A 47,077-nucleotide genomic window follows, 5' to 3' on the forward strand; every position below is an offset into this window, starting at 1 on the left:
TTTTTTGATCTTTTTCTTCTGGACTCATGCTTGAACACTACCATCTTTCTTCCCTCATGGGAATATTCCTGACATTCCTACCTGGGCAGTTACCAAAATTCTAAGAAAGACCTGTTACTTGGGTTGCTATGTGGGTATAGCTTGACGAAGATAAGTCAGGACTTGTACAGAGAAAACGCTAGTGTGAGAGTGGGATTAAGCAATATCTATCGAGATATTGAAACTTTGACAGGAGAACCAAACAATAGCGTTAAGTCAAGTAACCTTATTTACATTCTAGAGAGACATGGATATCGCAGAGGTGTTGCTGTATCTAGTACCGAAAGCAACTCTATCCCCCACAATCTGCCATCACCAACCTACACAGAATTTATTGGGCGTGAGGCAGATATGAAAAAGCTACTGGAACGCCTTTCGCCAGAGCATGGCGCTCACATGATTACGGTACATGGCATTGGTGGCGTAGGGAAAACGGCGCTGGTGCTAGCAGCAGCTTACGTGTGTTTAGAAGCTAGTAACGAAAACAGTTCTGATGCACCGAAATTTGATGCAATTATTTTCACTTCGGCCAAACAACAGGAATTGATTCCCGATATGATTTTGCAACGGCAGCAAGGACAGCATAACCTGCGCGAGATTTTTCGGGTAATTGCCAATGCCTTAAACGACTCTAGAATTATTCAATCTCCTCCCAACGATCAATTTGAGCGTGTACGCCAATGTCTTTCTAAACAGCGAACGCTTCTGATAGTGGACAACATGGAGACTATAGAGGATAGGGATGAGGTTATAGAATTCCTATACAATTTGCCCATTTGCGTCAAAGTAGTAATTACTACCCGCGAACGAATTGCCCTGCTGCCAATCAGTCTGCGAAACTTGCCCTTGAACGATGGTTTACAGTTGATTCAGCAACAAGCTGAAGAAAAAGGTATAACTATCCAAGATGAAGACTCTAGCTTGCTCTACGATCGCACTGGGGGAATCCCTCTCGCTATTGTCTACGCACTCGGTCAAGTATCGAGTGGCTACTCTTTGAACTTCGTATTGGAGCAGTTAGCCTCTGCTAAAGGCGATGTGGCTCGTTTTTGCTTTGAGAAATCAGTGCAAGATACCAAAGGACAGCCACCACACAAGTTACTCATGTCACTGGCAATTTTTCCTGACTCTCCGATCCAATCTGCTGTGTCTGAAGTTGCTGGACTGACATCTGATCCTGATTCCGTTAGTAATGGCTTGGTACGTTTGCAGCAACTCTCGTTAGTGAATCTGAAGCCAGAGACTAAGCGATACGAGATGCTCTCTCTGACTCGTGAGTATGCTTTAGCACAATTAGCCGCTTACCCAGATTTTGAAAGGGAAGCACGGAGGCGCTGGGTGAGATGGTATCTAGATTTTGCCTACAGTTACGGTGGAGAAGATTGGGAAAAATGGATACATTACAACAGGTTAAAGGAAGAGGAAGGAAATCTACGGGCAGTACTTTATTGGTGTAAAAACCAAGACCACTATGCAGAAGTTAGGGATTTGTGGTTGCTCTTAAACCACTACGCCAATCTCTATGCTTATTGGAACGATCGCCTTGATTGGTTGCAATGGCTGATAGAACAATCAGAACGACGTGGTGAATGGTCATCTTTGGTGAAATTCATGATTCGCAAAACCTGGCTGCTAATTCGGGAGTGTTCACCCCAAAGTCTCACACAAGCAGACGAAATATTGCAGCGGGCATGGGTTTTACGTGACCGTGCAGATTCATGCGTTCAAGCTGACTTAGCCGAAAGTATGGCTAGACTGCGAATCAGACAGAATAATTATACAGATGCACGGCACTGGCTAATGGTAGAAGAAAAATTGGTGATTGAGGCAAATCTAGACGAGCGACAGCACATCCGCTATTTTATTCCTGTTCTTTATCATCGGGCTGAAATCTTTTATTCAGAAGGTGAATATTTTTTAGCAAAGAAGCTATTTCAAGATGTAATGAAAAGTGCAGAAAAAATTAATTGGCATCGGGTGATTAATTCTGCTCAAAATTGGCTTGCTGATATTGCCATCGAACAAGGCGATCGCGATGAAGCTCAAAAGCTATTAATTAAAGGCTTAACTGTCGCCGAAAGTAGCAATAATAAACGGCGTCTGGCTCGTTATCAACGTTCTCTTGCCCGCTGGGAAAAAAAGTGGGGAAGTGTCCAGAAAGCCTGCCAATTATCAACTCAGGCTATTAATAGTTTTGAACACTTGGGAATGACAAGGGATGCAGAGGAGATGCAAACTTTACTTGATTTCCCATAATTATCTACAAACAACGCATTTCCAGTTGTCTTCTAATATGGCTGCTGCCCAAATTAGGCAATGGGTTACACCTCGCCGCCAGCGATCGCACTTCTAAATTTTTTATTCATAACAAGATGTGTTGTTTGTCAATAACATGTAATATAACTTAGTTAAACTTGGGCGATCGCTATTATTTTCCCCACGTCCTTCTCAAGGAGTTTCTGAGGATGATTCTGAGCAATATTTTGTGGTACCGTTTAATTGGTCTAAGGTATTCATTAATGAGTCATCCCGTAGTATGGGGTGTCTGCTTTGGGAATTCACAATATCATCAAAAATTTCCAGATCCTCAAGAACCTCTGATGCAGACTGATATCGCTGTTTGAAATCATCCAGCACCATTTTACTGAGAATCTTAGCTAGGGAGTGGCTCACCTGAGTGCGCTCGCTCCATTTAATCTCCCCATCAGCATCTCTACCTAACTCACGGGGGGCTACACCTGTCAAGGCTTTAATTCCAACCATACCGACTGCATAGATGTCACTACTGTAGTGTGGACGCCCAAAACATTGTTCGCTTGGTGCGTAACCCTGAGTACCAATGCCAATGGTAAAAGGCGTTGACTCTTGATCATCAAGCGGTTTGATAGTTACTTCTTTGACAGCACCAAAGTCAATCAATACCAATTTACCGTCTGAGTGTCGCCGGATAATATTGCTGGGTTTGATATCCCGGTGAATCACGTTGTTTTCATGGACAAATGTTAATGTTTGCAATAAATCCCTGACAATTTTGATCGCCGCAATTTCTTCAATTACCCTACCTGTTAGCAATTCCTGATTTAAAGGATGACCGATTATCTGTTCTTGGACTAAATAAAATTCTTCGTCTTCTTCAAAATACGCCAAAAGTTGAGGGATTTGTGGGTGTGTTCCCAATTTTTCTAGTGTTTGTGCCTCTGAGTTAAATAAACGTCTCGCAAGTTGCAACCCTTCTGATTTAGTGCTGGCTGGTTTTAGTTGTTTGACAACACATCGCGGATTCCCAGGACGTTGAGTATCTTCAGCAATGTAGGTTTCGCTAAATCCACCGGAACCGAGAACTTTAACAATTTTGTAGCGTCGAGCCAGAACTTTGCCTGATAAGGCTAAATCTCTTTGCTGGATTAAGTCTTGGAAGTCATCTTGTTGGCTGATAATCTCTTGGACAATGGGGGAAGTTTTATACTTCTGAAAAATATCTACTAATTGGCGTTTTCTGATGCTTTCCCTCACCACAGAGGTTCCTAAGTAGCAAAATCCAGTCATTGCGATCGCAATCATTGGTACAGTAGTGGGAAAAATTAACTGACCATAGACAAATAACCCATAGCTAATTCCTCCCCAACTGCCAGATAAGGCAAGGCTATAGAGAAATCTATTGATACTACGCTTGCGTCTGCTAATCATCAAGGCTGTACTGCCAACTAGCATTAGCACAAACAAACCTTGCAATGGTAAATTGTTAATTCCTGGGGCGATCGCTTTACCTTTCATCAAAGTTGCGATCGCATTGGCATGAATTTCCACGCCGGACATGGGTTCAGTACTTTTGCTCGCAACGACTGGATAATAATCATTGTTTAACTTATCTGTTGCACCGATAAGCACGATCTTGTCTTTGAAGAACTTTCCCTGCTGTAAATAGGTGTTCCAGTTTTCCGGATCTAATACGTGCCAAAAGGGTATTTGCTCAAATGTACCCGCAGGCCCCCAAAAATAAATGCGATCGCCCTTTGTCCGGGGATAATTTACTTGTGCTGCCCTAAGTGCTGCTTCATCAAAGGAGAGTCGCTCCTTGGTAAATAAATTATCTTCACCTAATAACTTAGGAAACTCACTCGCTAATCGATGAACTTTTCCATCTACTTCTAAGGGAAAATTAACTGAGCCAATAGACACTGATCCGGTGCGAAACATTTGGTGTGGGTCTGTTAGCTGCATAAAAGACCCTTGGTGCGTCTGGGAACTTTCGTAGATGGCTGCTAAGGTAACTTTACTGCCATATTTTTGCAATACGGCTTGGAATTGGCGATCGTCCGTAGCTCCATAGCTGCTAGTTGTATCAAAAACAATATCTAACGCTACAGAGCGGGCACCTGCTTGGATTAATTTTGTGATTACCTGGGAGTATGCAGCACGTTGATAAGGATAAGATTTCAGTGTTTCTAGGTAGGCATACTGTTTCGGATCTGTTTTATAGTACTGTTCGGGAACTGATATTGACTGATCGTCTATTGCTAAAATTACAATGTCTTCTGGAGGCAAAATCGGCCCACGCAGTTGAAAAAAGCTAGAAAGCACCTGATTATCCATCAATTGAACCAATTCCCACCCAGAAGCACTCAGCAGTGCTGCCCCGATTGCCCAACTGCCAGCTAGGAGATGACCTAAGCGCACCATCCACCTGGATTGGCGAGCCGATGCTGTCGAAGTTACTTTTGTCGGTTTACTTGACAGTCTATTGGCAGCAGAGACATAGTTTTTAGTTAAGGTAGATGTAGGTTCTTCTGCCATGTCGTGTTACTGATTGATTTAAGTCCAACACTTTTATTTATTCAGACCACGTTTTAGTGTAAGCACATTGAAATAAGACTTAAATGACAATCTTATACATTTGTAAAGTATCTTCTATCGATCAACAAACTTTTATTGGCAGAGCTAGCCCCCAAGAGATTTCTACTCAAGCACTACCTAATTTATTCTTTTTGGATTGAGTGAGTTACAAGTAGTGATTGTCTCACAGATCGGAGCCGGATATACTCTGCCTCTGCATTTAGTTGTGGCAAGATTTTACCATAACCTAACCAACAGCTACGCTCTAAACTGGGCGCTCTACCCAAGTCTGTCTTCTGTCTCTAGCGCAATGTTGTTAATCTCCACAAAGCCTATCCTGATACTGACAGCTTTACTTACAGATAAGCATTAACTTATATCCTACCCTAAGCTTATGCTATACCTCTTTAGGAGTAAACTTTAATGTTATGCAGTGATGAATGCTGTTACTTAGTCAATTTTATTGGTAGATTTCGATCGCAGGGTAGCTCTTGTAGTGCTGGAGGTGAATAAGGTTAGCACCCAGGATCTCAACTCCAATGTTGCAGGCGTTTTTATGCCTTGAAAGAGGTAGGATAAAAGCTATAGATAAAGAGCTACTTTATAGATATTAGCAAACAAGGCATTTGAAAATTGCTATAATCTATTGTTCCATCTAAATTCATTTATATTATTAGGTGTAAATTTGTATGGGTTCTCCAATGAATCGTCTGTCTATTTTTGTAGACGGAAACAATATGTTCTATGCTCAACAAAAAAATGGCTGGTTTTTTGACCCACGGCGCGTCTTAGAATACTTCAAACATGAGCAATCTGAAACAACATTAATTAATGCATTCTGGTACACTGGCTTAAAAGACCCACAAGATCAACGAGGTTTCAGAGATGCTCTCATTAGTCTAGGATATACAGTCAGGACTAAAATTCTGAAAGAATATTATGATGATACATCCGGTCGCTACTCGCAAAAAGCGAATTTAGATATTGAAATTGTTGTAGATATGTTTAATACAGTAGACCAGTATGACCGAGTAGTATTATTCAGTGGCGATGGAGATTTTGAACGAGCAATCGAACTATTACGCTCAAAAAATACACATATTACGGTAGTATCAACTGAAGGAATGATCGCTAGAGAGCTGCGGAATGCTACCGATAGATATATAGATTTAAATGATATCAGAGATCAAATAGAAAAAACCGAAGGTTAGTATCCTTAGCAATTATTTACAAAAGTAAGAGTAAAAGAAAAACTAAGGTTGAAGATATATTAAGCCACAAGTAAACACTAAACAACAAACGGCAAATGACCAACCAAACAGATCGAATCATCATTTTTGATACGACATTGCGAGATGGAGAGCAGTGTCCGGGAGCGACTTTGAATATAGACGAGAAGCTAGTTATTGCCAAACAATTAGCACGTCTGGGTGTAGATGTCATTGAGGCAGGGTTTGCCTTTGCTAGTCCTGGGGATTTTGAAGCAGTCAAGAAAATTGCTCAAATTGTCGGGACAGAAAAGGGCCCGGTAATTTGTAGTTTGGCAAGAGCAATTAAAGCAGACATTGAAGCGGCTGCCGAAGCATTAAAGCCAGCAGTTAATGCCAGAATTCACACATTTATTTCGACTTCTGATATTCATTTAGAGTATCAATTGCGGAAGTCACGGGCAGAAGTGCTAGCGATCGCCGAAGAAATGGTAGCTTATGCCAAGTCCTTCATGACAGATGTAGAATTTTCGCCGATGGATGCGGCCCGTACCGATCCAGAATTTTTGTACCAAGTTTTAGAGGGTGCGATCGCAGCTGGTGCAACAACAGTTAATATTCCCGATACTGTGGGTTACACTACCCCTAGCGAATTTGGAGCCATCATTAAGGGCATCATCGACAATGTTCCCAACATCGACCAAGCGATTATTTCCGTTCACGGTCATAATGATTTAGGCTTGGCAGTTGCTAACTTCTTAGAAGCCGTGAAAAATGGCGCACGGCAACTAGAATGTACCATCAATGGCATTGGCGAACGTGCTGGAAATGCTTCATTAGAAGAATTAGTAATGGCGTTGCATGTCCGACGACAATATTTTAACCCCTTCTTGGGAAGACCGGAAGATTCTCAAGAATCCCTGACAAATATCGACACCCGACAAATTTACAAAACCTCACGCTTAGTTTCTAATTTGACGGGAATGTTGGTACAACCAAATAAAGCGATTGTAGGGGCCAATGCCTTTGCCCATGAGTCTGGGATTCACCAAGATGGTGTGCTAAAAAACAAGCTAACCTACGAAATTATGGATGCCCAATTGATTGGCTTGTCAGACAATCAAATAGTTTTGGGCAAACATTCCGGTAGAAATGCTTTCCGCACTCGGTTGAAAGAATTGGGCTTTGAACTGTCGGATACTGAATTAAATAAAGCCTTCGTCAGATTCAAAGACGTAGCAGATAAAAAGAAAGAAATTTCTGATTGGGATTTGGAAGCGATCGTTAACGATGAAATCCAACAAGCACCCGATTTATTCCGGGTAGAGTTAGTGCAAGTTTCCTGTGGTAGCAATGCTTGTCCCACTGCTACAGTCACTCTGCGTACTCCAGAAGGCGAAGAATTAACTGACGCTGCGATCGGTACTGGGCCAGTGGATGCAGTTTATAAGGCCATCAATCGGGTGGTGAATGTGCCCAACGAGTTGATTGAGTTTTCTGTGCAGTCAGTAACAGCCGGTATTGATGCCATTGGCGAAGTGACGATTCGTTTACGTTATGAATCTAAAGTGTTTTCTGGTCATGCAGCGAACACAGATATCATCGTGGCATCCGCGCAAGCTTATGTAAATGCGTTGAATAGGTTGTATGCTTCTTTGCAAACTCAACAAAAGCCAGAGGAAGTAACTGCACAGAAAGTCTGAGATCGGTTCTGTCAAACTGCCCATTTTTAGCATCAGCTAAAAAACTCCTCCCCAAAGTTTGGGGAGGGGTTATCTGCGAGTTCCAAAAATTAGTTGGAAATTATGCTGACAGAAAAACGGGATTTACAATGCCCCTACCCAGTACCCATTCAAAAGAGAATTCCTATAAACAATAAATTTCAGTTGAATGTACATCACTACCCAGAAAGAGGAATTTAGCTATGCTTACATCAATGCGATCGCCTCTGCTGCGGGTTATTCATTTCAAATAGCACCCAGACCATTAGATTTAGTGGGGGTTGATATAACCATTACAGGACTTCTTTCAACTGAAAATCAAACCACTGTCACTGTTTATCTACCCCGTCAAAATATTTTCAGTGTTGAAGCGCTGATTGCTCTAATGCAACAAATTGCTAGCGGAGAACCAATATGATAGTTACCAAGCCCCTTCGGGGCGGGAACAGGGAACTCTTAACAGGGAACAGAAAAAAAATTAGCCCCGAATACAGGGTTTAAAGCCCCTAAATTTATTTATGAAAAGAGATAAAAATATTTGAAACGAGATGGCGTCAGCCACGATGTTTCAATGTGTCCTTGTACAAATCCCCTGATTTTAATTATGGGGATTTCCCTGTTGCCTGTTGCCCGTTCCCTGTTCCCTTTTAACGTGCGTGACCCGAATATCCTCTCTAATTTAGACCCTCAGAAATTAACATCCTATCTACAAGCACAGGGGTGGTATCAAGAGAGTCAGGTTGGCAATAAAGAATCAGTTTGGATTAAAACAACTGATTTTGGTGAGGAATTTGATATTACCTTACCTCTCAATCCCGGAATCAGGTCTTATGCGCTGCGGATGGCTGAGATTTTGTCAATTCTAGAAAAAGTTGAAGTCCGCTCTCAGTTAGAGATTTTGAGCGATCTGATTACAACAATCCCGAATACTGAAATCCAGGGGATAGTGATTCGACTAACAGAACGAAATCATCCAGGCAATGTTACAATTATTGGCTTTGTTGTGAGCAAGCCCCGCCAAATCCATCTTTTTTTAAGTGAATCTGAATACAATTTGGCTCTGAGTGCTTATCATCAGAGGTTGCCAGTCGTTTGTAGTGGGGATTTAATTAAGGAGAATGACACTTTTGTGCTGAAAAAAACTACTAGCTTTGCTTTAGATGATACTTTGACCGAGCGAGCAGCAGTCTAAAAAATTACAGGCAGAATCACAAGCTGGAAATTAATCATGGTATTAATGTTTGCACAGTAGTAGCTGCTGTATTAACAGAAGGTGTAAACCCAGCTAGTTTACCCAACTTTTGGGGTACAAAGTCCGTTTCTTTGCTATTTTGAACCTCAGATAAGTAGCAATCTCGCACCGCCAACAACAAGCCTTTGATAGCATCTTGTCCGCCTGTTTTGACTAAATCATCTGCCTTTTTGAAAAAATGCGATCGCCATTTGCCATCGTTATTGCCATATAATTCTATTAAATACCAACCTGCAAGATACTCGGCTAAAGGGTCAAGACAAAAACGGATTCTGTCTTTAGCAGAACCGATAGTTTGAATCAGGTGCAGGCGCTTTTCCAGATAACTGAGGTGTGCTTCGGGGTCATCAATACCCAAATCTGCTAATGCAACAATAGCATCTCCACGCTTGGCGGTTCCTGGTTGATAACTTTGCTGCAAGCATTCCCAGGCGATGGTTTTGGCAATTTGATGAACAGTGTGGTCATCAAATTGATTGTCTGTAACATCACGATTCAGTTCATTGATGTAACCCAGCATCAAATTCGGAATATTCTCTGGCAACGCAGAAATATTAGATGCAACCTCCCTACTGGCGATTAACTGTTCAGCATAAAGTTTAGCCAGCAAGACAGTGATATTATTTTGACCTACCATCAGAGAAAGGCGGTTACAAGCGTCAAAAAATTCTTGGTCAGTAAAGCGATCGCGTTTACCTCGCTGCATGAGATAAGCTTCCATAAAGGACGATAGTTTATTAGCCTCAATCCGCAAGGGTTTAATTATCGTCTTATTAACCCGCCCCAGCTTTTCCTCAATTCGGGAAGTAATCACCAACGCATTCACTGGAAACTCAGGCGACTCCGGCTCAATTGCTTCTCGTGTCGTGGCATTCATTTCTGAGAAACGGTCTACAATTACTAGAATGCGTTTCTTTCTTAACAAACGTAACAGTAACTCTTGACAAATTGGCTCTGGTTCATCAATTAAAGCTTGCAACTGTCCTCTGATAGCTTCTAAAAGCGGCAACTTACCTTCAGTTACCCGAAATTCTTCTTCCAAAAGCACAGGTAACATCAAATGTTTGCAGAGTTGTTGGTCTTCATCCTCAGCCATTGCCCACCCAGCGATTCGACACGCTAAACTGGTTTTACCTACACCCCCTTCCCCACCAATTACTAGGCAGCTACGTTGTTTCTCGAAAGTTGAGTGCAAATTCTCATTCATCAGTTGGGGAACTGTTGTACCATCCAGAACAACGGGAATGGGAATGTAACAGGCGCGACTGCTAACTGTATCCTTTTTGGGAAATTGTTCGCGGGCTGCTTTGATATATTTAGCTCCCCACGCATCTAATACTCTGGGATGGTAATGAAACCAGCCAACGAATAGCACATATCGCAGAGGTACATTAACGCTGATAAATGGTAGGGAAAAATCTGTGTAGGGTTTGAGGGCGTTGTTAATTTTCAACAACCATAAAGGGGCTAATCGCAAGAGAATTAACCACACGGAAGGTAATAATATCAGGTAGGCGGCAATTCCCATACACTTAGATTGTAATCTAACTGTGAATGCGGGTTAGCGATGTCTGCGACGGGCTACGCCTACGCACTGCTTTGTCCCCGCTTTGCTCAAGCTTGATTAGCATTTGGATTTAAACGCATCATGATTTTCTCTGGTTCAGTCAAATTTTTAAACCCATAACGCCGATAAAGTCCATGAGCATCTCTTGTACCTAACATCCACCTTTGAACATCTTGCAATTCTGGATATTCCAAAATATATTCTACAAACCATTTTCCTAAACCCTGTCCTCGGTAAGGCTCCAAAATAAAAACATCTTTTAATAACGCAGAAGTCGCATAATCAGTGATGACTCTCGCAAAGCCAACTTGTTGTTCGCCTTCATACAATCCAAAACATAAAGAATTTTGTATTGATTTTTCTACAATCGCTAATGGGATGTTTTCAGCCCAATAAGAAGTTTGTAAAAAATTATGAATTATTTTAATATTTAATTTAGACTTATCGGTGTTGATGTAAAATCTATGCTTTAACTCTTCGTTCATATCTTATTTAAGAATTTGAAAAATAATAATTAATTATAATTCATTCTTGCGTTCATACCAATTCTCTGTAAAGCAAAAAAAAATTGTAGGTCGGGTGGAGGCTTTGCGTAACCCAACATCTTGATATATGTTGGGTTGCGCTCTGCTCCACCCAACCTACCTAACTTGGTACGAGAAAGGTAAATATCGATGGTTATGGGTAGTGGCTACAAACAAAATACAATTGCGGTTTACCACATTGGTAGTCATTGCCAGGAAGGGCGATTACGCCTGAATACTTACGGCATTTCTGGGATGGTTAGTTACCAATCAATAATTGCTTTTGATGTAGCAATGCTGTTAGAATATAGATAAGAATATTAATTATATAAAGCTAAAAAATATGTACATCCAAATCAAACCCGAACTAGAGCAATTTATTCAGGCACAGATTGCAAGTGGTAGATTTACTAATGCAGATGATGTCATCAATGAAGCCTTTAAACTGTTACAAGAAAGAGAGCAGCGACTTGAAGAATTACGGCAAAAAATTTCTGTAGGAACTGAACAAATTTCTAAGGGACAAGTAACTGACGGCGAAGTTGTATTTGCCAGATTACAAGAAAAAATTCGTCTAATTGCTGAGGAGTCCTCTGAATGAGTAATTATTCACTTTCAGATGCAGCAATTCGAGATTTAGATGAAATTTGTGAATATATTGCTCGGAGTAACTCAAGAGCAGCCAGTAAACTTTTTGATGACTCGCGTTATTTGTAATCCGCGTGGTTATCCAGATGAACCAAATAATTACTTTAATCCAGGATTATCAGTGGAGATTTAATAAATATAGCAATCCGATTTTATTTTTGAAAAAATCTAAGTTTAACCTCCAGATAACGCTGCAACGTCCCTAAGTCACTGTTACCAGTAATTATCCATAAAAGTAGCCGAAGAACCAAAAATAATAATAACTATCAATACTGTTCAGTTAAGGCAAGAGACGCGATGAATCGCCGTCTCTACAATCATCAGTCTTTTGTAGAGACGGCGATTTATCGCGTCTTTGTGATGATTTATCGCGTCTTTGTGATGATTTATCGCGTCTTTGTGATGATTTATCGCATCTTTTAGCGATCTAAAATTTTTATTGAAAAACCTTAAACGAACCGTATTGTAATAACTATAATTCATTCTTGCCGTCAGCGGGTTGCAACCTAAGATGATGAAATTACTGAACCATTAGCTGGATAACAAAGGCTATATTCATTGTTCAAGGATATGGGTGCATCTACCATTGATTATGAATCAGCCTACAACAAAATCTTGGCAAGAAGTCCTCGCTGCTTTTAAAAAAATCTGGGGTTATGAAGATTTTCGTCCGCCACAGGGAGAAATTGTCAGTAGTTTATTATCACAAAAAGATGCGCTGATTATTATGCCCACAGGTGGCGGGAAGTCGATTTGTTTTCAACTTCCCGCACTGCTACAAACAGGATTAACTTTGGTAGTTTCGCCCTTGGTGGCGCTGATGGAAAATCAAGTACAGGAACTACGAGAAAGCCACCAAAAAGCAGCTCTTTTGCATAGTGAATTATCTTCATCTCAACGCCGTGCAACGCTGCAAGCTTTAGAACGCCAACAGCTAAGATTACTATACTTGTCACCAGAAACTTTACTAAGTGTGCCAGTGTGGGAAAGATTATGTCACCCGCAATTGCAAATTAATGGTTTGATTTTAGATGAAGCCCATTGTTTGGTGCAATGGGGTGATATTTTTCGCCCAGCTTATCGCAGATTAGGGGCGGTGCGTCCGGCATTGCTCAAATCAAAACCACCAGGAACAAAAATTAGTATCGCCGCTTTTACTGCTACTGCTGACCCCTCAGCCCAAAAAATTATTCAAACAGTTTTACAATTACAGCAACCAGAGATTTTTCGCTTGAATCCCTACCGTCCGAATTTGCATCCCAGCGTTCGCATCGCTTGGACACCACGAGGTAGGAAACAACAATTATTAAAATTTATTCAAAATAGACCGCAACAATCAGGATTAGTTTATGTGCGGACTAGGCGAGATAGCGAAAATTTAGCCCAATGGTTAGCAGAGATGGGTTATGCAACAGCTGGTTATCATGCGGGATTAGGTGCAACCGAACGCCGTGCAGTAGAAGCAAGTTGGTTAAGTGGTAAAATGCCCTTTGTTGTGTGTACCTGTGCGTTTGGTATGGGGATTAATAAATCGGATGTTCGTTGGGTGGCACATTTTCACGCGCCACATCTGCTATCTGAATATGTGCAAGAAATTGGCCGGGCTGGAAGGGATGGGAAACCAGCCCAAGCATTGACATTGGTGAGTGAACCTACGGGGTGGTTAGATTCAGGGGATAAACAAAGACAGGAGTTTTTTCAAGAACAAATGCGATCGCAACAACAAATAGCGCAGCAACTTGTGAAAAAATTACCAAAACAGGGAGAAGTGAATGCAGTAACTCGACAATTTCCTGAAGGTGCTACGGCACTAGCTTTACTCCACAGCAGTGGTCAGCTAAACTGGCTTGACCCTTTTCATTACACCATTGGGCAAAAAGCCGGAAATCAGCCACCGACGCAATTACACGCCGCTAAACAAATGCATCAATATCTGACTACAAAGCAGTGTCGTTGGCAATTTTTGTTAAACGCCTTTGGTTTTGACAAAGAAGCAGCTAACTTGCGTTGCGGACATTGCGATAATTGCTGTTAACTAACAGTACGTTTCATCGGAATTTCTATCCAGAACTCACAGCCCTTACCAGCTTCAGAAACACACTTGATATTACCGCCATGTTTTTCTACAATAATTTGGTAGCTAATAGATAACCCCAAACCAGTACCGTGTCCAGGTTGTTTGGTGGTAAAGAAAGGTTCAAAAATGCGCGATCGCATCGTCTCTGGAATTCCACAACCATTGTCAGCAATCCAAATCAGAATCGTATTCTCTTCTATGATTTCTGTACGAATCCAAATTTTTGGATTGTCAATTATTTTCCCACTAGTTGCTGAGTTCTCCAGTGCATCGATCGCATTGCTGAGAATATTCATAAACACCTGATTCATCTGGGCTGCATAGCAGACTACTGGGGGCAGTTCACCATATTGTTTAACTACCTCAATTGCAAAAGAATTAGTCTCTGGTTGCAGTCGATGTTGTAAAATTAGCAAAGTACTGTCGATGCCTTCATGAATATCTACTGCCTTCATTCCTGTTTCGTCAAGTCGAGAAAAGCTTCGTAATGACAAGACTAATTGAGAGATTCGATCTGCCCCTATCTTCATTGAAGTCAGAATTTTAGGGAAGTCATCACTAATGAAATCTAAATCTAATGCTGCTACTTGCTTTTGAATTTCTCCTGTTGTTTTAGGATACTGTTTTTGATAAAGGTGTAGTAATTTCAATAAATTTTCGGCATGTTCTGTAACATAAGTGATGTTGCCATAAATAAAACTAATCGGGTTATTAATTTCATGTGCTATACCAGCAACTAACTGCCCTAAGCCTGCCATTTTCTCACTTTGAATTAACTGGCTTTGAGTGTGCTGTAATTCTTTAAGAGTCTGTGTGATTTCTTCTTTTTGACGTTGAGTCTGTTCGAGTAATTCCGCTTGCTGAAGTCCTACCCCTAACTGAGTACCAATTTGCATCAGCAAATCTACTTCATCTTCTTGCCAATCACGGGGTTTGATATTTTGATAAGCTGCTAGTAATCCCCAAAGTTTCTCACCCTGAAAAATCGGCACAATCATATATGCCCTAGCCTCCATTAGCTCGATTAGGGCAATATAAGGAATAGAATAATCGGTACTGTAAATATCCTTAATAACAAGAGTTTTACTATTAGCAAAATCTCCGCCTTGGATTTCTTGCAAGTAATTACTGGCGTAGGTGTAGCCCGTCATAGACATCGCAGGTACAATTTCCTTGACTGCTGTCCAACCTTGGGCTAGGGACTCAGCAACAAATTCCCCACTCCAATCAGCCCCGAATCGATAGATTGTCACTCGATCGACTTCCAATAGCCGCCGGACTTCTTCTGTACTGGTAGCAAAGATGGTGTCAATATCAAGAGACTGGCGAATTTTCTCCACTGTTGTGGCTAAAGCCTTCTCCCTTTGGGCTGCTTTCCGTTCTCGTTCGGCGGCTTTAGCCAGTTTTTGGGCTTGCACCTGCATCTGTTTCAAGGACTCAGCTTGCTGTAATGCTACCCCCAATTGAACGCCAACTTGTGCTAGCAAATTGATTTCTTCATCTTGCCAATAACGGGGCTGGGAATTTTGATAAGCTACTAGCAATCCCCACAGCTTTTCGCCCTGAGAAATTGGGACAAAAACTTCATTACGTGCATACTTACCTGCTTTCGTTCCCTGGACAAGAACGCGTTCGGTCAATGGCTGCGGCTTAACCACTGGTGTCCAACCATCAACAATAGAATCAGCCACAAATTCGCCACTCCAATCAGGATAGAAGCGATAAATTGCGACTCGTTCTACTTCCAATAGCCGACGGACTTCTTGAGTAGTGGTTTTAAAGATGGCTTCAATATCAAGAGACTGACGAATTTTTTCTACAGTATTCGCCAGCGCCCTTTGCCTTTCAGCAGCTTTGCTGATCTCTGCGGCTTGAATCTGCATTTGTTGGATAAATTCTGCTTGCTGCAAAGCTACACCTAATTGGGTGCCCACTTGGGTAAGCAAGTAAACTTCATCTTTTTGCCAATCACGGGTTCTAGCATTCTGATACACTGCTAGTAGCCCCCAGAGCTTTTGACCGTGGTAAATGGCAATAATTACATAAGCTCTGGCTTGATATAGCTCTAAAATTTTAATGTAGCAGTTGCTAAAGCCTGAATTGTAAATATCATTACAAACACGGTAAACTTCACATCTACTAAAGCTACCACCCTCTGTATCTTGTAAGTAGGTATCAGCAACAGGGGGTTTAGCTAAATCTTTAGCGCTACATTCGCTGACGTTTTCACTCAATTCCGGCCGCTGCGACTGTTCATGGATGAGGGAAATCCAACCCTCTGCCACTGATTCAAACACAAATTCACCACTCCAATCGGGATTGAAGCGGTAGATGGCGACGCGATCGGCATTTAGCAGTTGCCTAAGTTCTGCGGTGGTTGTGTGGAAAATGCTTTCTAAGTCTAGGAACTGACGAATTTTCTCAATGGTTATGGCTATGGTTTTCTGCCATTCGGCTGCTTTTTCTCTGGCTTTTGCTTGTGCTAGTTCTGCCGATTGTAGTTTTACTTGTTCTAGGTAATCTGCTTGCTGCAAAGCAACTCCGAGATGTTCGGCGATTAATTGCACAAACTCAATTTCTGACGCTTCCCATTGGCGAGGACTACTACACTGATGAATACACAACAAGCCCCATAAATCTTTACCTTTCATCAAGGGGGCAGTTATATTGCCACGTACTTGGAATCTTTCCAGAATCTGGATGTAGCAATCACTGGCATTAACTTGATAAATATCAGCTATTACTTTAATGCGATCTTGCTGATATAACCCTGCGAACTCCTCACTAAAGCAGTGGTCACGGAGTTTGGCTGCTAGTGCCGAATCCCATTCTGTTCCCACATCTTCATAGATAAATTCCCCTTCCCATGCCAACTCAGGATAAAAACGAAACACGCCAACCCGATCGCTTTTCAAAAGCTGACGTACTTCAGTGACCGTAATTTTGAAGATGGCTTCTATGTCTAGAGACTCGCGAATATGGGCAATAACTCCAGACAAGGCTTTTTGTTGCTCATTCTGACGGAGGGAGAATGTCACATCTGAATGAGATTCTTGTTGTTCTGAATTTGGTTTTATGGGTTGAGTCGTAGAGGAGTTTTCCATTCCCAGTGGGACTTTAAGTATTGAAAGTCTTCTATCTCATGATTCCCGTTGCGATCGCAAAGGTAACAGTTATTTGCTGGGAATGTCATAAAAAACAATATAGGGACACGATAGTATCAATTAGTGTCAACTTAACGTGAAACCGCTTGTCCGTCGGGAATTGAAATTCCCGTCTCATAGCTAAAGTCATCTGAAGATGACTAAATATCGCCAAAAATCTCCAGTCTACTTCAGTAGACTTAAGCTATTAGCCAGAGAATTTATTCCCTGGCGGGCATGGAAGCCAACAGATAAGCTATTTCCAGCTTAAGTTGACACCAATGGATAGTATCATGTCCCTACAAAAAGATTTTTCAACCACAAAGGAATTATCGCCGCTTAGGAGTGGCGCTGCGGGTGGTGCGTTTCTCTTCATCTCGGCGACGGCGATCGCGCCAATCTGCCAGGGTCAAATAACCAATACCACCAGTGACTACTACGAGTAGCACTACGGCTACTATTGCTAAAATACTCAAAAATGGACTTTCCACAATACCTCTACAGTCCGTTACGTCCCCACACTACCATTGCAATTGACCAAGTGAACACAACTAACAGCGATACCCAACCTAGTGTCAAAATCTCCATAGTCCCACTTTTCAAATAATTACAAAAGGTTTCTAATATTTATCATACAGGGATTGGGCAGGCTCAGATTTTTTTATCCAATGACATTGGAACTTTGGCGATCCCACACCAAGGAGACACTATCTTTTATTGATACCCTACTACTTTACGTAATTATCAAGACAAATGTAAAAAAGTAGCGATCGCGCTTTTCCAATTAATGATTTGGGAATACTAGGGTGATGGGTATATATTTCAAATCTCGTAACCCTTAGTATCATGCCGACATTTTTTAACTCTTTTTTCCAATCTAACGATTTTATTCCCCACGGACATTGTTATCTCTGGCAAACTGGATTAGTTTGGCTGCACATTATTTCTGATGCCGTGATCGCTCTTGCCTATTATTCTATTCCTTTCCTATTAATTTACTTTATTTCCAAACGCAAAGACGTTCCATTTAATGGAGTATTTCTATTATTTGGTGCTTTTATCATTGCCTGCGGTACTGGACACTTGATGGAAATTTGGACGCTTTGGCATCCAGATTATTGGATTGCAGGTGCTTTAAAAGCTCTAACTGCCATTATTTCGATATATACGGCATTCGCGTTAATTAATCTCATGCCTCAAGCCCTGACGCTACCTAGCCCTGCCCAATTAGAAGCTATCAATCGAGTGCTTTCAACTGAAATTGTCGAACGCAAGCGCATCGAGAAAGAACTACGCCTTGCAGAAGAAGTCGCTCAAAACTCCAGCCAAGCAAAGAGTGAATTTCTTGCAAATATGAGTCATGAACTACGCACACCCCTCAACGGCATTCTTGGCTATACCCAAATCCTCCAACGCACAGAATCTTTAAGTGAAAAAGGACGCAAAGGAGTCGGCGTTATTTATCAATGTGGTTCTCATCTTTTAACCCTAATTAATGATGTCCTGGATCTCTCCAAGATAGAAGCTCGAAAACTGGAACTGCATCCTGTTGATTTCTTCTTACCTTCCTTTATAGATAGTGTGACTGAAATTTGCCGCATCCGAGCAGAACAAAAGGTCATTGCCTTTGATGTCCAACTCGATCCTAATTTGCCAACAGGTATTCATGGTGATGAAAAACGCTTACGACAAGTATTGATTAACTTACTTAGTAATGCTATTAAATTTACTCATCAAGGCAATGTCACTTTCAAGGTTCAAGTCATTGAGCAAGAATTAAATACTAATGAAAAAACTAACTACAAAATTCGCTTTGAGGTCATAGATACTGGCACGGGTATAATCCCTGAACAAGCCGAGAAAATCTTCCAGCCCTTTGAGCAAGTCGGAAATCAGAAACGACAATCGGAAGGTACAGGTTTGGGATTAGCAATCAGCCAAAAAATTGTTTTGTTAATGGGTGGTCAAATTCAGGTGCAAAGTGAACTTGGTAAGGGTAGCACTTTCTGGTTTGAAGCAAAATTCTCAGAATCTAAAGACTGGGCAAAGGTTTCTAGAATAGTTGAGCAAGGAACTATTATTGCTTATCAGGGACAACGCCGCACCATTTTGATTGCAGATGACAAATGGGAAAACCGCTCGGTAATTGTAAATTTACTAGAGCCGGTTGGGTTTATTGTTGTAGAAGCTAGTCATGGTCAGGAAGGTTGGGAACAGGCCATAGCACATAAACCAGACTTGATTATCACTGACCTAGTGATGCCTATACTGGATGGATTTGAATTGATTAGTCGTTTGCGTAAATCTGAAAAGTTTAAAGATATTACTGTCATCGCTTCATCAGCAAGTGTGTTTGCAGCCGACCAATATAAGAGCATTGATCTAGGTGCAGATGCATTTCTACCAAAGCCTGTAGAAGCTGAAGCACTATTGGAAATGCTACGGCAATTTTTGCAACTAGAATGGATTTTTGATGGTAATATAGACGCAATTAAAAAAATCCAGGCGGTTAATTTGGATCAAAAAAATGAGATGATTTATCCCGTCAATGAGGTTTTGCAACAGTTACTCGAACTCATCCAAGACGGCGATATTCAAAAAGTTTTAGAGCTGGCTGAACAACTTTCCGTATCTGATGAACAACTAAATATTTTTGCCCAACATCTGAGCCAGCTTGCTAGTAATTTCCAACTCAAACGCTTGGAAACTTTTATTGAACAATGCATCAATTAATTTGAGTTGAATTTTACTTTTAAATGCATCATGAACAAGAAGCAAAATACTGGATTTATTTTGATTGTGGATGATAATCCAACAAATTTATCTGTCCTGTGTGAAGCACTAAATAGTGAGGGTTTTCGTTTCCGTGTTGCAGTCGATGGAGAAAGTGCGATCGCTCAAGCCGAAAGGAATCAACCAGAGTTGATTTTGCTGGATGTACAAATGCCAGGTATTGACGGATTTGAAACTTGTCGTCGCCTCAAAGCCAATCCTGTCACCCAAAACATTCCAATTATTTTCACCACTGCCTTAGCAGATATAGAGAGCAAAACGAAGGGATTTTGCCTTGGTGCAGTAGACTATATCCCGAAACCCTTTGCACAAGAGGAAGTTATTGCTAGAGTGCGCGTGCATTTACAACTCAAACAATTGAATGAATCTTTGGAACAACAAGTCAGCGATCGCACCAAGGCTTTGCAACAAGCCCAAGTCCAACTAGTGCAGCAAGAGAAACTATCAACACTCGGAGAGCTAATCGCTGGGATTGGCCATGAAATCAATAACCCCGTCAACTTTATTTCTAGCAATATTCCACCTTTAGAAGAATACATTACCGGAGTAACTGAGTTGCTTCGACTGTATGAACAAGAATATCCAAACCCAACAGCCAAAATTACCACTACTATTCATAACTTGGATCTGAATTTCGTTCTCGAAGATATGGTGAAAATCTTAAACTCACTCAAGCTAGGAAGTGAACGAATTCAGAACCTTTCTAATTCACTCCGCAACTTCTGTCGCTCGGATAGTGATGCAAAAATCTCTGCTGATTTGCACCAAGGATTAGATAGTACACTCATGATTTTGCAACACCGCCTTAAGGCTAATGGCGATCGTCCCCAGATTCAAGTTATTAAAAATTATGGAGTACTACCACATATCAACTGCTATTTAGGGCAGATGAATCAAGTATTTATGAATATTCTGGCAAACGCAGTTGATGCTCTTGATGACGCTATCATGCAAGGTAAAATCAGTAATCTAATTCCTCAGATTCAAATTACAACAGAAATAAATTCTGAACAATTGGTTATAATTCGGATTGCTGACAATGGGATTGGTGTTCCTGAACGGCTGAAAAAACGCTTATTTGAGCCGTTGTTTACAACAAAAACTGTTGGTAAAGGTACTGGACTTGGTTTGTCGATCGCTTATGAAATAGTTGTAGAAAAACACAACGGTGTATTAGAAGTGAATTCTCAACCAGGTGGGGGAACTGAGTTTATCATCAAAATCCCCGATGACAGCATTTAGGAACGTGGATTGAAAAAGAATTCAGAATTCAGGAGTCAGAATTAATGAGTGGTGGATCTGAATCCCCCACTCATTAAAGACCACTAAATCTCCGATTTAGTGGGGGTCTTAAACGCCGTTTATTCAGACGCTCGTTCGCATGATTGCGTCTCCCCGAATCACATTGGGAGAGGCTAACGCCAAGGGAGAAGACAAAGGCTTAGCTACGCTATCCGCTTTTTCGTTCAGAATTGAATTCTGAATTCTGACTCCTGACTCCTGAATTCTGTTTATTAAATAAGATGCAAAACTTCATCCTGTCTCTAGCTTCCCTCTCCAATATATCGGAGAGGGATTGAGGGTGAGGTGAAAAAGCAGAGGAGCAGAGGAGCAGAGGAGAAAAACCACGCCACCTGCGGGTGGGGCTTCAACCAAGGAAGCTAGGGAGCAAGGGAGCTATCGCGCCACTTGCGGGCGAAAGCGCGTAGCGGGACGAAGTACGGCTTTGAACCTTATCTTTTTTGTAAACCAGGCACATAAATTGTATTTTATTTAATTCTTATTTGTTTGGTAGAGGTTTGCAGCTAGCTGTAAGCCTCTATACCCGCATTTCTCACAAGCTTGAGGGAAGGGGCAGAGGGGCAGAGGGGCAGAGGGGAAAGAACTTGTACAATAACTCTCCCCTGCTCCCCTGCTCCCTGCTCCCCTGCACAAGCTTTGAGCATCGGTGAGAAATCCGGGTATAGGGGGTTGTGGTTCAAATAGATGAAAAGTTGTAATTATTATAATTACATATTACAATACAGTAGATTACAAAAAATAGTTAAGTTATAAATAATTACTAAATTTAGTATCAATCTCTATTACCTAATATGAAAACTAAAAGTTCCCACTATTATTTGATAATCGATCTTGAGGCTACGTGCTGTAACAGTAGAACTATTCCCCGTCACGAAATGGAAATCATCGAAATCGGTGCGGTGATGCTCAGTCGAACAACGTGGGAAATTGATTCAGAATTTCAGCAATTCATCCAACCTGTGAGACATCCACAACTGACAGATTTTTGCACCGAATTGACTAGTATTCGGCAGCAAGATGTTGACGAAGCACCAAAATTTTTAGAGGCAATTTCTCGCTTCAAAGAATGGATTTATTCATTTCCTAATCATATTTTTTGTTCTTGGGGTAATTACGACAAAAAGCAATTTATTCAAGATTGCGCGTTTCATAATTTCTCTTATCCTTTTACTTCAGAACACATAAATATCAAAGAGGAATTTTCAGAATATCTTGGCGTGTCTAAAAAATTTGGTATGGCACAGGCTCTCAATGAGTTGGGAATAGAATTAAAAGGCACACACCATCGTGGTATTGATGATGCCCGCAACATTGCAGCTATCTACAGACAGATAAAAAACAAACAACTAAGCTGAATAATCGAAAATTCGTAGTCGCGTAGCCTAGCTAAAGTAGTGGATAGTATCCAGCTATTATGATGTAGATAAGATGCTCTTGAAGAAGAATTCAGAAGTCAGAATTCAGGAGTCAGAATCAAGACGCTCGTTCGCTCTTAGCGTCTCCCCTTCTCCCAAAGCTATCCATTACCAAGCCCCTTCGGGGCGGGAACAGGGAACTCTTAACAAGACATCTCCAGAAATTAAATATGCGTTATCCAGAATCCTTGTAGAGACGTAGCAGTGCTACGTCTCTACATTCATTTTCGGAGATGTCTAGAATACCCAACTGAATTCTGACTCCTGACTCCTGAATTCTGTTTGATAAAAGTTTATACCAATCTGAAAAATGATTATGACAGATGGATTAATAGAACCCAGAGAGAGAAGGCGATTCCCAATCCAACATCTAAAATCTAAAATCCAAAATGGCATTAGCTATTTTATTTTTGCTCTAATTACTTGACAACTAAGGTAATATACGTATTATTTGGCTTGATTTAGCTGCAAAACAACAGTCTACGATCAGATTAGAAGCCAATAATATTGATTTTGAGGCTGCAATTTATGATAAAATTTTGGGGAAAAACAATAGTTTTTTTCTTTACAACAATCGTTTTGACAATTCTGCTAAGTTCTCATGAACTAGTACTAATAGCTGAGGCACAATCTTCTACACCAACACCAACAGCTACTAGGTTTACCACTGTAGCTTATCCTAATAGGTCATTAAGTGCTTCCCCAGCACAGCTACCACCATTGCCTTATGCTTATGGGGCACTAGAAAAAGCTATTGATGCAGAAACGATGAAATTGCATCATGATGCACATCATGCCACTTATGTCAAAAACTTAAATGACGCATTGAAGCAGTATCCAGATTTGCAAAAAAGAAGTGTTGAAAGTTTACTACTGGATTTGAACAGCGTACCTGAAGATATTCGGACAAAGGTACGTAATAACGCTGGTGGTCATCTCAACCATACGATTTTTTGGCAACTGATGAGTCCCCAAGGTGGAGGAGAACCATCAGGAGCGATCGCTCAAGAAATTAACCAAACTTTTGGCAGTTTTGACGCCTTTAAAAAACAGTTTAATGCAGCGGGTACTACTCGTTTTGGTAGTGGTTGGGTTTGGCTAGTACGTAACCCCCAAAATCAACTCCAGATTGTTACTACAGCAAATCAAGATAACCCGATTACGGACGGTTCATATCCGATTATAGGTAATGATTTGTGGGAACATGCTTATTACCTGAAATATCGCAACCGTCGGGCTGAGTATTTGAATAATTGGTGGAATGTGGTGAATTGGCCGCAGATTAACAGGCGATACCTTTCCTTGGGAACGCCACGCGAACGGTAAGCTTCTTTTTTCTACGAGAGGCTGCGCGTAGCAAGATCCCCGTAGGGATATTTACCACGCTTCTAAATATACAAGGTTGGCTGGTAGCAAGATCCCCGTAGGGCTACGTAGTGAAACCCAACATCAACCCTCGATGTTGCAAGTTTCATAGGTTTATCCTTACTTAATTAGGTAGGTGCGATTTAATTAATTTTTTTTATTAACAGTGTCTTCTTTGTTATAAACGTTAACCTCCTACATTTAGCTCACCCGATTGGTTGAATTGTTTTTCACCCATTCGGGTGAGGCTGTGAGACTATCAGGAATAGTCTAGATATGCCTAGACCTAGCGAATGGAATGAGACTGTTGGTTAATTCACGGTGGGTTTGACCCCTCACCCCTAAAACATTGGTTTGGCGTTGCTTTCCCGCCCTGAAATAAATTTCGGGCTAAGAGCTACTGTCCGTTTCAACGGACCCAAATCAGAGTAATGAGGAATGATGGGTTAGACCCCCTATTAATTCGCCAACAGAGTCATGAAATTTGCGGTTATACAGACAAAACCTACCGATATGGGTTTCAAACCCCTTGAGTCCGCGTAGGCGGATGAGAGTTTATATAGCTGCAATTTCTAATCGCCAGGTATATTTGCAAAGGTGAGATACTTCCATCAACTACTGCTACAATAAGCGTCTGAGTTGGTATCATCCAAAGCCAGCTAATTAATTTTTAACTTAATATATAGTTAGGGGGTTGTTTGGAAAAGCGTCCATTGGGGTTAGTGGCAATTGTTCTTTACAAATCATTTGCCGCCTTGCTGCTTATGGTTACTTCGATCGCTTTATTATTGACATTAAAAAATTATCAAACTCTAGAGGCATTTTCAGACGACTATGTTTTAGAAGGTAAATCGATCATTATTGATTGGCTTTTAAGGAAAGTGATTAACTTAAATCCTAGAACTCTGGCATTTAGTGGTATTGGAACAGGAATCTATGCTATTGTTACGGCTATTGAAGCCGTTGGTTTATGGTACGAAAAACGTTGGGCACATGTCTTGGTATTGGTGCTTGTCGGTATCAGTATTCCACCAGAGATTTATGAATTGATTCGGGGAATATCTCTGATAAAAGTATTCGTTTTTGTGTTGAATTTAGCTGTGTTTGGCTATTTACTCCGAAATTTTCCTAAACATTAAAACTAATTTTTGATTCATATTTAGGGTCTATCGTCAGAGAGTTCAGGAGTGCTGAGTAAGCAAAAGAGCGAGATATGGGGATTGAAATATTTGATGACAAGAGGCTACAGGTTTACGCAAAATCAAGACCCCACATTGTACAATCGCTAGAAATACAATCGAGAGACCCGGATTTCTCACCACATTTTTCAAAGCCTGCGCTTGTGCAGGAGAGCAGGGGAGCAGGGGAACGAGGAGAGTTCTTGTACAAGTTCTTTCCCCTCTGCCCCTCTGCCCCTCTGCACCTCAAGCTCGTGAGAAATGCGGGGGGAGAGCGACTTGCCTAGATCGATTCAGTCTACTCAACCACCACTAAAATTTATTCCCCAACAGTTGAACCCGCTGGTACTCCAGATTGTTAGGTGGTTATTGCCGATCGCACTACGGTTTCGTACTCGCCCTTGGCTACCGGCTGGGATTGTCAAAATTGAAGCCAGGAATGTTGAGGTATTAGCTGAACTTTATCAACAATTCCAGGCTGGAAAAATTCGCCTTTTGTTGGCATTTCGCCACCCAGAGGTGGAAGATCCCCTCTGTATGCTGTATTTGCTTTCTCGGATTGTGCCAAAAGTTGCTCGTCAAAAAGATATTGCACTACAATCCCTAGTTCACAGCTATTTTCTTTATGACCGGGGTATGACAGTTTGGGCGGGAAAGTGGCTAGGTTGGCTGTTTTCTCGGCTGGGAGGTGTGCCGGTTCGTCGTGGTAGGCGACTAGATCGGCAAGCGATCCAAACTGCACGAGAGTTGTTTGCTAATGGCGAACTACCGATCGCAGTGGCACCAGAAGGCGGTACTAATGGTCATAGTGGTATTGTTAGCCCCTTGGAACCTGGTGTTGCTCAAATGGGTTTCTGGTGTGTAGAAGACTTACAAAAAGCCAACCGGACTGAGACTGTGATCGTTGTGCCGATCACTATCCAATATAGTTACGTTGAGCCACCTTGGTCTAAAATAGATTGGCTATTGAGTAAGTTGGAAGCTGATAGCGGCTTGGTAGTTAGGGAAATTAATTCGGGTAATCGTGAAGAGATTTATTATCAACGCCTCTGTAGGTTGGCTGAATATCTGATTACCGAGATGGAAGAGTTTTATCGTCGCTTCTATCATCAAGATATCCCCAAAACCATCTCAACTGATGAATCTGTTACTCCTAATCAGGTATTAATTGCCCGACTCCATCGCTTACTAAATAAGGCTTTACAAGTTACCGAGGAATATTTTGAAGTTCAAGGACAGGGTAATTTTATTGACCGCTGTCGCCGCTTAGAAGAGGCTGGCTGGAGTTACATTTACCGAGAAGATTGGCCAGATATCAATGCTTTAGCACCCTTCAAACGCGGTTTAGCAGACTGGATTGCAGAGGAAGCAGACTTGCGAATGCGACACATGCGGATAGTGGAAAGTTTTGTTGCAGTCACAGCTACTTATATTCAGGAACAACCAACGGCGGAACGATTTGCAGAAACAGCTTTGCTTGTATTCGATATGCTTTCTAGAATTCAGGATACAACACTTCCGGGGCGACCTCGGTTAGGTCTGCGACAGGCACAAATCACTGTGGGGGAGCCAATTTCAGTTACAGAACGCTCTCGCAATTGTCAGGGCGATCGCCAGGCGGCTAAACAAGCTGTGAGCGATTTGACAAAAGATTTGCAAATCGCTTTAGAGAAGATGATTAGTTGAAGAATTCAGAATTCAGAATCAAGATGCTCGTGAACGAACAAGGCGAAAGTAAAAAAATTGTAGGTTGGGTGGAGGCTTTGCGTAACCCAACATATAGCTTGATTTTCATTTCCACCGGTTTTTGTCACAGAACCCCAGAGACTAAATAGCTTTGATTGAAAGTGACATTTTGATTATGTTCTTTCTTCCACTGTTCGATAAACTTGGGAATTATTTGCTGGTATGCTGCACTAGTAACTGAGTAAGAAACAAAGTTTAAGGTTATATCACTTTGGGAAGTTGCACCAGCATTACCAGTAGGATTATTGGCATTAGGTGGAGAGCAGGCAGCCATCACGATACTCAAGCTAACTCCGACGAAGAATAGGGACGCAACACCCCACGAAGAATACTTATACAACCAATTTCGTATTAGTTGTACGCGCCATTGTCTGGCAGCGTGTAAAGCTTTCACAATATAAGTCTGAACTAATTCAGTCAAATATCTCCTTGATTTAGGAGTATGTTGCCCCTGGTTCATCAAATTTTTCCCCTGAATCTGCGATAACTTGAGCAAGATGCTGTAGTTAAGGGGCATTATAAAACAATGGTTAAGGATAAATAACTTTTTATTAACCTAAATTTAAACAAGTTATTTAAGGAAAGTGGGAGGCTGTGAAAAGTCAGAAAAGTCTGCTTGATGCCAAAAAGCATAGTAGAGAAAGGCAAGTCTGACCAAAGCTACCGATGATGTGAGTTAAAATCCTGATATCTTTAATAACTACCCGCGCAGAACGCCCCCGAAAAAGCGATCGCTATGCTTCAGTACCCCAATCTCGAACAAGCGCTAAAATATCACTTCGGTTACGACAGATTCCGCCCCGGACAACGGCAAATTATCGAAGATGCGCTGCAAAATCGAGATTTATTGATTGTTATGCCTACGGGCGGGGGAAAATCTCTGTGCTTTCAGTTACCTGCATTGATCAAAAAAGGTTTAACGGTGGTGGTGTCGCCATTAATCGCTTTGATGCAAGACCAAGTGGAAGGATTACGGAATAATAACATTGCTGCCACATTTCTAAATAGTAGTCTGAATCCTTATAAAGTGCGATCGCGGGAAGAAGCCATCCTCAGCGGCAAAGTTAGATTACTTTACGTCGCCCCAGAACGTCTATTGAGTGAAAGATTTCTCCCATTTCTCGATTTAGTCAAGGAAAAAATTGGCATTGCGGCCTTTGCCATTGACGAAGCCCACTGCGTCTCTGAGTGGGGACACGACTTCCGCCCAGAATACCGACAGATGAAATCTCTGCGGAAACGTTATCCTGATGTTCCTACCCTTGCCCTAACTGCCACAGCAACCGATCGCGTCCGTGCTGATATTATCCAACAACTAGGGCTAAAGCAACCCAGTATCCACATTGCTAGCTTTAACCGTCAAAATCTTTACTATGAAGTTCGTTCTAAAACTAAGTCTGCTTATGCTGAATTATTAGAACTAGTTCGAGAAACTGATGGTTCAGCAATTATTTATTGTCTGACGCGAAAAAAAGTTGATGAACTCACCTTTAAATTGCAAAATGATAAGATTGCCGCCTTGTCTTATCATGCCGGATTAACTGATGAAGAACGCAGCAGCAATCAAACTCGATTTATTCGAGATGATGTGCGTGTTATGGTAGCAACAATTGCCTTTGGGATGGGCATTAATAAGCCAGATGTCCGGTTAGTAATTCACTTTGATTTACCCCGTAATTTAGAAAGTTATTATCAAGAATCAGGTAGGGCGGGAAGAGATAGTGAACCATCACGTTGTACACTTTTTTTCAGTTTTAGTGATATTAAAACCATTGAATGGAGTATTGACCAAAAAACTGATCCTCAAGAACAGTTGATTGCTAAACAACAACTGCGTCAAGTAATTGACTATGCTCAAGGTACTGTTTGCCGTCGGACAATTCAGCTAGGCTATTTTGGAGAACGTTTTCCGGGAAATTGCGGTAACTGCGATAATTGCCGTTATCCCAAACCAATGCAAGATTGGACGATTGAAGCCATGAAGTTTTTATCTTGTGTGGCGCGTTGTAAAGAAAGATTTGGGATGCTGTACATTATTGATGTATTGCGGGGGGCAAAAAGCCAGAAAATCGTCCAAAATGAACATGATCAACTTTCTACCTACGGTATTGGCAAAGATAAGAGTGTCGATGAGTGGCGGATGTTGGGGCGATCGCTTTTACATCAAGGGTTGCTAGAACAGACTAGCGATGGTTACTCAGTTTTGAAACTGAACCCTCTCAGTTGGGAAGTGATGCGGCGACAGCGTACAGTTTCCCTTGCTGTTCCAGTAGCACAGAAGATTAATTGGGAAGAAGGCAGTGAAAAAGCTGTTGAAGCGGAGATATTAATGCAGAGGTTGCGATCGCTCCGTAAACAACTTGCCGATGAACAAGCTGTTCCACCTTACGTTGTCTTTCAGGATTCTACCCTGAAATTGATGGCACAGTTACAACCTACAACAATAACCGAATTTGGTAAACTTTCGGGCGTCGGCAGTCACAAACTTTCCCAATATGGCGATAAATTCCTCACAGAAATTCGCGCTTACCGCCAAGAAAAAGGTTTGGTAGATCCACCACAGGTTAATTTTACACCCTCTATTAGCTTACCTTCCGACACAGAAATATTCACATTACAATTGCATAAACAAGGTTTGAGTGTTAACGAAATTGCCAAAAAACGCAACATTCGCCCTACAACAATTATTCGTCATTTGGCAGATTTAATTGAGAAAAGTCAGCCTGTAGATTTAAATCAGTTAGTATCTCTTGAACATCAACAAAAAATTTGGCAAGTTTTAGAAGTGCTTGGTGATATCTCTTTAACGCCAATTCGAGAACAACTAGGTGAAAGCTATAGTTTTGATGAAATTCGCTTAGTACGCGGTAAGTGGCGGCGTGAAAATCGCAAGTGATTATATTTTTATCTATTACCTAATTTTATCTAACAGAATTCAGGAGTCGGGATTAAGAAGTAAAATTTTTACACTCATGTAGCCAACTAAGGCTTAATCTGGTCAGATGTGGGACTTTTTCAAGCCCCGTCCTTTAGGACTGGGGTTTCTGACTGAGATACTCCCTATTTTACGCCTGAATTCTCCTCTAATTTCCATAGGTTTTGCTTTCGACCTTTGTATACAAGCTTCCCTTTCAGTTTTTGCTCTTCCTCAAATTTATTTACTGGGAATTTGGGAGACTCCAGTAAGAACACATTGCTGAATTTATCAGGAACGATTGGGAGTTGTTTAGTTTTTATAAACTGGAAATCAACGTCTGAATTCAGCAAATAACTAAGAGATGCTACCATTGGCATAGAATCTTCAAGGATTAATAGTGGATGAGAAGTTTGGTTAATTAGCTTGGGTACTATAACATGGTCAAGAGTTCTTTTAGTCCACCAAGTTTCTGCCTGAGAACTAACAGAAAAAGAGATAATTCCTCCCATGAGAAGAGCAAGGAAAGATACTTTCCATAAGTTAGTGATCAATAGCCCTCTATTTATATAATTTATTTTTCTAGCAAATAAGTAGGCTACAGATAAATAAATACCTATGTAAGAGGGAACAAAATATCGTGCCATAATCGACCGATATCCCCCTGAAAGTAAATCTGACAGCATTAGGGGTAGAGAGCTAGCACCCATCAATGTCAGAATAAAAACCGAGATGTTTGGAGGAGTTTCACGGCAAATAAAATAAACTGAGTATCCAACTAAAATCAAAAGTAGAGGAATTAGATAAGTACCAAAAGATAGATTAAATTTAGAATCTGGGAAATATGTAAAAAAATACCAAAAATCCATAAAGCTATAGCTGATATTTCTCATCCATTCTTGAACGACATTTGATATTGACATAGTTTCAAATGCCCAATTGGAAGCGTCTTGAAGACTATCAAAGTTAACAATAATAGACAAAATCCACGGAACAAACCCTAAAAGTGCCAAAAATGACGCGAGAATATAAGCAATGACAGTTTTAGTAAATCGGAAGCGTTCAATGACCAACACATATAATCCATTCCCAATTGCTACTAATATAGTGAGTAAATATGTATATAAGCCAAGAGTCATTGTTATTGCGTAGAGTAACCAACTCAGCTTCGTTTTTAGTCGCAATGCTCGCAAAAATGATGCACTTGATAGGACAATAGTCACTGCCCATAAACTATAAGGTCTTGCTTCCTGGGCATACAACACATTAAAAGGTGAAACAGCCATAATTGCCATTGCTATCCACCCTACCAGTGATGAACCAAATAATTCTAGACACAACCAATAGGTGCAAGGGAAAATTAGCAGACTGATCAGTGCAGAAATACTCCGCGTTACTGCAATAGAATTACCAAAAAGTGTTACCCAAAACCTGGCTATGAGAAAATATAGTGGTGGAAGCTGCGGTTCTTCTAATGCTAATCCTTTAATAGTATCAGTGAAATCTTTTTGAGAATTGGTGCGTTGATATTTTTGGATGTCTTCTATAGTAACTATTCTACCGTCAAACAGTTGGCTATCTACCTCTTTTGTTGTGTAGCCTGAAAGCCTTAATGACGTGAAAGTTTCATCTCCCCAATAAATCTTTTTATCTAAATTAATAAAGCGAAAAAATATTCCCAATGTTAATATAACAACAACTAAAGTTCTTAGCCAAATTGGAGTTTTTAATAATCTATGCATTAAAAAAATCCTCGTCAATTTCTATATGCCCTAATTCATAGTATAAACTCCAGCTTTGTGATCGTAAATATTTTGATGAAGTAAGTTTATTCTTCCAGAAAATTAAAAATATTGCGTTCCTGATTAGCGATCGCGCCAACTATAGTAACAATGTAGTAATCTTTAAATGATAAAAAATACAAGTGCTAAGAAGGAAATAAACTATCATTATATCCTTCTCGCACTAGATAAAATCAGTTGACATTAGGAAAAACTAGCAATTTCACAGTTTTAATCTTGTGAAGTTACAGCAGATGGCAATGGTTCAGTGTATTGACTTTTGGCAGGCATAATTACAGATAGCAGCTTAGGCAGTGCTAGGCAGGCAACAGTATTTAACAGCGTCAGGAATATACCATCTATCAAACTCATATATTAACCTTCTCCGTTTGAAAATTGGTGTTGACTATATTTTTAGTTTGAAGCAAAATCAGTAAAATTGCTTAAAAATAGCATTTTAGATTTCTTTTAAAGAATATAAGCTAAATAAATATACAGCAGAATTCAGAATGGGCTACGCCCCGCTGCGCCAACAGAAGCAAAACAGACTTTATACCTGGTTTTGAGACTTAGCTTGTGTACCTCACTAACTTGAAATCTGCTGTATTTTTATAAGTATGAAAGAATAGTAAATATACCTTGCTCAAGAATAGATTTAAAGACAGCGACACAAAAATACCTAGAAGTACCCTAAATTAAAGGTTTGGATTACACTTTTGCAGTATACTACAAGTATGTTCTAAGATTTTTATATTACTTATACCAATTCTGTATGAAGATGCACATAATAATAACCCCCTGTAGTCCCCCCAAGGCATCGGGGGGACGGCGATAGCCGGGGGGTGAATTATATGCAGCTTCACAAAGAAACGGTATCAACATAGTTTGATTTATCATTGCCGACTTAACTTAGTTCTACAAAAATTTATTTTTACTTTTTAAATTTTTAACAGAAGAGTAATGAGGATTTGGCAAATACCCAGTAATTTTACTGTTGCCAGTAAAAAATTGTCGTAGAATTAGAGACATTTCAGAGCAGATATTTTATACTAATGAATCGCTTTTCTCAGAAAATAACGAATTCTCAACAGATCATTTCACAGCAAACTCAGCTTGGTCAGATGTGTGGTTCTAAACGGTTATTTCGCGATCGCTATGAAGTACTGCAAATTTTGGGTCGAGGCGGTTTTGGCGTCACTTTTTTAGCCAAAAATGCCGTATTACCTGGGAATCCCCTGTGTGTCATTAAACAACTTTGTCCGAAAGTAACTAGCCCCCAAAGTTGGCAAAGGGCATGTATGCGCTTTGAAAAAGAAGCAAGAATACTAGGAAAACTCGGTAGTCATTCGCAAATTCCCATGTTATTAGACTACTTTCAGGCGAATGGGGAGTTTTTTTTAATTCAAGAATACGTGCCGGGTTTGACTTTAGCGCGAGAAGTGCGGCAAACTGGGCCCAAAAGTGAAGCCTCAGTTAAGCAATTTCTAAAGGAATTATTACCTGTATTACAGTATCTTCATAAACATCATGTGATTCATCGGGATATTAAGCCCCAGAATTTATTGCGGTGTGAGTATGATGGGCGAGTAGTGCTGATTGATTTTGGTGCGGTGAAAGAGCAATTAGCTGATGCTTGTGAAAACTCAATGAATCACGCAAATACCAACTTTATCGGGACTAGGGGATTTGCACCACCAGAACAGTTTTCTCTGCGTCCAGTTTATGCCAGTGATATTTATGCACTGGGTATAACTTGTATTTATATGTTGACTGCAAAAAGTCCTTTAGAACTGGATTACGACCATAATACTGGTGAAATATCTTGGCAAAAACACGTAAATATCAGCAACAGTTTCGCCCAGATTTTAGGAAAGATGGTGAAAATTACCTTAGAGGATAGATTTAAGACTGCTGATGAAGTGATTAAAGCTTTAAGTAATGACAGCTATTCACTTACTTTGGCTAACTGTTTAACTACCCAAAAATTGAATAATAGAAGTATTACACAACACGAAATTACCAAACATGAAATTACAAAACACGAAATTACACAATACGAAAATTATGATGTATACGTGCCACCTGTAGTCAGAACTGCTAGTGCCATTCGGAAATGGAGAGCAAGGCTTAAGGAAACAAGGTAGTGCAGTTAAGTAGAAGCCTTTTTTATCTTAAAGTATCAAATGAATAATTAATCATCTGCGATTTCAAATAGCCAAAACAAATTTAGTAATTATTTTAACTATACTTGATATTCAGTGATGATTAATTAATCAGGGTTTATCTTCAATACTTAGTTAGTGATTGCTTGTCAATATACAAGCAAATTTACTAGATTTAATATTTCAGAAAATTATTTATATTCAAATTATTATATAATCGATAGAATAATTAATCTTATGGCTCTCGTAGTTTTCCACAGAAGAGGAAGACTGACTACTATTTACAAACGCTAACTATATAAGTAATTCCCCAATCCCCAGAACAGGGTTTTCTACCACCAGTAAGCGAGAGTCAATCTTATTAAGGGAAAGTTCGGGGCAAACTTAGCCTAAGTTGTCATGCAGTCGCGCCTGTCAGATCATGATCTGCTGCTTAAATCCCGATTGCTCAAATCCCCTGAATTCCAATGGAAAGAAGTTTTGCCAAAGTTGTAGCACCCCGCTGGTGTCACTTTTAAGAAATCGCTTTCGTGTCATCCGAGTCCTTTCAGATGAGGGGGGATTTGGCAGAACCTATCTATCAGAAGATGTAGATAAACTCAATGAACGTTGTGTTATCAAGCAGTTAGCTCCAAAATTCCAAGGAACTTGGTCGCAAAAAAAGGCGATGGAGTTGTTTGCTGAAGAAGCCCAGCGTCTACAAGACCTTGGGGAACATCCCCAAATTCCAACTTTAATAGCTTACTTTGAGCAAGATGGCTGCCTATATTTAGTTCAGCAGTTTATCAATGGGGAGAATTTGTTAAAGGAGTTGCAACAGCGCAAGTCTTATAACGCTAGGGAAATTCAATCTATTTTGCTAGATTTATTGCCCATCCTGAAATTTATCCACGATCGCAAAGTCATTCATCGGGACATCAAGCCAGAAAATATTATCCGCCATAAAAGTGATGGGCGATTAAGCTTGATTGATTTTGGTTCCTCAAAGCAATTCACCGCTAAAGTTCAGCAGAAATCTGGCACATCCATTGGTTCACATGGTTATTCTCCCCTAGAACAGATTCGAGATGGTAAAGCTTTCCCCGCCAGTGACTTGTTTGGTGTGGGGGCTACCTGCTTTCATCTGCTAACGGGAAATTCGCCCTTTCAGTTGTGGATGGAATCTGGGTACGCCTGGGTGAGTAATTGGCGGGCATATTTACGGAGTCCATTAAATCCTGAGTTGGATTTTGTCATCGACAAGCTTTTGAAAAAAGATATTCATGAACGTTACCAGTCAGCCGATGAAGTCCTTAGAGACTTGACCCCAAAACAACTCCTCGCCTTACCACCAGCGGGTAAATCATCTGGGAAAATACCACCAACTAGGGCACCATCTTTACCAAAAAGTTATCCCTTACTGAGAATTCTAATCTTGGTAAGTGCTTTGATTATGTTGTTCGGCTTTGGAGAATCTTGGTATAAACATTTTCGCCAGATTCAGACCACTTTGGTTTCTAGGTTAATTCACCATAATAATTCTGGCAAAGATGAAGCGCTTTTAGGTCAACCACTAAAGATTACTTTGGATAAGGTTTCCCTAATTAACACCCTCCAAGCACACGAAAACTCAGTTTTATCTGTCGCCATCAGCCCCGATGGCAAAACCATTGCCAGCAGTGGCGACAATAGCACAATCAAACTTTGGAATCTCGCAACTGGAAAACAAATCTCTTCACTCAACGGGCATTTTCAGCAGGTGAATGTCGTGGTAATTAGCCCAGATGGCAAAATTCTGGTTAGTGCCAGCGATGACAACACCATCAAAATCTGGAATCTGACAACACGAAAACAAATTCGTACTCTCATAGGGCATTCTGATTCAGTTCATGCCCTAGCCATCAGTGCTGATAGCGAGACTCTGGTTACTGGTAGTGATGACAACACAATCAAAATTTGGGATTTGGCAACAGGAGAGCAAATTCGGACACTAGCAGGGCATACATTCTGGGTGCGTTCAGTAGCCATCAGCCCCGATGGTGTGATTTTGGCTAGTGGCAGTTTTGACAAGACAATTAAAATCTGGAATTTAACAAAGGGATACCCAATTCGTACGCTAGAAGGAAATTTTCAAACAGTAACAAGCGTGGCTATTAGCCCAGATGGTAAAACTTTAGCTAGTGGTAGCCGCGATCGCACCATCAAACTTTGGGATCTACATACTGGCAGAGAAATTCGCACACTGACTGGACATAGCAACACAGTCACATCCGTAGCCTTCAGTGCCGATGGTAAAATTATTGCTAGTGGTAGCCGCGATCGCACCATCAAACTGTGGAATACAGCCACAGGTGAGGAGATTCTCACATTGGCAGGGCACACTAATACTGTGACATCCGTTACCTTCAGTCCTGATGGCAAAACCCTTGTCAGTGGTAGTGAAGATAACACTATTAAGATTTGGCGGTTGTCTCAGTGAGTGCTGACTAGGGAATGAGAGAGAATTATTGAATAAATTTACTTTTTGTCTCTTTTTGTTCAAATTCAAAAGGATAACTTTGTGGCATCAGCTATAAAAATCAGTTTTAACTGATTACGTCTAAAGGAGTTGGTAAAACACGCCGATTTTTGTATTCATTAGGTTCACCATCTAGTGGATTTTGCTCTCGTTCAATTTCCATATATCGAGTTTTTGATGATGATGGGCCTGGCCAACTCAGCATTGCTAAAAGCATTTGAATCCTGGGGATATCATTAAATCTCGCTGTTTGTCTAAGCTCCTGAAGGATATAATTTTCAAAAAACTGCTGATAATCTGGGTTATCATCTAAGCTTTCTGCTGTTTCCCAACTGTTATTATTAAATAACTGGGTGTATCGTGCTTTCCGTTTGCTTATATATAAGTTACTTTCTATTTTTACTGCTCCCATACCCAAAGGTTTACCCATCCCTAACGAGAGACGGTAGTCATTATTTTGAGCAATATTAATAATCCACATTAATGCACCAATTTCAACTCTACTTAAATTTTCAAATCGGATAGTAAATTGAAATTCAATACCTGATTTAATTGGTTTAACCTGAGTTGTCTGAGTATCTTTAACTTCATTGGACTTAGGATGTTGAATATCATGATTACTTCCTTTATGCCAATACAGTTTATGTCCACGAATTACAGTTTCTTCAGTGGGTTGACTAGCATAATGCTTGAGTTTTGATTTCTCAGCATTAGTTTCTTCTGGTTGCACTAAGTAATGTTGATATGTAGTTGACTTGGGACTTGCAAGAATCTTGGGAGTAGTCACACCTTGAGTCATAAATATGTCATTTGCAGAACTCAGACAAATTGCATCACTCACAAAAATTCTACCTGCACGACTTTGTTCTTTCCCTTCAGGCTTATCGCGTCTGACAAAACCAAAAATCGCCTCAGCAATATCAATTATGGAATCATCTCGTAAATCTTTTGGAATAAAATCTACAACAGTAGCAGCTTTACCATCACCATTGGGAGAATAGGGAATGCGGAAATTGGGACTATGACCAAATAATGTCACTATATTGTCTTTTGTAGGTTGACAATAAAATACAGGACGGTTTTCTTGCAACATCCCTAATTTTTCGTCAAAGGGAGGTTTTTTTTGCTGGAATTCAGTTAAAGCATTGCAATAATGTTTGATTGCATCTCGGTCAATTATGTATGTTTTATTAGGGTTAGGACTGGGAGCAAATACAACGCAGTGATAGTTACGTATACTTTCACTATCAGAATCAGAAGTTTCTTTCATGTTTCCGCTAGTGACTAATCTTCCTTGATTTAGTGGGTATTGTTTGGGAATGGTGACATCCTCAGCTATATACCGTCCCTTGGGTTTGGTGATTCTTTGAAAACTAACTGGTATATCTTGGGGTAAATAACCTGGATTATCAAATCTCTTTAATTCAGGAAAATCAGTAGATGATAAATATTCTTCTTTAACCCAAGCGAATGATGTTGAGTTATTTTCTCGTGCTGCAATAATCTTCCAAGTATCACCATCACGTTTGAGATAACCAGCTTTTACTTGATTTGGATTTATATATTGTCGGTATGCTTGAGCAAGAGAATCATCATCGGTTCTAGTAGCAACAGCACGAAAGAATAATCGCTGATAGTCTGATACTGAGGATATCTTGCTGAAACTAATAATTTCTACTAAAGTCCGCAGCATTCCTCGCAGGCTACTACCAGGAAGTACAGGTTTTTTAGTTATGGGATCAATGTAATAAAAGTCTGGTAAATCTTTTGCTTCTGTACCACATTCAAATTCTTCTTTGGTTAACCCACAGCGAATGTAGAGAGGGGAAGAAGTTGTTAATGTGCATTCAATTCTGCCAGTATATCTATCTGAATAATAGCGGTTTTTGTCGCGCAGCTTGCCATCGGTTTCTAACTCTGCTGCAACTATTTTATCAGGTAGTTCGACAAAATTATAAGGTGCGATCGCCCTCTTATTATTTGGAATTTTACGAATGTGCTTTTTCATCGATAACCTTTCTTGATTTAATTGACACGAGCCGACTGAGATAAATCCGAGCTAAACCTGTTTTTGGGTCATCATCAATGTAGTTACGAACAACAAGATATAGGGGACGATATAATTTTTCAGTTTTATTAAACTCAATACTTAGTAAAGGTACAGCATGACGTAAACCTTGGGAACCATCTGAGACTAAAGTAAATTTATCCCTAACTTGTTCTGCTTGTGTTCCCCAGAGGATGTGCTGTTCAGGAATAAATTCTGTATCTTGATTATCCTTAATAAGAATAGCTTTTAAACCGTCTTCAGTTCGCCAAAACATGATTTCTTCGCTGTCACCAAAAACTCGACATTGCTGTAATGTTTCATATCTAAACAATGGAAATTTACATTGAGGAAATAGTTCTTCTGGTTCAGTTGGTGTAATTAAATTTCCTTCCGAGTCAAAATATCCCCATATCACACCATCTTCTGCATAAGCTAGAAGATATTTTAAGTTATATTCTGAAGACTGAACTTTTTGTTTTATCCATTCGCGTAAATCATTAGTATTAGATATTTCCTGAATATCATCAAGGATTTGATAATCTGGTTTATTCATAATTTTTTACCTGATTTACAAGCTCCGTTACTAAATCATTTAATTCTTCTTGAATTTTTTTGAGTGAAGATTTTTTATTAACCATATCCTCAATTTGCAATTTGTTATCCTTGAGTTTGAATTTCCATTTTTTGTGGTAATTCTCTGTATACCAATTAATAGTCGCTTCCTTACCTTTTAGTCTTCCCCGTCCGATACTGTTTGTACTACCTACAGGTAAATCACCAGTCCATAAGTCCTTCAGTAATAAAAGCAGTAAGCCAATTTCATATTTTTCTGGTTGGCGTAATTCAATTTTTAATTCTACTTCTGTCTTATCACTAGCAAAAATGGGTTGTTCTTGAAATAATGCTCCGTGTAATGCACCACCTGTAAATCTATCAATCGCAATGCGAGTTTGAATTAAATCGTTGGTTTCTTTAATGATACTTTCATTGACTATTAAACGACTAGCTTGTGCTTTGAGATTTTCATCAATTGAATCATGATTATCTTTTTTATCTTTGACAAAACCAAATAGTTGATTAATTATCTGATAAATTTCCATCTGGTTATTTTCAGCTAGGGTATTGACAATACATTCGGCTCGATGACGCAAGACACCAGCTAAACTTGTACCTGATAAAATCGGTTTGAGTTCACCATTACGTCGGGATTTAAGATGTACGTCATCTGGTGCTTTTTCAATGTCAGCTTGGCTAGAACGAATTAATAAGGGACTTGCAAGGGTAAATATAGCTTGGATTATGAAACGATTTCTGTTATCTTTCCAATCTGATTTTACCTTAATTCCTGCTTTTTGGAATGCTTCTGCTATTGCTGGGTAACTGTTATATTGTGTGAGTAAGTCTGGTTTCCAATGTTCAAAATTCAACCATTCTTTTAGCTGGTCGAGTTTTTGTAAATCAAATTGCCATACTTGCCATTTTGTTACATGACAGTGACCAAATCCACGTCTTTTTTTTATCCCAATGGAAATTTCACCGTTTTCTAGTCCTTGAAGGACGATGAATAGTTCTCTAATTAATTGCTCTCGGTTATCTTTTTCTAGTAATAATTCAAAGTACAGTTCAAATTTAGTACCAGCTTCTAATAGTTCTAAATCATATTTAGCTTTATCTGAGGCTGTTCCTGTGAGACTACAGATTTTAACTCCGTCTCTCAATTCGGCTTTGATTGATTCGCTACTGAGTGCATCATTAATAATTAACGGACTTTGTTCACCATCATCATCACTGCGATTACCACCAAATAATAATGATGTTTCTCTTGCATTGTAACCATTTTCAAATTCTCTTAAATAGTTTCTTAATGCTCCTGTAATAGATGAACCCATGAGCAATGCTTTATCTTCTATACTATCTCGTAAAATTACTAAATCAGTATATCCATCAGCATCACCACTTCCTAAACAAGTTGGCGTATCTAATATTAAAGTTGCTTTAATAATTATGCGTTCAATAATCAAGCGTTGATTGCGGCTTTTGAGGCGTTCGCAAGTCATCTATTTTCCTCCTTTGTTGCCTTTTTTGCAAGTGCCATAATTAGGCGTAAGGTATATTTTTCTGCTAGTTTATTTTTCTTGGCAAATTCACCGTTAATACTTCGCTCTACATTGGCGACATTAACTTTTAAATCTTGTTTGTTACTTACCCAAGACCAAGAATCTGGATAAAGTAACCAATTATCTAGTTGCTGTTTTAAATAATAATTATTTTCATCAGGTTCAATTTTTGCTCTTTCAAATTGGCTGTTAGCATGAGGAGGAAGATTATTTAAAAGTGATAAAACTAAATTACAATCACCTGTTGTAACAGCTTGTCTAGCTACCAATTCTAAACGAGAAAGTTGACTATTACGAATATCACCTTTGATAGTTTTACGTCCAAGATAATTTTGCAGTGTTTGCTCTATCTTTTTATGCAACAATCTCTCAGCCATTTGTGCAGCTAAAATGTGTGATATATCTGTTTTTAATCCAGGTGAATAAATGCTTGGACTTTTATTTGGTAGCTTGAGTTTAAATTCTTTTTGGTTTAACCAGTTAATAGTAACTCTACCAAACCCCTCAGTTATTCTCTCTCCGATACCTTTAATTTCTATTGCTTGAATTTGCTCTGGTGTTAGAGAAAAATTTTCCAATTCAAAAACAAAAACACTCCCGGCTGCGAGTGCTGGAACTGTCGGTAGAGGTAATCCCCATTTACGATTGAATCCACCAACTACGGTACTACTGGTAAAGCATCTTTTCGGCTGAATTTCTCCAACTAAAACTTTTTTTAATTCTCGTGTTAGGGGTGCAGGTATTTCGTGTTCGGTTGAAGGTGGAATTATGGCGTATTGCCCCCAATCATCGCGTAAAATCAAGTCACTCAAGAGTGTAACTGTCAAAAACTCTCTATCAGTTCTATCGTCATCCTCGACAGGAATATTTACTTCGTTCCAGTCAGCAGCATCAATGATATGACTAATATTACTAATTTTAGTGTGTCCGTACCCTGCACTTTGGGAACCACCAAGCCAAATATCTGATGATTTTTCTAACAAATCTCTGATTATTTGAGCATCAGTTTCGCTGCTACACAAAATCACAGCTTGAAAAGTCTGTTCGCTATCTATCGCTTCGTAACGAAATATTTCTCCTTCTCCTTGAGTCGAGCGTCCTTTTTTGCGATCGCGTTGATTGTGAATATTAATCCGTCGCTTTTCTGTATAATAATTTATACTGCCACGTTCTGTAGTCCAAAAACCTTCACCAACAGGTTTGGGGTTTTCTAGTTCGTCTCCTCTTTCAGAGCTAAAATCATAAACCGTTATAGGAGATTCATCAGTTAATTCTGCATTTTTTTCCTTAAACCAAGAACGAGGAATAGGTAGCGTGCGTTTACCTTCGTTACTTTGCAAATAACCATTTAAATAACAGGTGCTATTCCCATCAAAAAACAATCGCTTCACTTCATGTTTAGCTAAATCCAATTCCGACAAACCATGCTGTTTCATGTACCGTCCAATCACAGCACCCCGAATCATACTACCGGGAATATAAGAATAAGAAACGTCACTATTTGGGTCGCCTGCAAATGAAGTTGCAAGTAGCGGTTGTTGCGTTCGCAATAAAAAAGTGATTACCTTCATCTAATTTTCTCCTCAACTTTTCCAAACAAGTTTAAATAATCATAGGTAATATCTTTGCTAGAAGCATCATGTAGGGTGCATTTTACGTGACCTCTCCCTCTGTTGCGTCCACTTCCTATACGTCGCAAAGCTAAGATACTTGCAGATAAAAGAGCCAGAATTTCATGACTTGGTTGAGTTTCAAAAATTAAATCAGCCTGGAATTCAAGTTGACGTATCACTACGCGAAATGAGCGCAAACTTCCTTCATCAGCTACACCTATTTCCGAATTAATAGCAGTTTGACGGCGAATAGTAGTCAAAGATTCAAGAACTTCATTGTTCGTTAATTCTTTATTATCAATTTGCCAAGCTACTGCTGTTCTTAAATCTTCCGGTAAACAAGCATCTCCAACGTGCATGATTCCCATTGATTGTAAAGAACTACCAGGTACACCAAATAAATTACAAGCCAGATTTTCCCAGTAAGAATCAATATCTGCTGGTAAGACGCTAATTAAATTATCTGATTCTTCGCTTAACAACCCTTTCAAAGTCCGGCCGCGCAAGTCAGGAAATCCATAAGCATCATGCTCTACTTCTTGGTCAATTAAACCAGCTACACCGTCACCTCTACCAAAAGTTGTATCACTCAGAAGTGTGATTTTCAGTTTATATATAGTCACCTAATCACTCCCAATTCCTAGATAAAAATCCATAGCTTCAATTGCATCGAAGTAACCGCAAATTTCGTTGTTCCAACCCTGCTTTATCAATTGTTCACTTTGACCAGATGAGTGGGGAAAATCTGGTAAATTTGGTAATTTATAATTCAGTAAAAATTCTTCAACAGCTTTAATAGAACCTTTCCGTAGTATCTCTCGCAACGCCATAATTTTGTTTTGACGTTCTTTCCAATCATCTCCTTGCTTAAATTTGCTTACAACTTTAGTAAAACCTGACCAAGTGCGCCATTCATCATCATGCTTTAACCATAATGGACGCATTTCTAAATGCCAAGATTTATTATTCACTCGATATTCCCGTTGACGAATTTCTGATATTGAACCAAGTAAACCGCTAGCTGCTAAATGCCAATCAATCGCCGAAAAATAATCTACTCCATGTTTTTGTCGCTCAAGTTTCACAAATTTTTTTGCGACTTTACATAAATCTTCACTCATCTGATAAGCTCGTGAAAAAGGATAATGAGCTTTGACGACGCAAACACCAGCACAAGCAGTTAAAGATTCTCCATCAGTGACTTTTTGCTCCTCAAATTTTTGCAAAAATAATGCAGCTAATTCTACACCTAATCTACCCTCACAAATAAAGGTAATGTCATCACCTGCGTAAACTAAAGGACGGAAAGGAAGATAAAAAATATTACTTTTGCTACCTTTATTTAAATCAAAATCTCCAAGTTTACCAACAACTCTTCCCGATTTAATGGAATTTACAAGAGTTTCAGTCACAGCTTTCAGCGCCTCAGTACCTGCTGTTTCAACACTGTTAGAAAAATTTCGCATTGCATTAATGTAATCTCTATTCTCCTTAGCTTCACCATGCTTTTTAAATCTATCTCCCATGCCATTACCATCAATATGCACCACTGCTACATAGCTAGATTCACCTTCAGAACGTCCTAAATTATCGCTTCGGTAGGGAAATTGATAAATATTTTCGTCAAATATGCCAGAGAAAATTTTCTGGAGTTCTTGATTAGCCTTTCTAACAGATTTTAACTTCTGTCTTGTTTCAGTAGAAATTAAATAGCTATCTGTTTTTTCATCGTCATCATAATCGATGTACTTATCACTTCTATCTACAGCAGGGAGTTGAGTTGAGTTACAACTAGCAGTGATACCTAAACCAAGTAATGATGCAGAATATATCCGTTCGTATTTTTGATGATCTAATTCATTTTTCTTTAAGTCTTCAACTATTGAATATAATTTGTCATTTTTCCAATCAAAATCATCATGAACAACTAATAAATTCACGCCTGATGCTTCGGTTAAAACTTTTTTACTCAATAGCCGAGTAAACTTGATAGCAATTTATCGTGACTTAAATATTATCAGTGCATTACCACCATTTGCATAAACTATTTCTGCATCAAGTCCACTAGTTTCAATCGGTTCGGCTTGACTATTTTTAGGAACTCCTAAGTTTGTTTGTAGTATTTCTTCAACCCATTCTTTCGTAGATTTCGATAAGAGAAACGAAGCGCCAATATTTTCGCGCAGACGGTTGGTATTGAAGATATAATTTTGCTTACCAGTTGTATCAACTACAGTGATAGTAAACTGTGTCATCTTGCCTCCCTATCATTGTCAACAATCCACTTAATAATGTTGTCTGACAGATTTAGTAAATCTGCACGTCCAAAAACAGCAATTTTTTTATTGGAGAGTGTATCAGCAATTTCTGCTTTGAGAGTGTCTGGTTCATCAGCACAGCAAACTAAAGCCACCCTTGCTTCTTCTCCTCCCATTTGTATAGCTCTTAAATATGCTTCAAAAAGTTTACTCTTGCACAAATTTCTTTCTTTTATATCACTAGTAGTTGTGCAAGAAATTGCAAAAAGCTGATAACCGCGTGTAAACGCAACATCAAATTGAAATCCATCCTTAGTTCCCTTGAGCGGAATTTTAAAATCTAAGCCATAGTCTGTTATGGATTGGCTATTAGCAATATTTTTGATTTGTTGTAATGTATAATGCTCTAGCCATATCCCATCCAGCCATTTACAAAAATCTTCAATCTCTGTAAAAAAAGTAATATTTTTGGCTTGTACTAAAGCAAGCTTATCATCACTGTTTAATAGCTGTGCTTTTCTAAATGCGTCTACTATCTCCAATGGTAATTTATCTAGAGGTATCGCTAACTTAGCCAATTCAGTTTTATTCTTCCATTTTCGATTATCATGGCGTGCTTCTTTACAAAAAATGTCATGATACCAATCAAACCATTGCTGTACTTTACCTTTACTAGCAAACACTTTGACAAGTTCTTCAGCTAATTCTAGTAATTGTGCTTCTTGACTGGGACGCTTTTGTAACGTTAATCCGTGTAATTGAAAAAGTGTTTCTAGTTTTAATTCCAGCGTATCTGGTTTAACTTTTAAACGCTCCCGCTCATTATCTTCCCTATCTATGCATATTTCTAACCTCCGAGGGTCAAGATAGCTAAAAATAATACCCTTGCGCCGTCTGTATACTTTACCAGTTTTATCTTGAATCTCTTCATAAAACAACGTTCGGTAAGAGTGCGCGGACATTGCTTTTGTACCACCTGTATAATTTAGCCCTATTTTTCCACTTTTAATGCTGTCTAGCTTTGCTCCAATTTCTTTTTGAATGTGGTAAGCATCTGACTCATAATGATTAAGCGATCGCAATTCCACATTAAACTCGCTTCCAAAACTCTTTTTTAGCCGTGTGGCTTCATCCAAAGTATCTGTCGTATGTACCAAATACGCTGTCCCACCCTGGTGAAGCAACAGCTTGGTTGCTACATAATTGGGTAGGGGATTTTTACCTATCAGCAAAAATAGATGGTCAACTTTATACTCTTCAAACTCGGTTGTACTCATGGGGTTAAGGTATCAGTTTGTGAAAAATCTACCCCTAGTATTGCATAGTATCGGAAATACCCCCTTCCGATACTTGCTAACCTAGAAAGCGTATCTCAGACATACTCAGCTATAGTGAATATACGCTTTACTCATCCCCCATCGCCACAATTATTACAACAACTAGCCAAAGGCTCTTTAGACCAAAGTCAAAATCTTACCCGTGCTATCCGGTTATGGACTTTGCTGCATTGGCTTTATCACGACAAAGAGTATACCAAATTAGAAAATAATTTTACTTACGCAGATTGGCGTAAAGCTTTCTTTAGTGAAACTCATAAAGATGAAAAGCAGGAAGATATTCTCAATCACCAAGACCCGAATTGTGCTTGCATCAAAACTATTAGACAATGGTTTCTAGAATTGGAAGTATCTGTAGACGAATGGAAGTATTCTCTACAACAAGAAATATCAATATCTAATTCTGAACTAGAAAATTTATTAGAAGAACGTCTATTTGCTCAAGTTCGGAAATCGTTGCAAAGTGACTTAGATTTATTAGCCAGTCGAAAGTATTTACAAAGGGTAGATTGCACACCAGGGAGAAGTAAATATTATCATCTAGTTGAAAAATTGCCATTTCTTGAAACTTATTTTAGTCATAAAAATCAAGTCTACTTGGCAGAGACTTTAGGTATGTTCAGTTTTCTTGACCCCAGTTTACCTTTACTCGCTGAAGATTTATCGCAGCAACAAGTAGATGAAGATAATCATCGTGTATTTTTATATGTTGATTATCTCGTACCAGAATCAAGTCCGATACAAGATGCGGTAGATGAAATTCAAAGCGAATTACAGTCCCTTTGGAATTCAAGAGAAATTCTCCCCATACTATTGACTTATTACAGCGCTCATTTGAATTTACAAAAAGAGTGTGCTGTTTACCCTGTTTGTATTTACTTTATGGAAAGAGCTAAATATTTATGTGCTTACGGTAGTACCCCAACAGGTGAAATTAACTGGTACAAATATCGCTTAGATAGAATAATTTCTAAACGGATAGAAACTCTAGATTGGCAAGATCCCCGCGTTCCTCAATTATTAAGAGAACAATATTATGATCGCGAACTACCAACGCCGAAAACAGTTAATACCAAATTAAAAGAAGCTTGGGGATGCGACTTTTACAAAGACAAAGAGCTAATGATATTGCGGTTTGAACGAGATTTTCATAAACGCTACATCCAAGGAATTAGCATTCATGATACTTTTAAAAGTATTAAATACCAAATGGTAGCAAAATTAATTAAACAAAATACTCTTAATTCAGAACATCAAAAGACTATTTTAGAAACTCTCCAATCTCGTCCTAACACAGATGCTTATTACGAAGTAGATTATCGAGTTAAGGACTATTATGTACTTCGATGGTTGCGAGCTTTAGGTTCTCAAGTTGAAGTTTTACTTCCTTTAAATTTACGCCAAGAAATGGCTGACGAAATCCAAAATCTGTGGAATTTGTATAACCCACATTCCGCACTTCATTTTGTAACACAAAGCTTAGTAATAATAAATACATGTTTTTAATGTATAAATACATAAATCATTGGGTGATTAA

Annotated in this window: 36 protein-coding genes; 19 read left to right on the plus strand and 17 right to left on the minus strand. The window is 39.6% G+C overall.

Going from position 1 to position 47,077, the window contains the following annotated elements; translation table 11 throughout:
• Positions 1–141: 141 nt before the first annotated feature.
• Positions 142–2,295: a tetratricopeptide repeat protein gene (locus tag V7K67_RS13425; RefSeq protein ID WP_335166904.1), complete on the plus strand. Its 2,154-nt coding sequence runs from the start codon at positions 142–144 to the stop codon at positions 2,293–2,295.
• A 192-nt stretch (positions 2,296–2,487) separates the two neighbouring features.
• Here the strand turns inward: V7K67_RS13425 and V7K67_RS13430 are convergent, their stop codons facing one another.
• Positions 2,488–4,833 carry a CHASE2 domain-containing serine/threonine-protein kinase gene (locus tag V7K67_RS13430; protein WP_335166906.1) on the minus strand — a complete coding sequence of 782 codons (2,346 nt, stop codon included), beginning with the start codon at positions 4,831–4,833 and terminating at the stop codon, positions 2,488–2,490.
• 728 nt (positions 4,834–5,561) lie between these two features.
• Between V7K67_RS13430 and V7K67_RS13435 the strand changes: the two genes are divergently transcribed.
• From V7K67_RS13435 to V7K67_RS13450, 4 genes are all read left to right on the plus strand, one after another.
• Entirely contained in the window at positions 5,562–6,083 is a 522-nt protein-coding gene (locus V7K67_RS13435; protein WP_041565194.1) for a LabA-like NYN domain-containing protein, read from the plus strand.
• Between the two features lie 95 nt (positions 6,084–6,178).
• Positions 6,179–7,783 (plus strand): 2-isopropylmalate synthase, encoded by a 1,605-nt coding sequence (locus V7K67_RS13440; protein ID WP_335166908.1) that lies wholly within the window; start codon positions 6,179–6,181, stop codon positions 7,781–7,783.
• A gap of 187 nt (positions 7,784–7,970) precedes the next feature.
• Complete coding sequence (locus V7K67_RS13445; protein ID WP_335166910.1) at positions 7,971–8,219, plus strand: hypothetical protein; 249 nt, start codon at positions 7,971–7,973, stop codon at positions 8,217–8,219.
• 120 nt (positions 8,220–8,339) lie between these two features.
• Positions 8,340–8,993 carry a hypothetical protein gene (locus tag V7K67_RS13450; RefSeq protein ID WP_335166912.1) on the plus strand — a complete coding sequence of 218 codons (654 nt, stop codon included), beginning with the start codon at positions 8,340–8,342 and terminating at the stop codon, positions 8,991–8,993.
• A 34-nt stretch (positions 8,994–9,027) separates the two neighbouring features.
• Here V7K67_RS13450 and V7K67_RS13455 read toward each other — a convergent pair whose 3' ends face one another.
• Both V7K67_RS13455 and V7K67_RS13460 read right to left on the minus strand, forming a co-directional pair.
• Positions 9,028–10,581: an NACHT domain-containing protein gene (locus tag V7K67_RS13455; protein ID WP_335166914.1), complete on the minus strand. Its 1,554-nt coding sequence runs from the start codon at positions 10,579–10,581 to the stop codon at positions 9,028–9,030.
• 86 nt (positions 10,582–10,667) lie between these two features.
• Positions 10,668–11,105: a GNAT family N-acetyltransferase gene (locus V7K67_RS13460; RefSeq protein WP_334729552.1), complete on the minus strand. Its 438-nt coding sequence runs from the start codon at positions 11,103–11,105 to the stop codon at positions 10,668–10,670.
• A 189-nt stretch (positions 11,106–11,294) separates the two neighbouring features.
• Between V7K67_RS13460 and V7K67_RS13465 the strand changes: the two genes are divergently transcribed.
• The 4 genes from V7K67_RS13465 to V7K67_RS13480 all read left to right on the plus strand — a co-directional run bounded on the left by V7K67_RS13465 (position 11,295) and on the right by V7K67_RS13480 (position 13,827).
• Positions 11,295–11,459, plus strand: a complete 165-nt coding sequence (locus V7K67_RS13465; protein WP_334708607.1) for a hypothetical protein — start codon at positions 11,295–11,297, stop codon at positions 11,457–11,459.
• Positions 11,460–11,487: 28 nt separating this feature from the next.
• Entirely contained in the window at positions 11,488–11,745 is a 258-nt protein-coding gene (locus V7K67_RS13470) for a type II toxin-antitoxin system ParD family antitoxin (protein ID WP_335166917.1), read from the plus strand.
• Positions 11,746–12,089: 344 nt separating this feature from the next.
• Complete coding sequence (locus tag V7K67_RS13475) at positions 12,090–12,215, plus strand: hypothetical protein (RefSeq protein ID WP_335166919.1); 126 nt, start codon at positions 12,090–12,092, stop codon at positions 12,213–12,215.
• A 169-nt stretch (positions 12,216–12,384) separates the two neighbouring features.
• On the plus strand, positions 12,385–13,827 hold the full coding sequence (locus tag V7K67_RS13480) for a RecQ family ATP-dependent DNA helicase (RefSeq protein ID WP_335166921.1): 1,443 nt from the start codon (positions 12,385–12,387) through the stop codon (positions 13,825–13,827).
• Here V7K67_RS13480 and V7K67_RS13485 read toward each other — a convergent pair.
• The 3 genes from V7K67_RS13485 to petN form a co-directional block, all read right to left on the minus strand.
• Positions 13,824–16,973, minus strand: coding sequence for a GAF domain-containing protein (locus V7K67_RS13485; RefSeq protein WP_334729547.1), 3,150 nt, complete (start codon positions 16,971–16,973; stop codon positions 13,824–13,826). The two genes, V7K67_RS13480 and V7K67_RS13485, sit on opposite strands and share 4 nt — an antisense overlap.
• A 368-nt stretch (positions 16,974–17,341) precedes the next feature.
• The gene (locus V7K67_RS13490) at positions 17,342–17,503 is read right to left on the minus strand and encodes a hypothetical protein (protein ID WP_334708601.1); all 162 of its coding nucleotides are present in this window, start codon (positions 17,501–17,503) and stop codon (positions 17,342–17,344) included.
• 7 nt (positions 17,504–17,510) lie between these two features.
• A complete protein-coding gene (gene petN, locus V7K67_RS13495; protein WP_012408302.1) occupies positions 17,511–17,600 on the minus strand; it encodes a cytochrome b6-f complex subunit PetN in 90 nt (29 codons plus the stop codon).
• 258 nt (positions 17,601–17,858) lie between these two features.
• Here petN and V7K67_RS13500 point away from each other — a divergent pair, with 258 nt between their 5' ends.
• From V7K67_RS13500 to V7K67_RS13525, 6 genes are all read left to right on the plus strand, one after another.
• Entirely contained in the window at positions 17,859–19,745 is a 1,887-nt protein-coding gene (locus V7K67_RS13500; RefSeq protein ID WP_335166924.1) for an ATP-binding protein, read from the plus strand.
• Positions 19,746–19,775: 30 nt separating this feature from the next.
• On the plus strand, positions 19,776–21,047 hold the full coding sequence (locus V7K67_RS13505; RefSeq protein WP_334729545.1) for a hybrid sensor histidine kinase/response regulator: 1,272 nt from the start codon (positions 19,776–19,778) through the stop codon (positions 21,045–21,047).
• A gap of 851 nt (positions 21,048–21,898) precedes the next feature.
• Entirely contained in the window at positions 21,899–22,462 is a 564-nt protein-coding gene (locus V7K67_RS13510) for a 3'-5' exonuclease (protein WP_334729544.1), read from the plus strand.
• A gap of 588 nt (positions 22,463–23,050) precedes the next feature.
• Entirely contained in the window at positions 23,051–23,848 is a 798-nt protein-coding gene (locus tag V7K67_RS13515; RefSeq protein ID WP_334729543.1) for a superoxide dismutase, read from the plus strand.
• A 737-nt stretch (positions 23,849–24,585) separates the two neighbouring features.
• Positions 24,586–25,026: a DUF2127 domain-containing protein gene (locus V7K67_RS13520; RefSeq protein ID WP_334710882.1), complete on the plus strand. Its 441-nt coding sequence runs from the start codon at positions 24,586–24,588 to the stop codon at positions 25,024–25,026.
• A gap of 318 nt (positions 25,027–25,344) precedes the next feature.
• The gene (locus tag V7K67_RS13525; RefSeq protein WP_334729542.1) at positions 25,345–26,751 is read left to right on the plus strand and encodes a lysophospholipid acyltransferase family protein; all 1,407 of its coding nucleotides are present in this window, start codon (positions 25,345–25,347) and stop codon (positions 26,749–26,751) included.
• Between the two features lie 124 nt (positions 26,752–26,875).
• Here V7K67_RS13525 and V7K67_RS13530 read toward each other — a convergent pair whose 3' ends face one another.
• A complete protein-coding gene (locus V7K67_RS13530; RefSeq protein WP_335166927.1) occupies positions 26,876–27,232 on the minus strand; it encodes a hypothetical protein in 357 nt (118 codons plus the stop codon).
• Positions 27,233–27,547: 315 nt separating this feature from the next.
• On the opposite strand from V7K67_RS13530, the gene recQ reads away from it, so the two are divergent.
• Positions 27,548–29,707, plus strand: a complete 2,160-nt coding sequence (gene recQ / locus V7K67_RS13535; RefSeq protein ID WP_334710878.1) for a DNA helicase RecQ — start codon at positions 27,548–27,550, stop codon at positions 29,705–29,707.
• A 164-nt stretch (positions 29,708–29,871) separates the two neighbouring features.
• On the opposite strand, the gene V7K67_RS13540 is transcribed toward recQ, so the two are convergent.
• Positions 29,872–31,467, minus strand: a complete 1,596-nt coding sequence (locus tag V7K67_RS13540; protein WP_334729540.1) for a glycosyltransferase family 39 protein — start codon at positions 31,465–31,467, stop codon at positions 29,872–29,874.
• 270 nt (positions 31,468–31,737) lie between these two features.
• The gene (locus V7K67_RS13545) at positions 31,738–31,878 is read right to left on the minus strand and encodes a hypothetical protein (protein ID WP_334729539.1); all 141 of its coding nucleotides are present in this window, start codon (positions 31,876–31,878) and stop codon (positions 31,738–31,740) included.
• A 680-nt stretch (positions 31,879–32,558) separates the two neighbouring features.
• Between V7K67_RS13545 and V7K67_RS13550 the strand changes: the two genes are divergently transcribed.
• The gene (locus tag V7K67_RS13550) at positions 32,559–33,650 is read left to right on the plus strand and encodes a serine/threonine-protein kinase (RefSeq protein WP_335166929.1); all 1,092 of its coding nucleotides are present in this window, start codon (positions 32,559–32,561) and stop codon (positions 33,648–33,650) included.
• A 439-nt stretch (positions 33,651–34,089) separates the two neighbouring features.
• On the plus strand, positions 34,090–36,126 hold the full coding sequence (locus tag V7K67_RS13555; RefSeq protein WP_334729538.1) for a serine/threonine-protein kinase: 2,037 nt from the start codon (positions 34,090–34,092) through the stop codon (positions 36,124–36,126).
• Positions 36,127–36,232: 106 nt separating this feature from the next.
• Here V7K67_RS13555 and V7K67_RS13560 read toward each other — a convergent pair whose 3' ends face one another.
• From V7K67_RS13560 to V7K67_RS13595, 8 genes are read right to left on the minus strand one after another with little or no spacing between them, the layout of a single operon-like run.
• On the minus strand, positions 36,233–38,173 hold the full coding sequence (locus tag V7K67_RS13560; RefSeq protein ID WP_335166931.1) for a TIGR03986 family type III CRISPR-associated RAMP protein: 1,941 nt from the start codon (positions 38,171–38,173) through the stop codon (positions 36,233–36,235).
• Positions 38,154–38,768 carry a type III-D CRISPR-associated protein Csx19 gene (gene csx19, locus V7K67_RS13565; protein WP_335166933.1) on the minus strand — a complete coding sequence of 205 codons (615 nt, stop codon included), beginning with the start codon at positions 38,766–38,768 and terminating at the stop codon, positions 38,154–38,156. The genes V7K67_RS13560 and csx19 overlap by 20 nt, the downstream gene beginning before the upstream one ends.
• A complete protein-coding gene (locus V7K67_RS13570) occupies positions 38,761–40,272 on the minus strand; it encodes an RAMP superfamily CRISPR-associated protein (RefSeq protein ID WP_335166935.1) in 1,512 nt (503 codons plus the stop codon). The genes csx19 and V7K67_RS13570 overlap by 8 nt, the downstream gene beginning before the upstream one ends.
• On the minus strand, positions 40,269–41,903 hold the full coding sequence (locus tag V7K67_RS13575; RefSeq protein WP_335166937.1) for an RAMP superfamily CRISPR-associated protein: 1,635 nt from the start codon (positions 41,901–41,903) through the stop codon (positions 40,269–40,271). The genes V7K67_RS13570 and V7K67_RS13575 overlap by 4 nt, the downstream gene beginning before the upstream one ends.
• A complete protein-coding gene (locus V7K67_RS13580) occupies positions 41,900–42,568 on the minus strand; it encodes an RAMP superfamily CRISPR-associated protein (RefSeq protein ID WP_335166939.1) in 669 nt (222 codons plus the stop codon). Before V7K67_RS13580 ends, V7K67_RS13575 begins: the two co-directional genes overlap by 4 nt.
• Entirely contained in the window at positions 42,569–43,918 is a 1,350-nt protein-coding gene (locus V7K67_RS13585) for a Cas10/Cmr2 second palm domain-containing protein (protein WP_335166941.1), read from the minus strand.
• Positions 43,919–43,942: 24 nt separating this feature from the next.
• On the minus strand, positions 43,943–44,200 hold the full coding sequence (locus tag V7K67_RS13590; RefSeq protein WP_335166943.1) for a hypothetical protein: 258 nt from the start codon (positions 44,198–44,200) through the stop codon (positions 43,943–43,945).
• Entirely contained in the window at positions 44,197–45,480 is a 1,284-nt protein-coding gene (locus V7K67_RS13595) for a DUF1887 domain-containing protein (protein ID WP_335166944.1), read from the minus strand. Before V7K67_RS13595 ends, V7K67_RS13590 begins: the two co-directional genes overlap by 4 nt.
• Positions 45,481–45,594: 114 nt before the next feature.
• Between V7K67_RS13595 and V7K67_RS13600 the strand changes: the two genes are divergently transcribed.
• Positions 45,595–47,046, plus strand: coding sequence for a TIGR03985 family CRISPR-associated protein (locus tag V7K67_RS13600; RefSeq protein WP_335166946.1), 1,452 nt, complete (start codon positions 45,595–45,597; stop codon positions 47,044–47,046).
• The last annotated feature ends 31 nt before the right edge of the window (positions 47,047–47,077 follow it).

The organism is Nostoc sp., from assembly GCF_036917155.1.
In the GTDB taxonomy this organism is placed as follows: Bacteria; Cyanobacteriota; Cyanobacteriia; order Cyanobacteriales; family Nostocaceae; genus Nostoc.

What these genes read in the sequence shown, in the direction of transcription:
- V7K67_RS13445 (WP_335166910.1), top strand. Translation starts at nt 7,971, where the DNA reads ATGTACATCACTACCCAGAAAGAGGAATTTAGCTATGCTTACATCAAT.
- V7K67_RS13595 (WP_335166944.1), bottom strand. Translation starts at nt 45,480, where the DNA reads ATGAGTACAACCGAGTTTGAAGAGTATAAAGTTGACCATCTATTTTTG.
- csx19 (WP_335166933.1), bottom strand. Translation starts at nt 38,768, where the DNA reads ATGAATAAACCAGATTATCAAATCCTTGATGATATTCAGGAAATATCT.
- V7K67_RS13435 (WP_041565194.1), top strand. Translation starts at nt 5,562, where the DNA reads ATGGGTTCTCCAATGAATCGTCTGTCTATTTTTGTAGACGGAAACAAT.
- recQ (WP_334710878.1), top strand. Translation starts at nt 27,548, where the DNA reads ATGCTTCAGTACCCCAATCTCGAACAAGCGCTAAAATATCACTTCGGT.
- V7K67_RS13470 (WP_335166917.1), top strand. Translation starts at nt 11,488, where the DNA reads ATGTACATCCAAATCAAACCCGAACTAGAGCAATTTATTCAGGCACAG.
- V7K67_RS13460 (WP_334729552.1), bottom strand. Translation starts at nt 11,105, where the DNA reads ATGAACGAAGAGTTAAAGCATAGATTTTACATCAACACCGATAAGTCT.
- V7K67_RS13540 (WP_334729540.1), bottom strand. Translation starts at nt 31,467, where the DNA reads ATGCATAGATTATTAAAAACTCCAATTTGGCTAAGAACTTTAGTTGTT.
- V7K67_RS13590 (WP_335166943.1), bottom strand. Translation starts at nt 44,200, where the DNA reads ATGACACAGTTTACTATCACTGTAGTTGATACAACTGGTAAGCAAAAT.
- V7K67_RS13510 (WP_334729544.1), top strand. Translation starts at nt 21,899, where the DNA reads ATGAAAACTAAAAGTTCCCACTATTATTTGATAATCGATCTTGAGGCT.
- V7K67_RS13465 (WP_334708607.1), top strand. Translation starts at nt 11,295, where the DNA reads ATGGTTATGGGTAGTGGCTACAAACAAAATACAATTGCGGTTTACCAC.
- V7K67_RS13440 (WP_335166908.1), top strand. Translation starts at nt 6,179, where the DNA reads ATGACCAACCAAACAGATCGAATCATCATTTTTGATACGACATTGCGA.
- V7K67_RS13515 (WP_334729543.1), top strand. Translation starts at nt 23,051, where the DNA reads ATGATAAAATTTTGGGGAAAAACAATAGTTTTTTTCTTTACAACAATC.
- V7K67_RS13555 (WP_334729538.1), top strand. Translation starts at nt 34,090, where the DNA reads ATGATCTGCTGCTTAAATCCCGATTGCTCAAATCCCCTGAATTCCAAT.
- V7K67_RS13455 (WP_335166914.1), bottom strand. Translation starts at nt 10,581, where the DNA reads ATGGGAATTGCCGCCTACCTGATATTATTACCTTCCGTGTGGTTAATT.
- V7K67_RS13570 (WP_335166935.1), bottom strand. Translation starts at nt 40,272, where the DNA reads ATGACTTGCGAACGCCTCAAAAGCCGCAATCAACGCTTGATTATTGAA.
- petN (WP_012408302.1), bottom strand. Translation starts at nt 17,600, where the DNA reads ATGGAGATTTTGACACTAGGTTGGGTATCGCTGTTAGTTGTGTTCACT.
- V7K67_RS13550 (WP_335166929.1), top strand. Translation starts at nt 32,559, where the DNA reads ATGAATCGCTTTTCTCAGAAAATAACGAATTCTCAACAGATCATTTCA.
- V7K67_RS13575 (WP_335166937.1), bottom strand. Translation starts at nt 41,903, where the DNA reads ATGAAGGTAATCACTTTTTTATTGCGAACGCAACAACCGCTACTTGCA.
- V7K67_RS13475 (WP_335166919.1), top strand. Translation starts at nt 12,090, where the DNA reads ATGAATCGCCGTCTCTACAATCATCAGTCTTTTGTAGAGACGGCGATT.
- V7K67_RS13545 (WP_334729539.1), bottom strand. Translation starts at nt 31,878, where the DNA reads ATGAGTTTGATAGATGGTATATTCCTGACGCTGTTAAATACTGTTGCC.
- V7K67_RS13430 (WP_335166906.1), bottom strand. Translation starts at nt 4,833, where the DNA reads ATGGCAGAAGAACCTACATCTACCTTAACTAAAAACTATGTCTCTGCT.
- V7K67_RS13480 (WP_335166921.1), top strand. Translation starts at nt 12,385, where the DNA reads ATGAATCAGCCTACAACAAAATCTTGGCAAGAAGTCCTCGCTGCTTTT.
- V7K67_RS13485 (WP_334729547.1), bottom strand. Translation starts at nt 16,973, where the DNA reads ATGGAAAACTCCTCTACGACTCAACCCATAAAACCAAATTCAGAACAA.
- V7K67_RS13560 (WP_335166931.1), bottom strand. Translation starts at nt 38,173, where the DNA reads ATGAAAAAGCACATTCGTAAAATTCCAAATAATAAGAGGGCGATCGCA.
- V7K67_RS13500 (WP_335166924.1), top strand. Translation starts at nt 17,859, where the DNA reads ATGCCGACATTTTTTAACTCTTTTTTCCAATCTAACGATTTTATTCCC.
- V7K67_RS13505 (WP_334729545.1), top strand. Translation starts at nt 19,776, where the DNA reads ATGAACAAGAAGCAAAATACTGGATTTATTTTGATTGTGGATGATAAT.